Origin of the sequence: Bacteroides sp. L008 (assembly GCF_040812255.1) — a bacterium.
GTDB classification, from domain to species: Bacteria; Bacteroidota; Bacteroidia; order Bacteroidales; family Bacteroidaceae; genus Bacteroides; species Bacteroides vicugnae.
In genome coordinates this window covers 4668433-4726103 of record NZ_JBFNXO010000001.1, presented here as the reverse complement: position 1 = coordinate 4726103, position 57671 = coordinate 4668433, and the positions used below count along the sequence as shown (strand labels likewise).

The 57671-nt window shown below is 43.0% G+C and carries 32 protein-coding genes and 2 pseudogenes (2 of these 34 only partly in view); 27 read left to right on the top strand and 7 right to left on the bottom strand.

The genetic code is table 11. The features are described 5' to 3' along the window. The 16 genes from AB3G73_RS18315 to AB3G73_RS18240 all read left to right on the top strand — a co-directional run. Positions 1 to 285, top strand: the final stretch of a protein-coding gene (locus AB3G73_RS18315; protein WP_148365487.1) for a sugar MFS transporter. It extends 870 nt beyond the left edge of the window; the window shows 285 of its 1155 coding nt (coding positions 871-1155); the start codon falls outside the window, past its left edge; its stop codon occupies positions 283 to 285. Positions 286 to 297: 12 nt separating this feature from the next. Beyond that, positions 298 to 2397: a glycoside hydrolase family 36 protein gene (locus tag AB3G73_RS18310; protein WP_217723194.1), complete on the top strand. Its 2100-nt coding sequence runs from the start codon at positions 298 to 300 to the stop codon at positions 2395 to 2397. Beyond that, positions 2394 to 5903, top strand: coding sequence for an alpha-galactosidase (locus AB3G73_RS18305; protein WP_367745320.1), 3510 nt, complete (start codon positions 2394 to 2396; stop codon positions 5901 to 5903). Before AB3G73_RS18310 ends, AB3G73_RS18305 begins: the two co-directional genes overlap by 4 nt. A gap of 37 nt (positions 5904 to 5940) precedes the next feature. Beyond that, positions 5941 to 7689 carry a hypothetical protein gene (locus AB3G73_RS18300; protein ID WP_195649798.1) on the top strand — a complete coding sequence of 583 codons (1749 nt, stop codon included), beginning with the start codon at positions 5941 to 5943 and terminating at the stop codon, positions 7687 to 7689. 28 nt (positions 7690 to 7717) lie between these two features. Further along, positions 7718 to 10972 carry a SusC/RagA family TonB-linked outer membrane protein gene (locus AB3G73_RS18295; RefSeq protein ID WP_367745319.1) on the top strand — a complete coding sequence of 1085 codons (3255 nt, stop codon included), beginning with the start codon at positions 7718 to 7720 and terminating at the stop codon, positions 10970 to 10972. 19 nt (positions 10973 to 10991) lie between these two features. Next, complete coding sequence (locus AB3G73_RS18290; protein WP_148365482.1) at positions 10992 to 12830, top strand: RagB/SusD family nutrient uptake outer membrane protein; 1839 nt, start codon at positions 10992 to 10994, stop codon at positions 12828 to 12830. A gap of 12 nt (positions 12831 to 12842) precedes the next feature. Next, positions 12843 to 15875 carry a SusC/RagA family TonB-linked outer membrane protein gene (locus AB3G73_RS18285; RefSeq protein WP_367745318.1) on the top strand — a complete coding sequence of 1011 codons (3033 nt, stop codon included), beginning with the start codon at positions 12843 to 12845 and terminating at the stop codon, positions 15873 to 15875. Between the two features lie 11 nt (positions 15876 to 15886). Next, the gene (locus AB3G73_RS18280; RefSeq protein ID WP_217723189.1) at positions 15887 to 17659 is read left to right on the top strand and encodes a RagB/SusD family nutrient uptake outer membrane protein; all 1773 of its coding nucleotides are present in this window, start codon (positions 15887 to 15889) and stop codon (positions 17657 to 17659) included. Positions 17660 to 17681: 22 nt separating this feature from the next. Continuing rightward, positions 17682 to 18749, top strand: a complete 1068-nt coding sequence (locus AB3G73_RS18275; protein WP_367745317.1) for an endonuclease/exonuclease/phosphatase family protein — start codon at positions 17682 to 17684, stop codon at positions 18747 to 18749. Between the two features lie 167 nt (positions 18750 to 18916). Next, positions 18917 to 22975 (top strand): two-component regulator propeller domain-containing protein, encoded by a 4059-nt coding sequence (locus tag AB3G73_RS18270; protein ID WP_367745316.1) that lies wholly within the window; start codon positions 18917 to 18919, stop codon positions 22973 to 22975. Between the two features lie 293 nt (positions 22976 to 23268). Further along, a complete protein-coding gene (locus AB3G73_RS18265; protein ID WP_217723185.1) occupies positions 23269 to 24804 on the top strand; it encodes a sulfatase-like hydrolase/transferase in 1536 nt (511 codons plus the stop codon). A gap of 159 nt (positions 24805 to 24963) precedes the next feature. Next, positions 24964 to 28122, top strand: a complete 3159-nt coding sequence (locus AB3G73_RS18260) for a TonB-dependent receptor (protein WP_074558201.1) — start codon at positions 24964 to 24966, stop codon at positions 28120 to 28122. Between the two features lie 27 nt (positions 28123 to 28149). After that, complete coding sequence (locus AB3G73_RS18255; RefSeq protein WP_099147532.1) at positions 28150 to 29922, top strand: RagB/SusD family nutrient uptake outer membrane protein; 1773 nt, start codon at positions 28150 to 28152, stop codon at positions 29920 to 29922. Positions 29923 to 29953: 31 nt separating this feature from the next. After that, on the top strand, positions 29954 to 30997 hold the full coding sequence (locus AB3G73_RS18250; RefSeq protein WP_148365475.1) for a DUF5017 domain-containing protein: 1044 nt from the start codon (positions 29954 to 29956) through the stop codon (positions 30995 to 30997). Between the two features lie 144 nt (positions 30998 to 31141). Beyond that, positions 31142 to 32086: a tRNA-dihydrouridine synthase family protein gene (locus AB3G73_RS18245; RefSeq protein ID WP_148365474.1), complete on the top strand. Its 945-nt coding sequence runs from the start codon at positions 31142 to 31144 to the stop codon at positions 32084 to 32086. 54 nt (positions 32087 to 32140) lie between these two features. Further along, the gene (locus AB3G73_RS18240; protein ID WP_195649804.1) at positions 32141 to 33376 is read left to right on the top strand and encodes a DcaP family trimeric outer membrane transporter; all 1236 of its coding nucleotides are present in this window, start codon (positions 32141 to 32143) and stop codon (positions 33374 to 33376) included. Positions 33377 to 33707: 331 nt separating this feature from the next. Here AB3G73_RS18240 and AB3G73_RS18235 read toward each other — a convergent pair whose 3' ends face one another. The 3 genes from AB3G73_RS18235 to AB3G73_RS18225 form a co-directional block, all read right to left on the bottom strand. Continuing rightward, positions 33708 to 36779 (bottom strand): chondroitinase family polysaccharide lyase, encoded by a 3072-nt coding sequence (locus AB3G73_RS18235; RefSeq protein ID WP_367745315.1) that lies wholly within the window; start codon positions 36777 to 36779, stop codon positions 33708 to 33710. Positions 36780 to 36814: 35 nt separating this feature from the next. Beyond that, entirely contained in the window at positions 36815 to 37507 is a 693-nt protein-coding gene (locus tag AB3G73_RS18230; RefSeq protein ID WP_367745314.1) for a DUF6250 domain-containing protein, read from the bottom strand. 115 nt (positions 37508 to 37622) lie between these two features. Continuing rightward, positions 37623 to 39011 carry an LruC domain-containing protein gene (locus AB3G73_RS18225; RefSeq protein WP_148365470.1) on the bottom strand — a complete coding sequence of 463 codons (1389 nt, stop codon included), beginning with the start codon at positions 39009 to 39011 and terminating at the stop codon, positions 37623 to 37625. Positions 39012 to 39336: 325 nt separating this feature from the next. Here AB3G73_RS18225 and AB3G73_RS18220 point away from each other — a divergent pair, with 325 nt between their 5' ends. Genes AB3G73_RS18220 through AB3G73_RS18200 form a run of 5 tightly spaced genes read left to right on the top strand, consistent with a single transcriptional unit; the run spans position 39337 to position 47665 of the window. After that, positions 39337 to 40509 (top strand): HEAT repeat domain-containing protein, encoded by a 1173-nt coding sequence (locus AB3G73_RS18220; protein ID WP_148365469.1) that lies wholly within the window; start codon positions 39337 to 39339, stop codon positions 40507 to 40509. Positions 40510 to 40514: 5 nt separating this feature from the next. Then, complete coding sequence (locus AB3G73_RS18215) at positions 40515 to 41990, top strand: glycosyltransferase family 2 protein (RefSeq protein WP_148365468.1); 1476 nt, start codon at positions 40515 to 40517, stop codon at positions 41988 to 41990. Positions 41991 to 42016: 26 nt separating this feature from the next. Further along, positions 42017 to 44983 carry a hypothetical protein gene (locus tag AB3G73_RS18210; RefSeq protein WP_342989180.1) on the top strand — a complete coding sequence of 989 codons (2967 nt, stop codon included), beginning with the start codon at positions 42017 to 42019 and terminating at the stop codon, positions 44981 to 44983. Beyond that, a complete protein-coding gene (locus tag AB3G73_RS18205; RefSeq protein WP_342989179.1) occupies positions 44958 to 47111 on the top strand; it encodes a DUF4838 domain-containing protein in 2154 nt (717 codons plus the stop codon). Before AB3G73_RS18210 ends, AB3G73_RS18205 begins: the two co-directional genes overlap by 26 nt. A 38-nt stretch (positions 47112 to 47149) precedes the next feature. After that, the gene (locus AB3G73_RS18200; protein WP_195649809.1) at positions 47150 to 47665 is read left to right on the top strand and encodes a DUF1573 domain-containing protein; all 516 of its coding nucleotides are present in this window, start codon (positions 47150 to 47152) and stop codon (positions 47663 to 47665) included. An 86-nt stretch (positions 47666 to 47751) separates the two neighbouring features. On the opposite strand, the gene AB3G73_RS18195 is transcribed toward AB3G73_RS18200, so the two are convergent. Then, on the bottom strand, positions 47752 to 48312 hold the full coding sequence (locus AB3G73_RS18195; protein WP_167511794.1) for a DUF4348 domain-containing protein: 561 nt from the start codon (positions 48310 to 48312) through the stop codon (positions 47752 to 47754). Positions 48313 to 48387: 75 nt separating this feature from the next. Then, entirely contained in the window at positions 48388 to 49677 is a 1290-nt protein-coding gene (locus AB3G73_RS18190) for a DUF2851 family protein (RefSeq protein WP_367745313.1), read from the bottom strand. Between the two features lie 83 nt (positions 49678 to 49760). On the opposite strand from AB3G73_RS18190, the gene dapB reads away from it, so the two are divergent. From dapB to AB3G73_RS18160, 6 genes and pseudogenes are all read left to right on the top strand, one after another. Further along, complete coding sequence (gene dapB / locus AB3G73_RS18185; protein WP_148365463.1) at positions 49761 to 50531, top strand: 4-hydroxy-tetrahydrodipicolinate reductase; 771 nt, start codon at positions 49761 to 49763, stop codon at positions 50529 to 50531. 4 nt (positions 50532 to 50535) lie between these two features. Continuing rightward, positions 50536 to 50808, top strand: a pseudogene (locus AB3G73_RS18180) (DUF805 domain-containing protein); the annotation flags it as partial. Positions 50809 to 50856: 48 nt separating this feature from the next. Continuing rightward, positions 50857 to 52332 (top strand): signal peptidase I, encoded by a 1476-nt coding sequence (gene lepB, locus AB3G73_RS18175; protein WP_367745444.1) that lies wholly within the window; start codon positions 50857 to 50859, stop codon positions 52330 to 52332. 42 nt (positions 52333 to 52374) lie between these two features. Then, positions 52375 to 53316 carry a signal peptidase I gene (lepB, locus tag AB3G73_RS18170; protein WP_367745312.1) on the top strand — a complete coding sequence of 314 codons (942 nt, stop codon included), beginning with the start codon at positions 52375 to 52377 and terminating at the stop codon, positions 53314 to 53316. A 69-nt stretch (positions 53317 to 53385) separates the two neighbouring features. Then, entirely contained in the window at positions 53386 to 54024 is a 639-nt protein-coding gene (locus tag AB3G73_RS18165; protein WP_367745311.1) for a WbqC family protein, read from the top strand. A 247-nt stretch (positions 54025 to 54271) separates the two neighbouring features. After that, positions 54272 to 54427, top strand: coding sequence for a hypothetical protein (locus AB3G73_RS18160; protein WP_367745310.1), 156 nt, complete (start codon positions 54272 to 54274; stop codon positions 54425 to 54427). A 1202-nt stretch (positions 54428 to 55629) separates the two neighbouring features. Here the strand turns inward: AB3G73_RS18160 and AB3G73_RS18155 are convergent. Together AB3G73_RS18155 and AB3G73_RS18150 are read right to left on the bottom strand one after the other, a co-directional pair. Next, positions 55630 to 56220 (bottom strand): annotated as a pseudogene (locus AB3G73_RS18155) (Fic family protein); the annotation flags it as partial. A 125-nt stretch (positions 56221 to 56345) separates the two neighbouring features. Beyond that, on the bottom strand, positions 56346 to 57671 hold the 3' portion of the coding sequence (locus AB3G73_RS18150; protein WP_367745309.1) for a glycoside hydrolase family 3 C-terminal domain-containing protein. It continues 927 nt past the right edge of the window; only the last 1326 of its 2253 coding nucleotides appear in the window; its start codon lies beyond the right edge, outside the window — the gene reads right to left on this strand; it ends in the stop codon at positions 56346 to 56348.

Below are 57671 nucleotides of genomic sequence, written 5' to 3'. Positions count from 1 at the left end.
ACCATTAGCACTAATCTCTGGTTTATCCTCGGATGTGTAGCAGTTTTCGGGATAGGATATGCCAATCTGTTTTCCATCATCTTCTCTCTGTCTTTGAAACGTGTTCCCGAGAAAGCGAACGAAGTATCTGCACTTCTTATCGTCGGTGTATCCGGCGGTGCCGTCCTCCCGCCTATTTTAGGGGTAATCACTGATTCATTCCACAGTCAGTTATCTGCAATTATAGTACTTGCCATTGTATGGTGCTATCTGATCGGAATAATGAGAAAAGTAAAAACCACATAAACCTATATTCTAATGAAACATTTCAAGAAAATCGAATCGAAATTCCTGTTCTCATTACTGATTATGAGTGTGTGGAGCATCATAGCCGTGGGTCAGACGACGGCTAAAATCTCCAAACACATTCCTGAAATCGAAAAATGGATTCAGAAACAATTCGCTAAAGGAAAAACACCTCCGTTCTCGTTTATATGTGACGGGAAACCTTCCGCAGAATTTATCCGCCAATGGGACTATTCCCAGCAAAAGATAGAATCCGAAGAAGCGGATGTGATAAAGTATCTCTTTACCTACTACAATCCTACCAACGGACTGAAAGTAGAATGTACCGTAAAAGGCTATCCCAGTTATCAGGCTGCCGAATGGGTATTGAACTTCACCAACAAAGGTACGAGCAACTCTCCCACTCTGGAACAAGTGAAAGTAGTGGACCTTGCCATGCAATACGCTTCTAAAGGAGAATTCAAGTTACACTATGCAGACGGAAACCATATCTCCAAATATGATTTCCATCCACGTTCGGTTACTCTGGCAACGGGTGAAACCAAACAGATGTCTCCACAAGGAGGACGCTCTTCAGAAGGGGACTATCTTCCTTTCTTCAACATTGAATCACCTGCCGGACAGGGAGTCATATTAGGAGTAGGCTGGTCGGGCACCTGGTATGCAGATGTATGCGCACAAGATAATCGTACAATATCCATGGCTTCGGGAATGAAAACCATGAAATTATACTTACGTCCACAGGAAACAATTCGTACCCCAAGTATCAGTCTGATGTTTTGGGAAAATATCGACCGGATGGCAGGACACAATAAATTCCGCCGTTTTGTCCTGGCACACAAGTCACGGAAAATCAACGGAAAATTTGCCGAATATCCTCTTTCCAGCGGATTCAACTATCGGGACCCCGCACCTTGTACGGAATACTCATGCCTGACAGCCGATTATGCCATTGCCATGGTGAAACGTTACATACAGTTCGGATTGAAGCCCGAAGTATTCTGGCTGGATGCCGGATGGAACACCGATGCTGCAGACTTCGAACATGGCAAGACCTGGGCCAACACAGCCGGTAACTGGACTGTAGATACATTGCGCTTCCCCAAAGGACTTCGTCCTGTAGCCGACGAAATACACAAAGTAGGAGCTAAATTCATGGTCTGGTTCGAACCCGAGCGTGTCATCCGTGGTACCCAATGGGCGGTGGAACACCCCGACTGGATGCTCGACATTCCCGAACACAACAATGACACCTACCTACTGTTCGATCTGGGAAATCCGGAAGCCTGCCGCTGGATGAGTAAATATATAGGTGATATGCTCGAGGAAAACGGCATAGACTATTACCGTCAGGATTTCAATATGCAGCCGGATATCTACTGGGCAGCCAACGATGAGCCCGGACGTACAGGAATGAAAGAGATACGCCACATCGAAGGACTATACAACTTCTGGGATTATCTGTTGAACCGGTTCCCCAACCTGCTCATAGACAACTGTGCCAGTGGGGGACGACGTATTGACTGGGAAACAATCGGCCGAAGCGCACCACTATGGAGGAGTGATTATTATCATTACGACGATCCGGACGGCTACCAATGTCACACGTATGGCCTGAATTTCTTCCTGCCTTTACATGGAACAGGTAGTTTACAGACCGATCCGTATTCTTTCCGCTCAAGCATCAGCACTGCTTTGATTTATAACTGGAAAATAACCGATAAAAATGCCTCCGTTTACGAAATGCAACGTTGTCTGAAAGAATTCCACGAAATCAGACCTTACTATTACGAAGATTATTACCCACTGACGGGTACAGAAGACATGACGCGGGATGATATCTGGCTAGCCTATCAAATGCATCGTCCGTCGGACGACAGTGGTATTATCGTTGCTTTCCGCAGAACCGCCTCCAAAGATAAACAAATCACCGTCAGACTTTCAGGAGTGGATCCGGAAAAATACTATACAGTGACAGACATGGATAGCCGACAGAGCAAAATCTATCAAGGAAAAGAACTGACTAGTCAGTTGCCACTGATCCTCGAAAAACCACATAGTTCCTTATTACTAAAATATAAAGTTACCAACGAAAAACCGAATAAAGAATGAAAAAAAGAATACTATATTATCTATTCATTCTGCTTCTGTTCCCTCATAATGGAACAGGACAGACGGTAACCCGCATGAGCGACCTCCCGGTAAACACCAGCCAATGGATAACCACCCACTTTGCCCGCGGTGTGGTCCCTCCTTTCTCTTTCGAATATGGAGGTAAACCTTCACAGGAATTTATCAAAAGCTGGTCTTATACGGCTACGCGTCAGAAAAGTGACGATCCCAAGGTTCTGAAATACCTTTATACTTATCGTGAACCATCCGGAGGATTAAAAGTAGAATGTGAAGTGAAAGGCTTTACCGACTTCAATACGGTGGAATGGGTACTCCGTTTCACCAACCAGGGAAAGAAAAACACGCCGGAGATTGCCAATGTAAAAGTGTCTGATATCACATTCCGCTACCAGCATCCGGGAGCATTCAACCTTCATCATTCCGAAGGCAGCCATGCATCCAAATCAGATTTCAGCCAGCAACTTACAATCTTGTCTCCGGGTGATAATCTTTATATGAGACCGGAAGGTGGACGCTCTTCACAAATGCGTATGCCATTCTTCAATATTGAATCTCCGGCCAATCAAGGAGTTATCGTAGCCATCGGATGGACAGGAACCTGGTTTGCCGATGTGCGCTGTGCAGACCAGCAAAGCGTAGCGCTTACCTCCGGAATTGAACGTTTGAAAACCTATCTGTATCCGGAAGAGAGCATCCGCACTTCCAGTGTATGCCTGTCATTCTGGAACGGTTCCGACCGAATGAAAGGACACAACCAGTTCCGCCGTTTCGTGCAAGCCCACCACACTTGGAAAGTAGATGGTAAACCGACCGTATATCCAATATCGACCAGTTTCAACTACGGTGATCCTACTCCCTGTAATGAATATACCTGCCTGACTACAGATTATGCCATTGCTATGGTGAAACGGTATGAACAATTCAAATTAGTACCCGAAGTATTCTGGCTGGATGCCGGATGGTACAATCACTCTGCAGATGTAGCCAATCATAAGAATTGGGCGAACACCGTAGGAAACTGGACCGTCGACTCTATTCGTTTCCCCGAAGGGTTACGCCCCATCGCCGACGAAGTACATAGAGTTGGTTCCAAGTTCATGGTATGGTTTGAACCGGAGCGTGTTATGAAAGGATCAGCCTGGGCACTGCAACACCCTCAATGGATGCTGGATGCCAGAGGAAAAGCCAAACAGGAAGACTGGACAAAAGATGGTGAGCACGACTCTTATCTATTTAATCTCGGAAATCCGGAGGCATGTCGATGGATGAGTAAATATATCGGAGACTTCCTCGAGGAAAATGGCATAGACTACTACCGCCAGGATTTCAATATAGAGCCGGAGGGTTTCTGGGCTGCCAATGATGAACCTGGCAGACAAGGTATCTGCGAAATCCGATACATTGAAGGACTTTATTCTTTCTGGGAATATCTGCTGAACCGCTTTCCGGGCTTGCTGGTTGATAATTGTGCCAGTGGCGGACGCCGTATCGACCTCGAAAGTATCTCACGCAGTGCACCGATGTGGAGAACAGACTACAGTTATGGAGAACCAATCGGTTATCAATGCCATACCTACGGATTGAACTTATACCTTCCCCTGCATGGTACAGGAACTGTGAGTGCCGATAAATTCACTTTCCGTTCCAGCCTCGGAACCTCTATTATCTACAACTGGAAAATAACCGAAGCCGGACAATCCATCTATGATATGCGCGACCGCCAGGCAGAGTTCAAAGAACTCCGTCCCTATTTCTATGAAGATTACTATCCGTTGAGTGGAATAAACAACATTACCTCAGAAAATATCTGGCTAGTATACCAACTTTATCGCCCGTCGGATGACAGCGGATACATCGTAGCTTTCCGCCGCAAAGACAATCCGGACAAGAGCTATACTGTCAATTTATCAGGACTACACCCTGACCACACTTATATACTCACCAATAAAGATACAGGAGAGGCTATAAAGAAAACCGGTAAAGAACTGGCTAACGGCTTCACGCTGACACTGGATAACCCACAAAGTAGTCTGATAATCAAATACCAAAGTTCAACAACTGCCATACAGAAACTTTCTGTAGGAAAGAAAACCGGTGTAAACCTCCGTGCTATAGGTGCAGAACTAGATCCTCACTTCCTCTCACAAAATGTGACCCGCAATGATGGAGCCAAAGCTGAAGACTGGGATCGCATCGTTGTGAAGCGTGTCAAAGAAATGGGACTGCAAAGCTTACGGGTGATGGTGATGCCACAATGGTATGAACCAAAGAATGACAATCCGGACGCATCCAAAATCGAGTGGCATAATTTCACATTCGACTCTTTAGAAATGCAATCACTCTACAAAGTATTGGATATGGCACAAGAACAGAAAATGGAAGTCACCCTTGTACTTTGGGGAGCCCCTCCGGGACATTTCCTGGCCGAAGGGAATTATGGTAACTGGGTAGTAGCCCCGACTAACTATGAAGAATGGAGCGAGAACTTTTCCGCACTTGTACAACACCTGCTCAACAACAAAAAATACACGTGCGTCAAAGAGATTACTCCGATCAACGAACCAGATTGGTCATATATCATCAAAGGTAAAGCTGCTCCCACCGCCGACTATATTGAAATGTGTAAAGTACTCGACAGACGTTTCAAAGAGGATGGAATACGAAATAAAGTACATTTCAGTCTTTCTGACAATTCGGACGGAGGTACAGGAACACATAAATATCTGGCAGCCTGCACGAAAGGACTGGCGAACGTTGCTGACGTATTCAACTCCCACACCTATATCTTCGGCTACGAAACTCCGAACTCCACAATTCTGGATTGGGAAAAACAAAACTCTCAATTGGCCGCTTCAGTTGGAAAAGCCCATTTCATCGGTGAATTCGGAGGTAATCAATGCGTAGGTGCCACCAGACAAAAAGATATCGACTTGTATGAACGAGGAGTACTCATGACACGCATAGTCATCAATCTACTCAATGCAGGAGCAAGCGGTGTTAGTTATTGGAGCCTGATAGACCAATACTACGGTAAAGATGCAGACTACGGAGCAATGCAGCAACTGGGTTTATGGAAGTATGTAAAAAAGACATACGCTTCGGAACCATACTACAACGATATCAAAAGTGATTACGAGGTACGCCCGCAGTACTATGCCTATTCTCTGTTGACACGTTTCATACGCCCGGGAGCTGAAATCTATCCGATAGCAACACCGGAGGAATGGTATGCAGGAACTGCCGTCCGGAACACAAACGGCAAATGGGTGTATGTCTTTGCCAACGGAATGGATCAGGAGAAAACAATAAGCCTCATCAACAAACATGCGCAAACCAATGGGAATTACAAGGTTTACCGGTATACCAAAGACAGTCTGCCTGTTACAGACCAAATGCTGCCTCCGGATGCCGAACCTCTAAAGGTAAAAGATGAAATTCAATGCTCTATACCACCTCATTCAGTGGTTGTCTTAAAACAAGAATAACGATGTACTCTATTTATTCATTAAACAAATAGTATTTATGAAAACACATTTCTACATTTTATTAATGCTTGGAATGGTATTCCTTTTGGGATGTGAAGACGAAAAGTTAGGCACAGACCTGGGAGTAACCAATGTAGTGCTTCCGGACATTTCGGAAGAATCCCTGGGCACAGAGATTACCATTCAGGGAAATGGCTTTATTGACTGTGATGTACTGGCACTTTCTCCTTTATCAGGAGGGACAGAACAGCCCATCTACATGGAAACCAGAGAAGTATCCTCCGACCATATTACGGTACTATACCCCTCTACTGCAAACAAAGATTCTTATGGACTTGTATTAGTACGTGGTAGTAAAATGCGAACATTGGGAGTCATCAACAGTACTGTAGGAGTAATGCCCGATGAGAACTTGCGCAATGCCCTCTCTGCTCTCTTCCCCGATATATTCAAAGGAGAGAAGATTTCTTCCAGTGCGAAGTATGTCACATTCACTGATGGCACACTGGATATCAGCGATAAGAATATCACTTCTTTGGAAGGACTCGAGTATTTCAGCAACATCCGTAAACTGATCTGCAACAACAATGATATAAGCGAAATTCCTGCTGAAGTTCTGTCCAGGCTGTCCGAATTGACTGCACAAAACACAGGATTGACAAAACTGGAACTGGCTACTGCAGAACATCCGAATAGCACATTGGTTTCTCTCAACATAGACGGAAGCATCCAACTAGAATCTATCGATCTGTATTACTGTTATACCATTGAAAGATTCTCTGCTCTAAACTGCAAACTGGTCTATTTGGATGTACGTAACTACCACAGCATCTATGGCGGATGTCTGAACTATAACAGTACAGACTTCAAATTTACTTTCAGTGACGATGCAAGCAAAGAACGACTTCTGAAAATGGAATCCTGGTGGATGGACTCATACTATAGCAATAGCGGTTCTATCGTAGATGCCATCAATAATGGAGTGACAGTGGAAGGGTACGATTGGATGCACGACTATCCGGATGGAAACAACAACTACTATTACAGTTACGGAAAATATCAGAAAACATTGAAAAAGTACGGGGAAATTCCTGATATAAACCTACGGAATGCCCTCAAAGCCTTGGTTCCGGATGTCTTCGAAGGGGATAAAGTTCTGACAGTGGCAGCTCTGAATACAGAATATTTCAAGAACAACACAACTCTTGATCTTAGCAACAAGGGAATCACCAATCTGGAAGGGTTGCAATACTTCTGCGGATATAAGAGCCTCATCTTGGACGGTAATAATCTGGGAGAGATCGACCTAAGTAAATATGCAATCAGCACCAGCTATACAGCAGGTCCGGTAGATGAGAAAGGCATTCAATCTTTCAGTGCTAAGAACGCAGGATTGACCAAGTTTATTTCCGGAGACCAGTATATGATAACCTCTATTGATGTAAGCAATAATCCGGGGCTGACATATCTGGATATAAACCGTTGCAAGTCCATCACAACATTAAATGCATCCGGTTGTCCGCTCGTTTATGTCGATCTGCGTAATTTGGCAGGCACTTATTCTGTTTTAGGTTATTCCGGAGGAACAATAGATCCTTCGAAAGTTCAGTTCTCATTTACTAACAACTCTTCAACTCAAAGAAAACTATTAGTAGAAGAGTGGTGGATGGATAGCTCATGGAATGGCACAAGTCCTTGTATTACCGCAAAAGACCAAGGTGTCCGGATAGAACGCTATGAATACATAGGATACGACAAGGACAAAATGTTGAGTTCATTTAATTAGACAGAAAATAATCTTAAACGTTATAGTTATGAAAAGAAGTTATTGGCTATACAAAATGTGCCTGTTGCTCGGGTTGGGAATCTGTATTCCCGTTACAGGAAATGCATCAGATATTGGAGATGCTACCCTGATACAGCAACAGTCCAAGATAACAGCCTCCGGAGTCGTCGTGGACGAGTCCGGTGAAAGCCTGATCGGAGCTTCCGTCATGGAAAAAGGAGCAGCAACGAATGGTACTATTACAGACATAGACGGTCGTTTCTCTTTATCGGTTGCTCCCAACGCAATACTGGAGATCAGTTATGTAGGTTATCAAAAACAAGATGTACCTGCAAAAAAAGACATGCGCATCATTATGCATCCGGACGTAGCGAATCTGGAAGAAGTTGTAGTAGTGGCTTACGGTACCCAGAAAAAAGTTTCTGTCATTGGCTCCGTTGCTTCCATCGACCGAAAAGAATTGATGAAGTCTTCATCGCCCAACTTAAGCTCTGCTTTATCCGGAAAGCTCCCCGGACTGACCACTATCCAGACTTCCGGTGAACCGGGACGTGACGAAGTGACCATGTTCCTTCGTGGTGCAGCCACCACAAACGGTACAAATCCATTAATCATGGTAGATGGAGTAGCTGTAGACGATATGCGTTCCATCGATCCGAACGAAATCGCTAATATTTCCGTATTGAAGGATGCTTCCGCAACGGCAGTATTCGGCGTACGAGGTGCCAATGGAGTTATAATGATCACCACCCGGAGAGGTGAAAAAGGAACTGCCCGTATCAGTGCCAATGTAGAATTCAGTATGCAGGAAATGGCCTTCAAACCCGAACGCCTGAACTCATGGGATTGGGTAAGACTTCGCAATGAAGCACTCACTAACGATGGGAACTCTGCCGAGTTCTTCGGACCGGACATCGACAAGTTCGACTCATGGAAAACAGGTAACCCCGTAGATCCTGATTTCTATCCGAATAATAACTGGCAAGATATCTTATTCAGAGATTATGCACCTATGACCAGAGCTAACATGAACGTTTCCGGAGGTTCGGACAAACTTCAGTATTTTGTAAGTGCAGGCTACCTGCATCAGGGAGGTATGTTCAACGTAGAACCTAAATCCAAGTTAGGTTACAATGCCCAGTCTTCATTAGACCGATACAACTTCCGTTCAAATATTGACTATAAAGTCAATAAGTCAGTGAAGATCAACTTAAATGCCTCCTCTTATCTGGAACGGATCAACGGGACTTCTGCAAGCATGACAAGTGTATTCAATAGTGCTCTGACTTCACGGCCTACTTCCATGTATCTGACTCCGGAAGGTGCATACGCCACCGACGCTATACGCACCTTCCCTATCGGAGCCGGATTATCTGTAGAAGATCCTGCCAACAATTCGTTGAGTGCATATCCTTTAATCAACCGTTCGGGTTATCAACTGGAGACCAGATCGGGAATCAATGTCATCGGAGGAGTGGAAATTGATTTGGGATTTATCACCAAAGGGCTCTCTGTCAAAGGACAAGTATCTTTCGACTCCAAAGGATTCGGCAAAACAATAGGAAAACGTTCCTACACCTGGTATACCTATCAGACGTTAGCTTCAGGAGAACATCTGTTTATCAACCGGCATCCTAGCCTGGAAGATGAAGATGGTCCAATCGAGCTGACCAAGTCTTCCGAGTCCTATTGGACAATGAACCTGCAAGCGCAAATCAACTACAACCGTAGTTTTGCTGAGAAACACAATATTACTGCCATGTTCCTGGCACAGCGGGATGTTAAAGAATCTAAAGAGACATCAGGTGATCTGCTATTGCCTTATAATGTAATCGGTATTGCAGGACGTGCAACCTATGATTATGACAGGCGTTATTTTGTAGAAGTAAATATGGGTTACAACGGTTCGGAGCAATTCTCTCCAGACAAACGATTCGGATTCTTCCCCGCCGCCTCTCTTGGTTGGTTAGTAACTAACGAAAGCTTTCTTCAGGATAATCCAGTCCTGACGAATCTGAAATTAAGAGCTTCTTGGGGAAAAGTAGGAAATGATGCATTTACAACCAGTGACGGAAAGCCTGCCCGCTTCCTTTATCTGGATAATATCAGTCAATATTCCGTAGTAACAGACAGTAAAGGAGACCACTGGTTATCTCCTAGTTTGGGGTACGCTTCCAACGGTTCCGGCTGGGGACAAGGTTACAAAATCGCCGAAAACTACATAGGAAACAAAAGTATCACATGGGAAACAGCTGAAAAACAAAATTATGGTATAGACATATCTTTGTACCATGATCTTTCTTTCTCGTTCGACTACTTTGTTGAAAAAAGAAAGAACATCCTGATCATCCCTCAAACTACTCCTATGATTCAAGGTCTGCCCTCCTCTGCCCTTCCATTGATGAACGATGGTGAAGTCAAGAACCAGGGATTTGAGATGGTACTCGGATATCAGAAGCAATTCAAGAACGGACTATCCGTTTCTGCCAATGCAAACTTCAGTTATGCCAGAAACAAAGTTTTGGAATATGACGAACCGCTATTAGGTAAGGATTATGCATACCGCACCCGCACTACCGGATTTTCATTAGGACAAAACTGGGGATATATTATCGACCACAGCTATGATCCCGAAAAAGGCCGTGACGGAACCGGTTTCTTCTACAGTGACGAAAGTATCGCCAAAAGCGGACTGACTTACGAAGGTGTAGGAACACCGGAACCCGGAGACTTTATTTATAAAGATCTCAACGGAGACGGTGTGATCAATGACCGTGACAAAGCTCCTATCGGCTATTCATCTCTGTTACCCCGCATCAACTACGGTTTCTCTTTATCTGCCAATTGGAAAGGATTCGACGTTTCCATCATGTTGCAAGGAGTAGGCCAATACAGCAAGACTTATTCGGGAGCCGGTATCTACGAAAGCAGTGGCAACTTTTACAAAATGCACATGGGACGTTGGAGCGAAGAACGCTATAATAATCATGAAAAGATTACGTATCCCCGTTTATCCAGCAGTGGTGGACCAAGCTTACAGCCCAATGATTTCTTTATCATGGATGCCTCCTATATACGTCTGAAAAATGCAGAAGTAGGATATACATTACCGGAAAGCATCAGCAAGAAAATCGGTGCATCGAATGTACGTTTCTATTTAAGCGGTAACAATCTGTATACATGGACTCACCTCAAAACCGATAGCTTCGATCCGGAACAGAACGGTCCGGCAGCTTATCCGACAATGCGCACTTACAATGTAGGTTTAAATATTACATTTTAACGGCTAAAACAAACCCGATATGAAAAAAAGATTTATTTATATATGCATGTTTGCTTCTCTGCTCACATTCAGTTCTTGTAACGAAGCATTGGATGTAGCTCCTGACGGAAGATTATCGCTGGATGAAGTATTTCAGGATCCTGATCTGACCAAAGCTTATTTCAGCACTTGTTTTGACTACCTGCCCAAAAAGAGTTTGCGATATCACTTCTGGAGCAACTATCCTGTGGCACTTAGTGACGAAGCATGGGATTGCACAGATGGTTCCGGCGGTGGCTTTGCACATGCCGCATCAGGTAACTGTACTACTACAGACTTCTATCTTGATGTTCGTAGAGACATGGGTGATACCTACTCGGAAGGAGGATACTGGCAATTATACTGGGGACAAATCCGCACCATCAACACATTCCTCCAACGGGCAGCCACTGCTGCCATCCCGAGCGAAACAGATCGTGACCGCTGGGTAGCGGAAGCTCATGTACTCCGCGCTTATTTCTATATGGAACTGTTGAAATGGTATGGTCCTGTACCTATTGAAAAGGAGCCTTACGGGCTGGATTATGATTTTTCAACCTTATCACGCCCCAGCTTTGAGGACTGCGCCCGCTTCATTGTAGACGATTGCGAAACAGCCCTTAAATCAGCCAATCTTCCCTGGAGGCTGACAACGCTCAACGAAAAGATCAGAATGACCAAAGGCATCGCAATGGCTATCCGTTCCGAAGCATCTTTGTTTGCTGCCAGCACTTATAACAATGGTGGAAAGGATCTATGGGAATGGGCTTACACGATCAATAAAGACTGTTTGGAACAATTGAAAGCCAACGGCTACGAACTCTATACTAAATGTTCGGATACGGAAAAGTATTATAACAATGCTTATATGGAGTACTTCACGCTCAATAACTACATTGGAACAGATCCCAGTGACAAAGAAACAATCTGGCAAAGCACAGAAGGTTATTGGCCCGACCCGTATACAAATCCTTTGTATGATGTTATCGGAGCACCGGTATTAGGGAATGCCCAACTCACCATTGTGCCTTCTCAGGAGTTAGTAGACGCCTATGATATGTTAGCAACCGGAAAACCAATATTGGATTTGTCAAAACCTTATAATGATGAGAAGCATCTGTCTCCTAATTACAATCCCAATAGTGGTTATGATCCTGCAAATCCCTATAATGGACGCGATTTACGTTTACAGGCTACTGTTTTTTACAATAACAGTCCAGTTCTGTTAGGCAAAGAACCGGCAGTTGTAGAAACATATGTAGGAGGAAACAGCGAAATCCGTACCAGTGGAAATACCAACACACGTACCGGTTATTATTGGAGAAAGAGAATGGTGAACGGTAACTGTAAAGCAGCCGGAGTGGCTGGATATGACGGACGTTTCCGTTTCTACCGGTTAGGCAAAATCTATCTGAACGCAGCCGAAGCAGCCATTGAAAGCGGTCATCTCACCGAAGGTCTGGGATGGATCAATGAAATCCGCCACCGGGCAGGCTTTGATCCCTCGGTTGATTTGTCTACAAATGATAAGAACGAAGCACGCTTGTTAGTACGCCATGAACGTCAGGTAGAACTGGCTTGCGAAGAAGACAGATATTTCGACATCCGCCGCTGGACACCAGCAAATGAGAACATGGAAAACGAGAAGTTTACCACAGGTATGAAAATCACCAAGAATGGAAATTCATTCTCTTATGAAAGAATTATTTTAGGAACAGACGGCGGCAAGCCGAGTAAAATGAGTTACGAAAAGAAATGGCACGTATATCCTATCCCTGCCAGTGAAGCAGCCGTATTGGAAGGCACGACAGGACAGACGTGGCAAAATGCAGGATGGTAATCATAAAACAGAATGTATATGAAAAACAGAATAATCACACTTTTGTGCATCGTATGCCTGTTCACAGGCAATGAAGTATGCCGGGCACAAGTGCAAGAAGTTATATCCGGTGTGGTGCGGAATGAGAGCAACGAACCTTTAGACGGCGCAATCATTTCTGTTCCGGACAATCCCGAATACACCACAAGCAGTGACAAAGACGGAAAATTCATCATGGAGATTCCGTCGGGAGCCAGTATGGTCATTTGTAAGATTCCAGGATATCGGAACCAGACAATGAAATTCACTCTGAATAAACCGGTGGAGTTTCGTCTGATATCAGATATCACCGGCCAGGATACATCTCTCGAAGTAGCCATGCTGCAAAAAGAGAGAAAAGGAGGTTATACAGGAGCAATCTCTACCGTTCAGGGAGAAGAGTTAGTTAAAACACCTAATAGCGGATTTTCAGCCACACTGACCGGACGTTTGGCCGGGTTGACCTCTATCCAGTCAACCAGCACACCGGCCGACGATGCAACAACGATGTATATACGTGGCCTGAACTCTATAAATGGTAATTCACCTTTGGTCGTGCTCGACGGAATTCCGGCTCCACTGTTCGACATGAACACACTTGATGCCAATGCTGTTGAATCTGTCAGTATTCTGAAAGATGCCGCAGCTAAAGCATTATATGGTCCCCGGGCTTCCTCCGGAGTGATTCTTATTACTACCAAAAGAGGAGAAATAGGACGTACCAAAGTAAATGTAAACATGGACTTCTCTATACAGCAGGCTACCCAGCGCCCCAAAACAGTAGGTACAGGTGAATATGCACAGATGCGTAATCAGGCACTACTCAATGATGGTGGCACTCCGCTTTATTCTTTATATGAAATAGCAGGATTCACAGATGGGACTATACCCGGACATGACTGGTATGACACCTTTATGAATGATGCAGCCAGTATGCAACGTTACAACATCAATATCAGCGGAGGTAATAACCGGGTTAAGTATCTTGTTAATGCCGGCTATCTTCACCAAAACAGCCTGATTGACGCAGAGAAGAACGACAACTATAACCCCGCGCTCAAATTGCATCGTTTCAATATCCTAGCCAATGTAGACGTTACTCTGCACCGTTATCTGAATTGTTTCCTCAATACTAATGTCACTATCGACCGGATGAACCAAGGGTATAATGGAACAGGAGATATTATGAATTCAATCTATCAGATGGCTCCCACCGTACCGGGACCTGTCACCGAAGATGGAAAGGTAATTACCACAGAATATAACGAATACCCTACTTACGGACTTATCAACCGTTCCGGATATAGCCACCGGACAGGTATCAACCTGAATGTCGCCTATGGAATGAACTTGGATCTGGGATTCCTGACCAAAGGATTAAGCGTAAAAGGAATAGTAGGTTACGAAGCAAACTATGACGGTACAATCTACGGTTCTACCGACTATGCACGTTACGCAGCCAATGGCAACGGGCTTTTCGGCACACACACCACTCTTCCTCTAAGCCTAAGTAAGACTGCCAATATGCGTTATTTTATCAACTTCCAGGGGTTTGTCAACTACAACCGTACTTTTGGAGAAAAGCATGAAGTAGACGCATTTATCAGCTATTTCAATGAGAATATGATGAAAAACGGAGATCTTCCATACGACCGTTTGTCACTGATGGGACATCTCAAATATGGTTATGGTTCACGGTATTATATACAGGGAGATTTCACTTATGACGGTACGGAACAGTTCAAACCGGGCAACCGTTTTAAATTCTTTCCGACGGTATCCGCCGCCTGGGTGGTATCCAACGAAAGTTTCCTGAAAGACAGTGACTGGTTGTCTTTCCTCAAAGTACGTGCGTCTGCGGGCTGGCTGGGAAATGACCAAATATCCGCAACACGTTTCCTGTATGCTACCGATGTACGTTATCAGTTGCAAGGCTATTTGTTAAGTAACTACTATGCAGCTCAAACAGTAGAAGGTATGCAAGGTAATCCATATATCCACTATGAAAAGTCTTTCCAGCAAAACTACGGAATTGATATCACTCTGCTCAATTCATTAAGTTTCACATTTGACTACTGGAACGTAAAGCAGACCAATATGGCTATCCAAGACAATAGTATCTCTTCTGCACAAGGTATTGCCAGCAATTATCTGCCCTTCGAAAATCTAGGTAAGATGAATAACAAGGGATTCGATGTCGAATTATCTTACACCAAGAAGCTAAAATGCGGATTAAATATGACATTCAGAGGCAACATGGGATACAATAAAAACGAAGTGATTGATGTCAAAGAGTTAAATCGTACAACCAGCGGATATTACTATCCATATCGTAAGACCGGTTATTCTGCCGGACAACAGTTTGGCTATCTCATTGACTACTCCAACGGAAACGGATATTATAACAGTCAGGAAGAAATAGACAAGAGCGGACTCCGATTCTCCGGAGCTTCTCCCCGTCCGGGCGACTTTGTCTACAAGGACCTGAACAACGACGGAAATATCGACGAACGCGACCAAGCCCCAATGGATAAAGCACAAACGCTACCGACCATCGCCTATGGCGGATCTATCCAATTAGAATATAGGAACTTTGATTTATATGTTCAGTTGCAGGGCGTGTCGGGCACAGCCGCCTATTATAGTGGGTGCGGTATCTTCGACAATAGCTATCAAGGCGTGTACACCGACCTGCACCGTAATGCATGGACAGCAGAACGTTATGCTGCCAATGAAGAGATTTCCTACCCGGCTCTGACCACCGGAAACTCTTCCAGCCTCCAAAGCAATGAGTTCTTCTATTCTAAGAATAACTATTTGCGAGTAAAAAATGTAGTATTAGGATATACATTGCCAAAACGTTGGAGCAGTAAACTAAAACTGGAGAAGATGAGATTTTATATCAGCGGTGCTAACCTGCTGACTACTTCATCTCTTAAGTTTGACAATCTGGACCCTGAACAATATGCTTATACCGCATATCCTATTTACAGAACATTTAATATCGGACTTAACTTGAATTTCTAAAGACTAAAGTTATGAAAATAAAACAACTTATATTAGGAGTGCTCTCCCTATTTGTATTGCCAGCATTGAACGGATGCACCGATATTGAGGATCACCCGGACGGTCGTACAGATTACAGTGATTTGTTTACCACTAATCGCAAAACGTATGCCTATATGAACCAATGCTACGGATGGATTCTAAACTATGGAATGAACTATAATTATACCATGCTTGCAGGCTGTACGGACGAAGCAAAAGATGCTTGGGAACTACAGAACGGAGCTACCCGCAAATGGAATGAGGGACAATTATCCCCCTTCAGCAATCCATTGGAAAACATCGAAGGTAATCCGGAAAATTACAACCATTATTATCAAGGGATTCGCGCTTGCAACATCTTCCTTGCCAATATCCCTACTGCCAGTGTCTACTCGGAAGAGATACGTAACAGTTTCAAAGCACAGGTATTAACATTACGTGCTTTCTATTATCTTCAATTGGTAAAGCGTTATGGAGGCGTTCCTGTCATAACAACTCCTGACTACGATTATACCAAAGTCAAGAGAGGTACATTCGGCGAATGTGCCCGTCAAATATTGACCGATTGTCAGGATGCCATCGACATTCCCACTGTTGAAGAATGGGGGTGGCGTTCTTTGGACAAGGAAAACTACCGTCATGTAATGACGAAAGCCATCTGTGCAGCCATCCGTTCGCAAATAGCACTCTATGCGGCCAGCCCCCTGTACAATGACGGAACAATCACCTGGAAAGAAGCTGCAGAAATCACGAAGAAATCTTTGGACGACTGCCTGGCAAACGACTATGAACTTTATAAGAAACAGCCGAATGCCACTGCCGGTTACTCTCCTTATGATGTTTATTTCTACTCACGTACTGACCTTCCAGTAGTAAACGACAAAGAAACTATTATGGAAGTTGGACAGATGTATATGTGGAGTTATGCCGGTCTGCCAGCTACTGATGGTCAGACAGATGCTGGAGCCTGTCCGTCCCAAGAATTACTTGATGCTTATGAAGTTGTGAATGCGGATATGACAGAAGCCTATCCCCTTCTCAATCTTGAAAATCCCTATCAAGACGCCAATCACCTGCAGCCCAATCTGAATTCGGCTGTCCAGAATCTCTACAATCAAGCTAAGCCGTATGAAAACCGTGATCCACGTCTTAAAGCTTCTATCTATTATGATGGTTCCAAGCTGAATCTGGAGACGGGTACATTAGTCTCAACCAAGACAGGAGGAAACTGTGCTCTTGATCCGAGCAATGCACGTTACACCTGCACCGGTTATTATACACGTAAGTTCTCACATTACAAATCCGGACGTTCCGGTAATTTGGACGGATATTTTAAAGAGTTCCGTCTGGCCGAATTATATTTGAATTATGCGGAAGCTGCTAACGAAGCATCAACTACCGGAACCGTACCTAATGATGCAGTAGATGCAGTTAATACAGTGCGTTCCAGAGTAGGTATGCCGGGAATTCCTTACGGATTATCCTGCGACCAATTCCGTCTGCGAGTCAGAAATGAAAGACGTGTGGAACTTGCTTTTGAAGAACATCGCTTCTTCGACGTGCGCCGTTGGAAAATTTTGGATCAGACAGACAAGGTCGTCACCGGAATGAAAGCAAATGCGGATGGAAGCTATTCCCGCTTTGTTGTAGATAGTGACCGAAGAGCATACAGTGAGAAATTCTTATTATATCCCATACCGGGTGATGAAGCAATCCGGTTGCAAAATGCATCAGGAACTAACTGCCAAAATCCGGGATGGTAATCAACTATTAAAAATACAGATTATGCAAAAGTGGTTATTAACGATTATTATTGCCATACTTCCTGTTATCACGGCATGTTCCAAAAGCGATACTGATATATCTGCACCGGAAGAAGAAACAGGAAAGAAAACAGAGTTCAAGTTCCTCCAACTCAACTTATGGGTGGAATGTACCAAAGTGGAACATGCCCCGGAATACCTAATTGAACAAATTGCCACCATACAGCCAGATGTGGCAACGTTTTGCGAATTATATAAAGGTCCGCAAGACGACCCTGTGATGCCTAAACTGATGCAAGGACTTAAAGATAAAGGACTTACCTATTACGATGCACGCATAGACGGAAGGGCAGTCATATCGAAGTTCCCGATCAAAGAAACAGAGCGCATCAATAAATGGATGTTCAAAGCTATTCTGGATGTAAGCGGAAAACGGGTAGCTGTTTACCCGGCACACTCGGAATACCGCTACTACACATGCTATTATCCACGCGGATACAATGACGGTAGTGTTAATTGGGATAAACTTCCGGCTCCTATCACAGACGTGGACAAAATTCTGTCCGTATGTGAAGAATCAGACCGTATAGAATCTGCCCAGGCTTTTATCAACGATGCTGCCAAAGAACTGGAGCAAGGCGCATTTGTTTTCTTTGCCGGAGATCTGAACGAACCTTCTTATCTGGATTGGCAGAACGATACAAAAGATTTATTCGATCATCGGGGATGTATCGTTAATTGGGGAACTTCCAAATTGCTGATTCAAAGAGGATATAAAGATGCCTATCGGGTGATGCATCCCGACCCGGTTAAATATCCGGGGTTCACTTTTCCCGCCGACAACAAAGCAATCGCACCGGCAAACCTCTCATGGGCACCGGAAGCAGATGAACGTGAACGGATTGATTTCGTTTATTATTATCCGAATAAGGACTTGCAAGTGAAAAACGCGCAGATAGTAGGTCCGACAGGCTCTATCGTACGCGGGCAAAGAATAAAAGAACAAACCAAGGATCCGATTATTCCACCCGTAAACAATCAATGGCCAAGCGATCATAAAGGAGTATTGGTCACATTCTACATTAAATAGTCATGGGCACTATATAAAAGGTTAGTCAGGTTAGAAACCGGGAGAGTAATTCTGTTAAATAGGATTCTCTCCCGGTACTTTATAGTTACTTTCTTCTAATAAGGTTCACTGAAATCGAATAAAAATAATATATTTGCATAGATGTAAACACCTTAAAAAATAAATTAGTGAGAAAAGTAATTCTTTTATTTCTGCTATTTTTAAGCGTAGCTGGAGTCCGCACACAAGGTCAAAACATCACTTTTAGCCACTTGACCACGGACGACGGACTCTCCCAATTTTCTGTCAATAGCCTTTATATTGATGAACGGGGAATTATATGGATCGGCACTCGTGAAGGACTGAACCGGTATAACGGTAACGATATCAAAAGTTTCAAACTTAATAAAAACGACCCGAACAGCTTGTTCAGCAATACAGTGCTGCGCATCACCGGAAACAAAAACGGAAAGGTATACCTGCTCTGTACGGACGGAGTGGCAGAATTCGATCTGACCACACAAAGATTCAAAACGTTGCTGCAAGGCAATGTGGATGCTATTTATTTCAACGAGAAATTATATATCGGGAAAAGAGAAGAAGTATTTGTATATAATGAAAGTACGGGAAACTTCGATCTCTACTATCATCTTGCCGGAAAAGATATCACCCTCTCCTGCCTCCACCTGGACGAAAAGAAAAATCTGTGGATGGGAACTACCAGTAACGGACTTTACTGTTTATCGGGAGACAAGAAGATTTCCCAGCCTATCACAAGAGGTAATATCGCCAGTATTTACGAAAATTCGTCTAAAGAATTATGGATTTGTACTTGGGAAGAAGGACTCTACCGGATAAAAACAGACGGTACCATTGAGAACTTCCGTCATGATCCAAAAAATCCAAACAGTATTTGTGCCGACTTCGTAAGGAGTTGCTGTGAAGATAATGCAGGAAATCTGTGGATAGGAACCTTTCACGGGTTAAATCGCTATGAAAAGAGCACAGGCAAATTCCAACTTTACACTGCCAACGCGAACAAACCCGACGGTCTCACCCACTCCTCTATCTGGTGCATCGTCAAAGATGAACAAGGAACAATTTGGCTGGGCACTTATTTCGGAGGTGTCAACTATTTCAATCCGGAATATGAAATCTATACCCGCTACAAGACGGGAGATACAGAAAAAGAAGGGTTAAGTAGTCCGATTGTCGGCAGAATGACTGAGGACAAAGACGGAAACTTATGGATCTGTACAGAAGGCGGTGGCGTGAATGTGTACGACCGGAAAAATAATACCTATCGGTGGTATCGCCACGAAGAGGGCAAAAATAGTATTTCCCATAACAACGTCAAAGCAATCTATTACGACCGGACTAATGAAATTATGTGGATAGGTACACACTTGGGAGGATTGAACAAACTCGACCTGCGTACCAACCGTTTCACAGTCTACCGGATGAAAGTGGGAGACCCAACTTCGCTACCTTCGGATATCGTCCGAGACATTGTACCTTATAAGGACAAGCTGGTTGTCGCCACACAAAACGGTGTCTGTCTTTTCAATCCGGCAACAGGTGCTTGCCAACAACTCTTTAAAGAAACCAAAGAAGGAAGAGGCATTGGCATGGTAGCCAGTCTTTGCATCGACAAAGACGGTACATTGTGGATTGCGGCTACCGGGGAGGGTGTTTATTCTTACCGGTTCGACAGCGGTAAACTTACTAATTATCCGCACAATCCCGCTAATCCGAACAGTCTTAGCAACAATAATATCAACAGTATCATGCAGGACAGTAATGGTAATCTGTGGTTCTGCACCTCCGGAAGCGGTCTCGACCGTTACCGTAAGGCAAGTGATGACTTTGAAAACTTCGATGTACAAACAGATGGTTTATCCAGCGACTGCATCTACGAAGTATGCGAATCATCCATACAGAAAGGCGACTTATTGCTGATTACCAATCAAGGGTTCTCACAGTTTGACTATCCAAGCAAGAAATTCTATAATTACGGTACGGAAAACGGATTCCCGCTAACCGCCGTTAATGAAAACGCACTATTTGTGACACATGACGGAGAAGTGTTCCTTGGTGGTATTCAGGGAATGATTTCTTTCTGGGAAAAGAAGCTACACTTCACTCCCAAATCATATAATATCATTCTTTCCCGCCTGCTTGTCAACGGAAAAGAAGTAGTTCCGGGAGATGAAAGCGGCATCCTGGAACAGTCGATCTGTCACACTCCGGAAATCAGTCTGAAAGCGAATCAATCAATGTTTAGCATCGAATATGCCACTTCCAACTTCATCCCTGCCAACAGAGATGAGATTCTCTATCGTCTGGAGGGTTTCTCGGACGAATGGAACCATACTTACCGGAAGCAAACGCTGATTACTTATACAAACCTGAATCCGGGTAAATATACCCTTGTCATCAAATCACAAAAGGAAGGAATAAAAGAGGCCAGACTGCTGATTATCGTACTCCCTTCATGGTATGAGACATGGTGGGCTTACCTGATTTATACCATTGTCACTATCAGCCTGTTATGGTATCTTATTCAGAACTATAATTCGCGCATCAAACTCCGTGAGTCTTTGAAGTACGAGAAGAAGCATATTGAAGACCTTGAAGCATTGAACCAGTCGAAACTCCGTTTCTTCACTAACATCTCACACGAATTCCGCACACCGTTAACGCTGATCGTGGGACAAGTGGAAACTTTGTTGCAGGTGCAGACATTTACGCCTAATATATATAATAAGGTGTTGGGAATCTACAAGAACAGTCTCCAATTACGGGAACTGATTACGGAACTACTTGATTTCCGTAAACAGGAACAGGGTCACATGAAGATCAAAGTAAGCCAGCACAACCTGGTTAACTTCCTGTATGAGAATTATCTGCTCTTCCTCGAATACGCCAGCAGCAAACAAATCAACTTCAAGTTCAACAAACAGAAGGATGACATTGAAGTGTGGTATGACCAAAAACAGATGCAGAAAGTGATAAACAACCTGCTGTCTAATGCAGTAAAACATACCAAGGCCGAAGATACGATTTCGATTAATGTATCGCAGGAGAAAGACCATGTCATCATTGAAATAAAAGATACCGGTACAGGTATCGCTGCTGCCGAAATTGATAAGATATTCGACCGCTTTTATCAGACCGAACATCTCAACTCGCTGAATACCGGAGCCGGTACAGGCATCGGACTGGCACTGACGAAAGGTATTGTGGAACTTCATCACGGCACAATCCGGGTGGAAAGCGAACCGGGCAAAGGAAGCAGTTTCATCATTACCCTCAAACTAGGCAAGGAACACTTTACAGAAGAGCAAATAGCAAAGGATGATACGGAAACCCTCCAACAGACAGAAACTATTGTTCCTTCAGTAGAAGTAATCCCTGATTCGGAATGGAAAGAAGAAGATAACAAGCGTATCGAAGACGCCAAAATGTTGATAGTGGAAGACAATGAGTCTATCAAGCAGATGTTAGTCGGTATTTTCGAAACATTCTATCAGGTCAGTACGGCTTCCGATGGAGTAGAAGCATTAGAGATGATACAGAAGGATATGCCAAGCATCATTTTAAGTGATGTCGTGATGCCACGTATGTCGGGTACGGAACTTTGCAAACAGATCAAGACGGACTTTAATACCTGCCATATTCCGGTGGTATTATTAACTGCGCGTACTGCCATAGAGCACAATATCGAAGGTTTGAAGATTGGTGCGGATGATTATATCACGAAACCGTTTAATACCAATCTTCTGATTTCCCGCTGCAATAATTTGGTTAACTCCCGCCGACTACTGCAAGAGAAGTTCAGTAAACAACCACAGGCTTTTGCCCAAATGTTGGCTACCAACCCGATGGATAAGGAGATGCTCGACCGTGCGATGGCTATTATCGAACGTCATCTGGACAATACAGATTTCAACGTCAATATCTTCGCTCGCGAAATGGGTATGGCACGTACGAACCTATTCACCAAACTGAAAGCTGTGACAGGTCAGACTCCGAATGATTTCATCCTAAGCATACGTCTCAAAAAGGGTGCTGTCATGTTAAGGAATAACCCGGAGCTGAATATCACGGAGATTTCCGACCGGATTGGGTTCTCCTCCTCCCGCTATTTCAGTAAATGTTTCAAGGAGATTTATCACGTCAGTCCGCTGGCTTACCGTAAAGGAGAAGAGAGCGGAGAAGAAGGAGACGGGGAAGAAACAGATTAGCAGGCAACTGTACAAGCACTCTTGCAAAATAATCTTATATTATTAGGCACGAATCACACGGATTTCACGGATTAAAAAAACGATGAGTATGAAAACAACAGCGTTCATCCGTGTGATCCGTGCCTAAATTTATGATATAAACGGTTTCTTAGTCTGGACATCTTCGCCCGAATAAAAAAGGTAACTTCTTAAGTGTACTATTTTGTACTTCACTTGTACATTCCTACTCATTCTTTTTCTTCCAATCGCTTATCTTTGTGTTCATTACATTATTTCCTAAAACACTCAGCATTATGAAAAACGTTTCGCGTCTACTTCCCCTGTTGTCCGGCATCGTCACGCTGTCAGGATGCAATCAAGCACCCCAAAAGAGCAATGGGCAGAATAACCAAAAGCCTAACATTATTTATATATTTGCAGATGATCTCGGCATTGGTGATTTAAGCTGTTATGGAGCAACGAAAGTGAGTACCCCCAACATCGACCGGCTGGCAGGACAAGGAGTACAATTTACCAATGCTTATGCAACTTCCGCCACCAGCACTCCTTCCCGTTTCGGACTCCTGACCGGTATGTATCCATGGAGACAAGAAAACACAGGGATTGCTCCCGGCAACTCTGAACTCATTATCGATACTACCTGCGTCACCATGGCAGATATGCTGAAAGATGCAGGATACGCAACCGGTGCAGTAGGCAAATGGCATCTGGGACTCGGTCCGAAAGGTGGAACCGACTTTAACAACCGGATTACCCCTAACGCACAAAGCATCGGTTTTGACTACGAATTTATTATTCCGGCTACCGTAGACCGTGTACCTTGTGTATTTGTAGAAAACGGACATGTCGTAGGACTTGACCCCAATGATCCTATCACCGTAAATTATGACCACAAAGTCGGCGACTGGCCTACGGGAGAAGAGAACCCGGAGCTCGTCACTTTAAAACCCAGTCAGGGACACAATAATACAATTATCAACGGTATTCCCCGTATCGGCTGGATGACCGGAGGAAAATCCGCTCTTTGGAAAGATGAAGACATAGCTGATATCATCACCAACAAGGCTAAGAATTTCATTGCATCCCATCAGGAAGAACCCTTCTTCTTATATATGGGTACGCAAGACGTACATGTACCGCGCATCCCCCACCCACGTTTCGCAGGCAAAAGCGGACTCGGCACTCGTGGCGACGTCATCCTGCAACTGGACTGGACCATCGGTGAAATCATGCACACACTGGATAGCCTCCACATCGCAGACAACACCATCCTTATCTTTACCAGCGACAACGGCCCTGTTATTGACGACGGCTATCAAGACCAAGCTTACGAACTTCTCAACGGACATACTCCGATGGGGATCTACCGTGGCGGGAAATACAGTGCTTACGAAGCGGGTACACGCGTTCCGTTTATTGTCCGTTGGCCTGCCCGGGTGAAGCCGAACAAGCAACAAGCTCTCTTCTCTCAAATAGATGTGTATGCATCGCTCGCCTCACTTCTGGACCAACCTTTACGCAAGGGAGCTGCCCCCGACAGTCAGGAACATCTGAACGTTCTCCTCGGCAAGAATAATACAAACCGTGAGTATGTCGTTCAACAGAATCTCAATAACACACTTGCCATCATAAAAGGCCAATGGAAATACATCGAACCGAGCGATGGCCCCGCCATCGAACATTGGACGAAAATGGAGTTAGGCAACGACAAACAGCCTCAACTTTACGATTTATCCTCCGATCCATCGGAGAAAACGAATGTATCAAAACAACATCCCGACATAGTGAAAGAGTTATCCGAATTACTAGAATCCGTAAAAGAGAAATAGTTTATGAGAACAGAAAAATTGTATGATTTTGCACCAATCTTGAATAATTCTATCCATATTAGAATATTCAATCCGTCTATCTTTGCAAGCGTAGATTCAATAAAATCACTTAATTTTTAATATATGAAAAAACATTTATCCACTCAAACTAGAAAAAGGATGCTCTCCTCCATCGGACTGATCCTGTTTTCTGTTTCTTTTGTACTTGCACAGGTACTTGTTAAAGGTACAGTGAAGGACAACTTAGGAGAAGGAGTGCCGGGAGCCAGTGTTCAGGTACAAGGTACTTCACAAGGAACAATCACTGACCTTGATGGTAAATTTGCTTTTAACGTACCCAATAAGAATTCAATATTGGTTATTTCTTTCATTGGTTATGTCACTGTAGAAATAAAGGCGGACACTCAAAAGCCAATGGTTATCACATTGAAGGAAGATACAAAGACATTGGATGAAGTGGTAGTAGTCGGCTATCAGGAAATACGCAAGAGAGACCTGACGGGTTCTGTTGCCAAAGCCAGCATGGCAGAACTGCTTAGCACTCCGACCGCTTCTTTCGGCGAGACATTGGGCGGACGTATCGCCGGTGTCAACGTAAGTTCGGGCGAAGGTATGCCGGGCGGACAGATGAACATCGTTATCCGTGGAAACAACTCATTGACACAGGACAACTCTCCTCTTTATGTCATTGACGGTTTCCCGGTGGAAGACCCTTCCGTAGCCGCAGCCATCAATCAGAATGATATAGAATCTCTTGATTTTCTGAAAGACGCCTCTGCTACCGCTATCTACGGTGCCCGTGGCGCTAATGGCGTTGTGATGATTACCACCAAGAAAGGTACAATCGGACAACCTAAAATTAAATACGACGGAAGTTTCGGTATTCAGCATATCACTAAAACAATCCCGATGATGGATGCCTATGAGTTCGTCAAACTACAAGCAGAACGTAGTCCAAAAGATATGGAAACTACCTACTTCATGAATTATGACGGCAAGAAATGGGGACTGGAAGATTATAGGAATATCCCGCAATATAACTGGCAGGATGAAATCTTCCGCAGCGCATGGATGCAAAGCCACAATGTCAGCCTGACCGGTGGTTCGGAAGGAGTTCGTTACAACGCTTCTTTATCTTATTATGACCAGGACGGTATCTTGTTGGAATCGAACTACAAGCGTATACAAGGCCGTATGGGTACTACCATTCAAAAGAAGAAACTGAAAATCTATCTGACAACCAACTATTCAAGCACTACAACCACCGGTGGTTCTCCTTCGCAGAACTCATATAGTGGTATGAACAACCTGTTCTATAGCGTATGGGGATATCGCCCCGTGACGGAACCGGACAGACCTTTAAATTCATTGATGGATAACATCATGGACGATGCGATAAACAACACCAACGACTATCGTTTCAATCCTATCATGTCTTTGAAAAACGAATATCGCAAGACGTACGCGAACTATATCCAGTTCAACGGATTTGCAGAATATGAATTTATCAAAGGATTGAAGTTGAAAGTTTCCGGCGGTTACACGTTCGATACCCGCAAAGGGGAAACATTCAACAACTCGAAGACCCGTTATGGTAATCCGAAATCATCCGATAAGGTGAATGCAGAAATCTATCATTCTCAACGTGCAACATGGTTGAACGAAAATATTCTGACCTATCAGACCAATATCAAACGGAAGCATTTCTTCAATAGTATGGTAGGTGTAACCCTGCAAAATTCTGACTATGAATACTATTCATACAAGACAGTGCAAATTCCGAACGAAGCACTCGGGATGGCAGGAATGAGCGAAGGAATTCCCAGTACGACCAAATCACTAAAGAGTTCCTGGTCTATGCTTTCTTTCCTGGGACGTTTGAATTATAACTATAAATCATTGTATTACGCAACAGTTTCTTTCCGTTCCGACGGTTCTTCCAAGTTCCGTGGTGATAACCGTTTCGGTTACTTCCCTTCCGGTTCATTGGCTTGGGGATTCATGGAAGAGGATTTCATGAAACCATTGAAATCTGTTGTTTCTTCCGGTAAATTAAGAGCAAGCTGGGGATTAACCGGTAACAACCGCGTAGGTGAATATGACACATATGCTTTATATCAGATATTAAAAGATAAAGTTGGAGATTTTATTTCGATCGGTAGCCTACCAAGTGGTGTATATCCGTTCGAAAACAGTCTGACAAGTGTAGGTACAGTGCCTACTTCTTTAAGAAACAGAAAACTGAAATGGGAAACGACCGAGCAGTGGAATCTGGGTCTGGACTTGGGCTTCCTGGACGAACGTATCGGACTAACCGTAGACTGGTATCGTAAAACGACTCGTGATTTGTTGCTGAATACTGCACTTCCCACTTCTTCCGGCTATTTCAGTGCCATGAAGAATGTAGGAAAGGTACGCAACCAAGGTGTCGAATTTACCTTGAACACGACCAATATCAGGAACCGCCATTTCTCTTGGACTACCAACTTTAATATCGCATTCAACAAGAACAAAGTATTGGAATTGGCCGAAAACCAATCCTCTCTGTTGAGTGCAGCCAAATTTGACCAGAACTACAACTCACAATACAGCTACATTGCCAAAGTGGGTTATCCGATGGGAATGATGTACGGATTCATCTATGAAGGTACATACAAATATGAAGATTTTGATAAAGTGGGCGATACATATACACTGAAACGTAATGTTCCTTACTTCTCTTCCGAAAGCAATACACAACCGGGTATGCCGAAATACGCAGACTTGAATGGTGACGGCATTATCGACGATAACGACCGTACTATGATCGGTAACGGTATGCCGAAACATACAGGTGGATTTACCAACAATTTCGAATACAAAGGATTCGACTTGAGTATCTTCTTCCAATGGTCGTATGGAAACGATGTATTGAATGCCAACCGCCTGTTCTTCGAGAACAGCAATAAGACACGCGACTTGAACCAATACGCAAGTTACGCAAATCGTTGGACACCGGAAAACCCGGAAAGCAATATTCCGAGAGCTACCGACTCCGGCTCTAACAAAGTGTTCTCTACACGTATTATCGAAGACGGTTCTTTCCTTCGTCTGAAAACCGTATCTTTAGGATATACACTGCCGAAGCAACTGACCAAGAAATGGAAGATAGACAATGCGCGTGTATTCGTTGCAGGTCAGAATCTATGGACATGTACAGGATATTCCGGTTACGATCCGGAAGTATCTATCCGTGAAGGCGCACTGACTCCGGGACTGGACTTCTCCGCTTATCCGAGAGCCTACTCTATCAGTTTTGGTATAAACTTAGGTTTCTAATCAATCATCCTTCAAACAATTATGTATATGAAAACAATAAAAATAATCATCATATCACTTCTTGTCGGACTTAACCTGACTTCCTGCGATTTCCTGGAAAAAGACCCGACGTACACTACCCCTGAAAATTACTTCAAGAATGAAGCGGATGCTGCCTCTTGGCTAACAGGAACCTATGCTATTCTGGGGCAAAGTTCCTTCTACGGAAATGAATTCTTATACCTTGTAGGAGGTGACGATCTGGGACACTATGGAGGGGCTAACCGCGGACCTAACAAAAGTGGCTTGATCTGCAACAATGCCAATACGAGTGATCCGACTGTTGCAGCATTGTGGTATACCTTATACTCCGGTATCAACAGAGCCAATATTTTCCTGGAGAATATTGATGCAGTGCCCGATATAAACGATGATACCCGCAAGCAGTATAAAGCGGAAGCCCGCTTCTTACGCGCATTCTATTATTTCACTTTGGTAGAATGTTGGGGAGATGTACCTTTTAAGACTACTTCTACAGAAGATGCTTACAATCTCTCTATTCCACGTACGGACAAACAGACGATTTATGACTTTATCATCAAAGAGATGTATGGTTCTGCCGAGGATCTTAAATCTGCTCAAGAGTTGAACTATTTGCCGGGACGTGTTTCCAAATCGGCAGCTTGGGGAATGCTGGCACGTGTGTATATGTTCAGAGCCGGTGAGCCTAAACGTGACAAGGAAGTAGGTTTGGCCAACAGTACGACCAGCGCCGAGATTACAGAATATTTCAAGAAGGCAAGTTACTATGCGCAGTTAGTTAAAAACGAAGGTCATTCACTGACTGCCAAATATTGGGATTTCTTTATCGACATTTGTTCTGACAAGTATAACACAGCTCTCAATAAGGATGGTGCCAAAGCTAATGAGAGTATCTGGGAGGTAGAATTTGCTGGTAACCGTTCAACGGATGTACGCGCAGAAGGTAGAATTGGTAATATCATCGGTATTCAGGGAAAAGACCTTTCTTCCAAAGCCTCCATCACCGGTAAAGGTGACCCGGGTTATGCATACGCTTTTATCTGGAATACTCCTAAGCTACTGGAATTGTATGAAGCAAACGGTGACATTGACCGTTGCAACTGGAATATAGCTCCATTCACCTACACCCAATCAGCAGGAGAAGGCACTCCGGTAGACGGTCGTGAATTTGTGAAAGGAAAAAGAGATGAAGTGGAACAACAATATTGGGATCAATCCTTCAGCTATGGCAAAACAGATCCAGGTTCTACTTACGGTGATCGCGAATCGAAGAATGATGCTAATAAGAACCGTAACAGAGCTGCAGCCAAATATCGTAGAGAATACGAAGCAGACAAGAAGAGCAAGAACGATACTTCCATCAACTTTCCTCTTCTCCGCTACTCTGACATTCTGCTGATGATTGCAGAAGCTGAAAATGAAGTCAACCATGGTCCTAATGATCTTGCTTATGAGTGTATCAATGCTGTAAGAGAACGTGCAGGAATCAGCAAGCTTCAAGCAAATCTGGATGAAGAGAACTTCCGCAAAGCTATCAAAGACGAACGCGCTATGGAACTCTGCTTCGAATATACACGACGTTTCGACCTGATCCGTTGGGGAGACTATTACAAACTGATGCAGGAACAAGTGGACAAGGCACAGACTGACGAATCCTGGAAATTCGGAATCAATGTATACACTTACTTCAATATTCCGAAGTCTTACAACTATTTCCCGATTCCTGCCAATGAAATAGGATCGAACGGTGCTATTAAAACGAATAATCCGGGTTGGTAAATCTCTTATTAACTTTAAAAAGAAAAAGGATATGAAGACAATATATAAAAGTTTGATGACTATCGCTTTTGCCGGACTCTGTCTCGCTTCATGCGACAAGGAATTGAAAGAAGAGACAGCAATGGAAGTTGGCGTGGTGACAGACAGCAATGTCAGCTTCGACGGCAAAACTGTGACTGTAAAGAAAGGAAGCCCGGTAACGTTCAGCTTCGATGGTGATCCGGATTTTATAACATTCTTTAGTGGAGAAATTGACCATGAATATAGATTTCGGAACCGGACAGAAATGAAAATAGAGGATATCGAAAAATGTGAAATTAATTTCGATATGATTGCCCAATATGATGCGCCGCCTAAAAACACACCGCAGACTGCATTAGACATTTTCATTTCCGATAAATTTCCGGGAATGGCCAAGAATAATTTCGAAGCAGACAAGCAACTAGTGGAAGGATTTGACTGGACCTATTTAATACCGACAGATGAATTGCCGGTGAAAGTAGAAAATAACGACAAATCATATCCATACATTAAGAACTTGTCGTCTTATCTTGGAAAGCAAATCACCATTGCTTTCCATTACAAAGGCGGTCAGGATGGTGCTGTTAGACAACCTAAATTTTCCTTTAAAAATATACGCATAGAATTGGCTTTTAATAATAATAAATCAGAAACTGTCTATGCAAAAAATCTAGGTTTCACACCACTAAACATTGTAAATAATGAAAGTGACCAGCAATCGGACAAAGTTAAAGACAGAGAGTATGGAGCAGTTGATGGCGGTGTCCCCGGATTCTGGAAAACAAATTTACCGACGGAAATAATTGTATCTAGCTCTGCGGCTGGAGCTACACTAAAAAATAGTTGGCTAATCTCTGAACCACTTTTACTCAACGGTTCCTGCGATCCTGACGCTGGTGTAGCGATTAAGAATATCTCGCAATCGTTGGAGATATACTCACATACCTATGAAGAGACCGGTACATATACCGCTACCTTCGTAGCCAACAATGCAAACTACGTCCATCAAGGTGGTCAAGTAGTACGTGAACTGACTATAAACGTTGTAGAATAAAAATATATCCCCCAATTTTTCTAACCTTCAATCATAGAAAACGTTTATAAAAATCAGACTTTAATCAATTTAACATCAGAAAGAGAGGGACCGCGAGGCTCCTCTCTTTTACTTTTTCTGTATCTTTGCACAAAAATAAAAACAATGCCAAAGACTCTTCCTATTCATTTTGCCCCATTACAAGGTTACACCGAAGTGTTTTACCGTAATGCTCATGCTGCCTGCTTCGGAGGTATAGATACTTATTACACCCCATTTGTACGACTCGAAAAAGGAGGATTCCGCCATAGAGATGTCCGGGGAATCGAACCCGGGAACAATCAAGTACCCCACCTGATTCCCCAACTGATAGCCCCCTCTTTTGAGAAAGCAGAAAAAATCTTATCCCTATTCATTGAAAAGGGATATAAAGAAGTCGATATCAATATGGGATGTCCTTTTCCTATGCTGGCTAAACGTCACAATGGTTCCGGTATTCTTCCTTATCCTGAAGAAGTTCAGGCATTACTTAACCTGATTACAGAATATCCACAAATAAGTTTCTCTATCAAAATGAGGTTGGGTTGGGAAGATTCGGAAGAATGCCTGAAACTGGCTCCGATTATCAATGAGCTACCCTTGCGACAAGTGGCAATGCATCCCCGCTTGGGAAAACAGCAATATAAAGGAGAAGTTGACCTTAAAGCGTTTGAAGCTTTTCAGGGAGTCTGCAAACATCCGCTCATCTATAATGGGGATATCAATGGCGTAGAAGATATTCACCGCATTCAGGAACAGTTTCCCGGATTAGCCGGAATTATGATAGGACGGGGATTGCTTGCCAACCCGGCATTAGCATTGGAATATAGACAAAACCGTGCACTTGAGTCCGATGAAATGAGGGAGAAATTGCAATCTATGCATAAATGCGTATACAGTCAATACGCAGAACAGTTGGAAGGAGGAGACGAACAGCTTTTGAATAAAATGAAAACTTTCTGGGAATATTTAATGCCGCAAGCAGACAGAAAATCACTGAAAGCAATTCATAAAAGCACAAGCCTCAACAAATATAATCAGGCAATCCTTGCCTTTTTTAATCAACGATAAACTAATAACCAGTAATTTTTCGTAATTTTGCGCCCGTTTATAAACAAGCACATTATGAAAAAATACATTCTAATCTTTCTTTGTCTGATAACCGTATCAGGCAGCTTCGCACAAATGCAGGATTTCAAGTTTAAGTTCTACGGACAGATTCGTACTGACTTCTATTATAATAGTCGTGCTAACGAGGAAACCGTAGATGGATTGTTTTATATGTATCCGAAAGACAAAGTGCGCGATCCGGACGGGAACGATCTGAATTCAACACCCAACAGTAACTTCTATACTTTATACTCACGTCTCGGAGTAGACGTTGCCGGTCCCAAACTGGGAACAGCCAAGACGTCTGCCAAAGTAGAAGTTGACTTCCGCGGCACAGGTACTTCTTATTCAGTCATTCGTCTCCGTCATGCTTATTTGAATCTGGATTGGGGAAAATCAGCTTTATTGCTCGGGCAAAACTGGCATCCGTTATTCGGAGATGTGTCTCCGCAGATTCTTAATCTCTCTGTAGGAGCACCGTTCCAACCCTTCAGCCGTGCGCCACAAATTCGTTATCGCTATACAAACAAGAATTTCCAACTTACCGGAGCCGCAGTGTGGCAATCACAATATACTTCACAAGGACCGGAAGGGAAAACACATAAGTATCTGAAGCAAAGCTGTATTCCCGAATTTTATGTCGGAGCTGATTATAAGAATGATGGTTTGCTGGCCGGCGTAGGCATTGAGTTGTTATCATTGAAACCACGTACGGAGTCCACTGTAAATAAAGATACATATAAGGTAGACGAACGCATCACAACTCTTTCATACGAAGCTCATGTGAAATACACCAACAAAGACTGGTTCATCGCTGCGAAGAGTGTATTAGGATCCAATCTGACACAAGCTTCCGGCTTGGGCGGATTCGGGATCAAGTCTGTCAACGAACAAACGGGAGAACAAAAATATACTCCGATACGTTTCTCCAGCTCTTGGTTCAACGTTGTCTACGGAAAGAAATGGAAGCCGGGAATCTTCGTAGGCTATGCCAAGAATCTGGGAACAAGTGATGCACTATATGCTCCCAAAGGAAATGATGCAAAACTTTATGGAACAGGAACAGACCTTAACCAATTAGTTACGGCAGGAGCAGAACTGACCTACAATGTCCCCCACTGGAAATTCGGGTTGGAATATACATTAAGTTCTGCATGGTATGGTTCGCTCAATACGTCCAATGGGAAAATTCAAGATACCCATGCCGTATGTAACAACCGTATTGTTGCCGTTGCCATGTTTATGTTCTAACCTCTCTATACAATTATTTTAATTATATATCTGTCACCTGTCACCGATTGCTGCTTAACGATTTGATTATTAACAATTAACACTGTGACAGCAATAGGTGACAGCAGTGTGACAACAATAATGCTGTCACCTTTGTTTCTCGTGGGGAAACTTTTAGTTTCAACGCTTGGAACCAAAGGTTTTGTACCGGGAAACTAAAGTTTCAGCATTGGGAAACTGTAGTTTCAGCACCGAGAAACAACAGTTTCAACGGCATGGAAACTATAGTTTCTCCAAGAGAAACTACTGTTCCCCTATCAGGGAAAGCAAATGATCTCCTGTTGTCTGACTTTTATCTCCTTAACTCCACTTCAAAGCTAGCGCCATCTTTGCAACTGAACTGCAAAACTGTTTGCTTCTTATCAGAAGAAATCACCTTGCAAAACGGAGTTTCTTCTACATTCCATTGCCCTTTTATCGTTACAGTCACAGGTATTTCACCACTGGCATTTTCAATCCATGGTCGGGAATAGATACTACGTTCGATGCGTTTCCCATCTTTATCAAACGCTTCATCGCTTGGACCGCGATACAAAGCCAAATCCGGTTGTGCCACCGTCAGCTTAATCTTATCAGCAGATTCTTTATGAGTCATAACCAGACAGGAAGTATCCACACGTTGTAATAAACCACCCGGCAATGTCGTTTCAGGAGTTTCAAACAACACATAAGAAATGATCTGTTCGGAAACGGACTCTACAATATGTGCATTCCAGTCTTGCCGTAATACCTTATAAGTGGGCTTCTTTGCAAATTTCTTCATGAGAGCTTCATTCGTCTGAGGCAAAACAGCGTATTCATAACTTCCGTTTTTCGGTGCCTTTCCATGATCTACAACCAAAGAAACCCAATCACCCTTTGTTCCTTTTCCTGTATTTTGCATTCGCGAGTATTGAGGAAAGTTCTTCTCAAACCGGATGGGAGTCGGAACATAATACCCCGTTCCCAAATGATCTACCCATACGTTCTTATCCCTTTGATAATTTTTCCAATAATCATGCCCTGCTTTATCAGTAACCGCTAATTGGAAGATAGTCGTTTCTGTCGGGAACTCCGTATTTGTATTTTCAATATCCGAACCAAGACAGACAATCATTCCATCGATGAAATGGTAAGATTTACGTGCCCGATGTGATCCGTTGTACTTATCATGCTCATGCAACTTCATTCCGAAATTACCATTCATCTTCTGTTGAGACAAACCACCGGCAAAAGCCTCGTCGGAGTAAAGCATCTCTTCCATTCCGGAGTAACTATCTACATTGAGCACCTTAGCCTGCAGTTGCTCCAATGGCAAATGAATAGATGTCACTCCCGGAATACGGTTCCAGTCAAAACCTTCCTGCTGCCAGCCACTAGTGGTGGGAGTTACTGTCTGTCCCGGCGCAGCAGTCAATATCTGTAAACTGCCGTGTGCCAGATAACGACCGTATAGATTTGCCCCCAGATAATGCTCTGCCGCCCATAAATAACGGGAATGTCCGCGTGCCACAGCCGACCAGTTACTACGACGTTGAACAGAGATGCAACCATATCCCATTGCTATATTTCCCTGCGGGTCCGTCTCCGGACGGAAACCTTTCTCTATAAGAAGTTTTGCCACCTTACGCTCTTCAGCATTTGAAACCTTAGGCATATATTCGGGAGAGTCATTTTCAATACTTGGGTCTGAAATCAGACGGAGGTAAGAAGAAGCCATTTCACTATCATATTCCTCCTTTCCATCGGGAGAACCGGCTAAAGCCATCATAGCAAAATGCATAGGAACCAGTTTACCTTTTCCATCCGGATGACGACCGGACATGGAAAGAGGGAAGTTCAGCTTATTGCAGTAAAAACGCATGGTCAACAGTACATTTTTCACGGTTTCATGAGCTAACTCGGAAATAGCAAATTCCGTCCGGCTGAAAAGATAGATCATATTGGTTGCTCCATCGAGTCCGCCCACAGCATAAGCCGGATAGTTGTTTCGATGATGGAAAGCACCTCCGTCTACTTTAAACGAACCGGACAATCCCAATGCAGGACGGCAACCAAAATCAATCCAACGGGAGAAAGACCGGAGATATTGTAGTTTTTCCGGTGTATCTTCCATCATTAAAATGCTGGCAATGCGTCCGGTGGTCTGTGTATTGAAAGAGTCCATATCAATTCCGTTGACTTCCGGTTTAGGGTATACTTCGTTAGTAATCGCATACCAGCGCAATGTCCGTTCGGCTTCCTGAAGTTTACCAGCTTCCCTAAGCACATCTTTCATCAGAAAATATGCCAGGTACAGACCGCGGACACTATAGCCGTAATGATGGATGTTTCCCCAACAACTACCATAAGCTACTCCCTGATCGGTTATATGATCGTACATTGCCAAGAACTTCTTCCTCATTTCTTCCCGAATCACCGGATTTGCCGCATTATTATATGCAACGGCAATTCTTTTCATCAGGTCGAAATAAGCACGCATTTCCACTCCCAGTTTAGTCAGCATATCTTTGTCCCAGTTCGGTATGATCCGTTCATAAGCTTCTGAAGCACGTACCATATAAACAGGTACTCCCGATACTTGACCGTTCTTGTAGGTTATCTGATAGAAATCATATTTCTTGCGGATAGTTTCCACTTCTTTATCTGTAGTTTTCCCTTTCGTGTAGATCATATCACGAAAACGCTTTTCCAACAGTTGCATTTCTGCTCTTTGCTTATCGTTCACAGGAGTCAATTCAATATCCGGTTTCAAAAGCGAGTGTTGATAGACAACCAGCCAATGGTTGGTGGTTCCGGCATTGACAAAAGGGACTTGCAGATCGGCTGTCTGTTGACGTGCATCAACCTTAGTAGCCGTAATCAGATGATCGATGAAAAGGCTTCCTTTTGAATTTGGAGCAATCATCCGAAGTTCATTCATGCCTTCCTCCGGTGTGCCTTGCATATCACGTTCATAGCAGACCCATGCAGCACGCCAACCACTGAAATTAATGCCAAAAGGGAAAGATGTGCATTGTTTGCCATCTTTCAGAAACTGAAACTCAATGGTCGCATTCTGGGGAACTTCATTATAAACCCACACAATAAAAGCGGAAAGGTATAAATCCTTGCCGGTCGGATCTTTCTTCTCAAACTTCAAATCTTTCTTGAGTTCCAATATACCACCCGGTTCAAATGTCCATTCCAACGAATGTTTTCCATCTTTATAATGCAGATCAGATACCGACAGGCGGGATTGGGTAGCGGTGATACAATCCGGGATTTGCGGTTCTTCAAAAGAAAACATCCGCTCATCTGTTACGACTTGTGCATGAAGGAATGCTGAGCACAAAAGAGAAAACAGAGTTGTCACTCCAAATTTAGTAAAAGGTTGTTTCATCATGGAAATATTGTCTTATCAGGTTTTCAGTATATCAGTCAAAGTATGGTCGCTTTAAAATCTGTAAAGAGTATATGATTCTGCAAAAGACGTAAACCGAAGTGTCCGTCACCTTCACCACCCGTAAGGGTATAGCGGAACAACTCTTCATCATTCACAGAATAAGTTGTGATTCCCTTTTCCACTCGAATCCGAATCTCATACCACTGATTGGGAACAAGTAAGTGGGAGGTATCAGTATATTCTTTCAATAACGGTTTCACCTTATCATCTGCCACTCCATAGTACTCTCCTCTGTATCGACGAAAACGGGTCGTTGAGTTATCATTTCCTCCGTATCCAACGTAGAAAAGGTTTAATGTATTGTAGTTTTTAAAGATGCCGTCACGCCACTGACTACGGGCAAAAAGATCATTAGGGTATTTAGGATCATTGGCAGCCCAAAAGCAGTTCAGATCACTCAAGCGGTCATACTTTCCACCTTGCATCACCATACAGATACGATAACTAATTTCATAATCACCTGCCAATCGTTGCCGATACCACATAGTCAGTCCGTCCGGAACCATCAATTCTAATGTATCTGCACGTTCTATTATTTGCAAAACATGGGATGCATCTTCTATTTTCCACTGTTGCACAAAAGAAGCTTTGTGTTGTGCCAAAAGCATCACACTATCTAAGAGAAAAAAAGTAATCAAACTGTAGCCTATAAAAAATCGCTTCGTCATTACGGTATTAGTTTAAAGATTATTCTTCCGGATACAAAGAAACCCCTCTTTTTTCGAAAAGAGGGGTTCAAATTGTACAAAATATCTCAAATAATGTATTAACTGGTAATTTGTATTACCAATATTTTACGGTCTCTTCCGGTTCAAAATCCTCATACCAGTTTTTATATGAAGCACCATTATTTTTTGCCCAATCCTTAAACTTCGGGTATGCCGTTTCAAAAGCAACTTTCTCATACGCATGTCTTGTACCTACAGGAACTTTTATACCCCAAACGAAACCATTCATATTACAATATGGAATATTTTCATTTATTGCTTCATTTCCACTCATAGTTGCTGCATCTTTAGCATAGTCAGCATAAGCCGAAGTAGGCTTATAACCTCTCATGTGTATTTCTTTGCCACCATTGACAACTATAAAAAAGTTCTGTCTCTGCGTATCAAGAATAAGATCTCTGAATGCTTTTAGTTGATTTTCTCTATCCTGCCCTTTCAAACCATCCTTGCCTATCAGTCTAACTTCAGCACGTAACATAGGCAATCCTTCTCTAATTGCTCCCTTTGTTGTTTGGAAATAAGCTCTCGGTGTCCCATCAAGAAGATCACTATGCAAACCAGATAAACCATCCAATTTGATAACCGTTCCTTCTTCCGGAGTCGTATTCACAGACAAACCAGCATAACGTTTTTTATCAGCATCATCTTGATCCCATCTCCAGTCTCTTGCTTCAATCGATACCTCCGATTCCGTAGAAAGTTGTACTTGTTTCAGAAGTCTTTCAGTACCTTGTCCGCCTTTCAATGAAAGTTTTGCTGTAATCCGGTCGACATACTCACTCTTTAAGTTTTCCAAGACAACTCCTAACTGAGTAGGAATCTGACCACCCACCGCACGAACATCCAAAGTCAGTAACAACTCCTCTTTACTACCTTGAATCTCCATCAATTCTTCATTCTGACATTCGGAAACCTTTATGTCATATTCAAAAACTACATCATTAAAATCCTCGTCATACCACGTGGACTCCTTAGGCCAGCCATCTTCAAACATTGCCACACCGGTACTATGATAAAAAAGATAATCGGCTGTCGGCTCCGCTGTCGGTTTCACTGCATCTTCAGGAAGAGAAAGAGTAACCGATGCATTGTGAGTGGTTTCATAAGAAAAATCAGTCGGATAGCTCTCACTGCGAGTAACAGGAGATAAAGCAAAACTTGCCTTTTTCACCTCACCTGATACTGTGTTATACTCCATATATACCTTGTCCGCATGAATAGGGACATTTAAGGTTATAGTACGTGAAGAACCGTCTTTCACAAAAACGTCTTCTGCAAGCAAGTTTTCTCCTTTTTCATCAGCATACACTTTAACAAGAGGAGAAGCATTTACCGGATCAACAGTTCCCGGACCATCATTACCTTTTTCCAACTCATTATCAGAGCAGGAAGTAGTAACCAACATTGTCCCCATAAGGACATACACCAAACTTTTAATTTTCATCTTAATCTAATTTTTAAATTTATTGTTTGTTTCTGTTTCGCATGAGAGCCTGGCTTATCACACTTATTTTCAGGCTCCATTTGTTAACTTATCAAAAATATATTTAACGCTTAATAGCTTTCCACCCTCCTTTATTTGTAATTTCAATCCTTTCCATCGAAAATAATCACAAGAGCTAAAATATGCCTCAAAAGAGCTGTCCATAAACAATGGATAATATATACAAGTTATTTCGTATATTTGCATTAGACAGAACATTCAATACAACAAATATAGAACTTTTATTCTGAATATACAAGTTTTATATCTAAATATATCAAGGGAAATGGATCAAGTACTGTATGGTATAGATTACATAGAATATTATTTCTATTGGATATATTACAAGTTTATTGGCTATCCTTTAATCATAAGAATATGCTCAATTGCTGTAATGTTTTGTATTATTGCGTACTTATTTCTCCTATTCCATATTATATATGGTATATTTAAAAGGCGAAAAGAGAAGCGAAGATACAATAAAGCGTTTGATAAATATTACGAAGAAATGAAAACTATCTCACTAGATTCCAACACATTGAGTGAAGAAGAGATAGCTGACAGATTAGAATATGATACGAAAAAGCGCCCAAAACCCAACGAGTTACGCATTATCACCCAACTGTTAACAGAAATTAAGAGTGTGCATGAAGATGAGATCAATGAACTAAACTACCAAACGATTCAAACTGTATTCCAAATCACACGTTTCCTTGAACGCGAACTTCAATTCGGTTCCAAAAGATCAAAGATACAAGCTCTGAAACTTATTCAGTCCATCAATGGTTATGCCTCTGAAGCGGTATTGGTGCGTTTCCTCTATCATCGTGAACTAGAACTAAGAAACTCGGCACGCTATACTTATATGTGGTTAAGCCAGGGTGATCCGTTCCGCTTCTTCGACGAAGATATCGGCATGAAGTTAAGGCAATGGGACATGATGGAGTTACACGCCATCTTGGAACACCGTAAAAAAGTGGGATATAACACACCCACCTTTATCAAATGGGTGAATACTTCAGCTGAAGAAAACGTTAAGATATTCTTTATCAACGAAATCCGGCTATATCATGAAACCGAAAGTGCCCCAATTCTCGCGAAGCAACTCAATGCCCGTTCTGTGGAAATACGGGGTGAAGCAATCAAGACTTTAGGTAAGCTAAAATACAAAGAGGTTGAACCTAAGCTGATTGAAATGTATAATGTACAACCGGAAGAAGTCAAACGACAAATCATTTCGGCTATTGCAGATCTGAAGACCGACAAGGCTTTAGGATTTCTTTACAACGCTTATGATGAAGCAGATAACTGGGGAACCAAGAGAGTCATACTCAAAGCCCTCTATGAGTATAGTGCAATGGGAAGGAAAACATTCGATCAATTGGAGAGAAAAGCAGATTCCCACACAGCTATATTGTTTGCCCACACCAAGCATCCGTTAATCAACCAGTTAAATTAGAGAATATGAGAGATATAATATTTACATTCTTCAATTATTTCGTATTCTTTTATACGAGCATGCTGGCGATATTCTTCGTCACATTCGCCTTCCTCTCTTTCATTTCTCTGAAACGGAGAAAGGATTACTATGTGGAAAGCTATATGCGGAAAACAATCAAGGAATCCCCCTATACACCGGGTATTTCGGTAATTGCTCCTGCCTTCAATGAAGAAAAGACAATCATTGATAATGTGAACTCCATGCTTGCATTGGAATATCCGCTTTTCGAGGTGGTTATTGTAAATGATGGAAGTACGGACAGCACATTGGAAAAGATGACCGAATATTATGAACTGGTAGAAGTGCCCTATGCTTATATCGAGCGAATCAAAACCAGACCGTTCCGAAGACTCCTCAAATCCTCCAACCCGAAATACAGCCGACTTATTGTTGTAGACAAAGAAAATGGAGGGACCAAAGCGGATGCATCCAATGCAGGAATCAACGTTGCTTCTTATCCGTATTTCATCTGCACGGATGTGGACTGCATTCTGGAAAAATATGCTCTTTATCGCTGCATCTCGCCCATTATATCTTCAGAAAAACAAGTAATTGCAGTCAGCGGAACGATGTTGATGGCTAACGGATGCGTCGTGAAAGACGGACAAATCATAGACGTTAGAACTCCCCGTACACCGATTCCACTTTTCCAGAATCTGGAGTATATGCGTTCCTATCTGATTGGTAAGATGGGGTGGTCCGCAATCAATGGAATGCCGAATGTCTCCGGTGGATTCGGTCTTTTCGACCGTTCGGTAGCGATTGCAGCCGGAGGATACGATGCTCCCTCTTTTGCTGAAGACATGGACCTCATCACCCGTATGGTAGGATATATGTGCGATTTCTCCCGTCCTTATAAAATCATACAGATTCCTGATACTTGCTGCTGGACGGAAGGGCCTCCCAACCTGGCAATGCTCTACCGCCAACGTACCCGTTGGGCACGGGGATTGTTCCAGACACTTAATATCCATCGCAAGATGATTTTCAAAAAGACATATAAGCAAATGGGAATGTTAACTCTCCCTTATATGTTCGTTTTTGAGTTTCTGGCGCCAATCATCGAGTTCGTCGGTTTGATAGTATTTATCTATCTGGCCTTTACAGGAGCGGTCAACTGGAACACGGCATGGATGATTTACCTGACGATATATACGTTCTGCCAGTTCCTTTCCATCGTCGTTATTACCTACGACTACTATGTCGGGATGCTATATAAAAGAGGATATGAATACCTATGGATTATCATTGCGTCCATATTGGAACCTATCTTCTATCATCCCATCATCACTTTCTGCTCATTGAGAGGATACCTTAGTTATCTGACCAATAGAGACTTCAAGTGGAAGAACATGGAACGTAAGGGATTCAAGCAGAAAGAAGAAAGTGCAGACGATACTGATATAAAGACAATGAAGCCTGAACCGGCTACGATTTAAACAAGAAAGATTAAAGACAAGATAGAATGAACAGAGAGTTTCTCCATAAAATCACCATATTAGGTTGTCTGTTTTTACTGATAACCTCTTCCTCCGGGACCGACAACGGATTCCAGACACCGGAGCAATATGCCCAGATTGTACAAGAGCATTTTGCGAACGAGGAATGGGAAGCAGGGAAAGAGCTATTGGAGGAGGGCCTTCAGAAATATCCGAATGTTTCTGACCTTGAATGGCTCATGGGAAAATACTGGTTCCACGAAAAGAACTACGACCAATCGCGTTATCATCTTGTCAAAGCGATAGACGACAACTACAACAACGTCAATGCCAAACATCTGCTGGTAGATGTAGAAGACATCACCGAGAATTATTCCAGTGCCATTTGCTACGTTAATGAGTTGCTGGAAGTGAATCCGTATTGGAGAGGTTTATGGCGAAGAAAGATTGAACTGTACCGCAAGCAGAACAACGATGTGGAAGCAGACCGTCTGTTGAAACGTATCAATCAAATTTACCCGAACGATACAATTCTAAGGAAGGATTATATCTACAGCATGGAGGTAGGCTACCAGCAAATGAAAAAAGGTGGTAACCGGAAAGAGGCCATCGAAAAGCTGACGGAGCTCATCAAAGTATCTCCCCAAAACGAAGAATATTATCTGGACATCATTAACCTGCATTTGCAGGAAGGAAACCGGGAAGCCGCTCTAGGCTGGTCATCCAACGGTTTGGCTGCCATACCGGGAAGCGGTGCGCTTATCGTCAAAAGGGCAAGTATTCTCAGCGAATTGGCACGTTATCCGGAAGCACTGGTGTTTATACGCGAGCAAATGCGAAGGAACAACAGCCCTGCCATACGGCGCATGTATAACGACCTGTTAATGGAGGCTGCCCGTGCAGAAAAGCAACGGGATCCTTATGTATTATATGGCATGGCCTATGAAGGAGGCAATAAGAACAAGGAAGCATTGGACTACCTGCTGAACACTTCCGTCACCCGAGGATATACCGACGATGCTCTCTTCTATATCAGAGAAGCTAAAAAACAATATGGCAACAATGATAAAGGAATTCTTTATAAAGAATATATGCTTTATCGCCAGATGAATGAGGATGATCTTGCCTATTCAACGCTGAAAAAGATGTATGAGATGTATCCTGATGATTATGATATTACGCTTGCCATGAGTGCACAGCACATGAAAAAAGCAGAAAAGCTGATGGAACTCGGTCTGTACGCAGAAGCATTGCCGCACGTATTGTTCGTTTCTCAAAAACATATAGACAATGATATGAACGGTGCCGCATGGGAAAAAGCCTTGAGTTGCTATATCAATATGAAACGTTACAATGAAGCACTTGCAACATTGGACACCATCACTCTTCACTTCCCTGATTACGAAAACGGCACGTTGAAAAGGGCATTTATTCTCGATAAAATGGATAAAACCGAAGAGGCTTTGCAACTGTATCTATCTGCCATCGAACAGAGTGATGAGGATATGCGCATTTTTTATGTCATCGGATACGAGGAACTGGCAGTGCCCTACATCAAGAAATGTATGGAAGCCGGAGCTACGAAGAAAGCATACGAGGAATCTGTCAAGCTAATTAGCCTGAATCCATCGAGCGATCTCGGATTACGGTATGCCATCAATTCGGCCGGTTTACTCGGGAAATACGATGAATTCGAGAAATACACAGCACAAGGGATCAATTATTATCCTGAAGAACCGTTCTATCAGGCCAAAAGAGCTACTGTGCTTGAACGTGACAAGAGATACGAAGCTTCTTTGGAATTCCTGAAGCCGATACTCAACAAATACCCGAGCAACAAAGAGATTATAGGCGCATTCTCACAGAGCAGTGAATACCGTGCCCTGCAACTGACAAAGGCCAAAGAACCGGAAAAGGCTCTCGCAGTTCTTGATACAGCTTTGCTTTATGACAGTCAGAACAAATCATTAAAGTACGCCAAGGGAGTGGTATATGAAGCCAACCGTCAAGCGGATTCTGCCTATTATTACCAGAAGTTCTACGAGCCATCCATCATGGAATATCGCTCTTTCCAACGACATTTATCGGGTCTTAGAAGCATGATGCTCAAGAATGAGATTGCCTTGACCTATCTTCGTGCACGCTATGGAGAAGAAGATATCATTACCTCTGTTGCAACGGCCGAATATACCCGAAAAGGCCAGAAGAACAGCTATACGGGACGCCTCAACTATGCAGGGCGAAGTGGCTCGGCAAGCGACAGCATGGAAGCGGAAGAGCAGACACCGGGAGGAGTCGGCATTCAGGTACAAGGTGAGTGGACGCATCACTTCTCACCGAAGTGGAGCCTCACGGCCAATGCAGCCTTTGCGACCAAATACTTCCCGGACATAACGGCTGATGTCGCTTTACGGCATTATCTCAAGAATGATTGGGAAATAGGCGCGCATGTGGGTTATAGACGGGTAGCCGCCTACACAAAGCGTTATGAATGGAACGATGAATTCTTTGCAGGTGGCACCGGAGACAATGGTTATCTGTTTACCGGCTGGAATGAGTCAAAGACTAACCTACTCACTGTAGGCGGAGAATTAGCCAAGACCATTGAAGTAGTTCGTCTCAACACGAAGATAGATATGCACTTCTTCAACTCCAACTTCTATTACAATGCTCAGATTGGTGCCAAGTACTTCCCGGCCAGTGACGGAAAGACAAATATCAACGCCATGGCAAGCATCGGATCGGCACCGGAAACGGCCGTACTGGACTATGCGCTTCCCGGCTCTTTCTCTCACACCAATACCATGGTGGGATTAGGAGGCCAGTATATGGTCAGTCCTAACATTACCATAGGCTTGATGGGGACCTGGAACACCTATTATAACCAAACCAATACGGTGCGAGGGACAAGTCCGTCCAACCAGATAGAATCCATATCGACACGCTATAAAAACTTATATAACATCTATGCACAAGTCTATATTTCATTCTGACACGCTTTGCCCCATATTGGCAGGAATGATCTGTATTTGCTGCCTTTTATCCGGCTGCCGTATGCAGGCACGCACGGAGATGTTCCCATCGAAAGAAGGATATCTCGTCACTATTGGCGAAGCCCCGACCGACAGAGACACCCGGTGGGCGAAATACCTGTACGAGCATCTCAAAAAGCGTGCAAATGACGATGAAATAGTAGCTTTTGGTGTTTCTGAGATGGATGCATGGCGTATCATTATACAGATAGACCCCACCTTACAAAGAGGGTTCAAAGTAGCCTGCAAAGGTGCTGATATAAGGTTGACAGCAAGTGACGACAAACAAATGCTCTGGCTGCAATACCAGCTAATCAAGAAAATCAGCAAAGAAGACCCGCGTATAGACGGCTCCGATCTTCCTCCCGCCCTTATCAATCTCAATGATACTTGTGGAACCTTTGCATTTGACTACCAAAGCATTTATTCCCCACACGGTCTGAATCCCGATCATACAGGGGTGATCGGACTAAACAACTTCGACGACAGCTGGGGAATATGGGGACACAACCTGCGGAAAGTATTGGGAAAAGAAGCGGAAAAAGTATACGCCACCATTCATGGAAAGACAGATGACTCACAACTGTGTTTCTCTTCCGAGGACATGTACCGCCAGATAGAAAGTTATATTGTAAATAACTTCGGTGAAAAGGGGAATTCCCGTTTTGTAATAGCCCCGGATGATGCTCCGTATGCCTGCACATGTGCCACCTGCACCGCACTGGGAAACACGGAGAAGAATGCCACTCCGGCCGTTACGGAACTTATTATCCGCCTTTCACAACGTTTTCCCAAGCATTTTTTCTTTACGACTTCTTATCTGACCACACAACAGGTCACCGACAAACAACTCCCCGCCAACACCGGAGTAATCGTCAGCGCCATCGACTACCCACTTCGCCGGACAGACGGCAAGGATGAGCAAGACAAGAAATTTGCCGACCAACTCGACAACTGGAAGAAAGTAACGAACAACATCTATATATGGGACTATATCAACAACTTCGACGACTACCTCACTCCTTTTCCCATATTAAAGATAGCTCAACAAAGACTCCAATTCTTCAAACAACATGGAGCCAGCGGCATATTCTTCAACGGAAGTGGATATAGCTATTCTTCTTTCGATGAAATGAGGACTTTTGTACTATCCTCCCTCCTTATCAACCCGGAACTCCCGGTCGACGACTTAATCAGAAGTTACTTTAATCAGGAATATCCAGTATCAAAAAAATGGCTATACGATTACTACACTGAATTGGAGAACAATGCCCAATCCGGAAAACGACTCGGACTTTATGCCGGTATCAGAGAATCAGAAAAAGCATTCCTCTATCCGGATCAATTCATCAAATTCTATGATGAAATGGGAGATTTTGTTTCCGAAGCAAAAGGGAAAGAGCGTAAAAAGCTGCACGAACTTCAGACTGCTTTGTCTTTCACACGCCTGGAATTAGGACGTGACCACGGCTTTGATGCTTACGGATATGCCAAACGAAATGGAAAAGAGATCCAACCGGTTCCCCAAGCCCGGAAATGGATCACCCAGCTCAAAGAACACAAAGCATTTACCGGAATGGAATATTATAATGAGTCAGCCTATGAGATCGACTATTATATAAAGGAATGGGAACAATACCTACTTTCTTCCGACATCAAGAAAAGCTTGTTTTTAGGACTCAATCCTTCAGCAACTCCTAAACTGAATAAAATTGATTCCAAGAAACTGACTGATGGCACTCACGGTTTACCCGGAGACTATCATTGCGGTTGGATAATCATTCCGGGAGAAGAATGTACCATCAACCTGCCGGTGAAAGGTATCAATGCATCAGGGACATTCTATATCAGCTTTCTGAATCTTCCCCGGCATCACATCTATGCGCCACAACAAATTCAACTGTTGAAAGACGGAATAGCCTATAAAACAATAGACCTGAAACCGAAAGACGCTCCGGGAAAAGGGGAAATGATAAAAGCCACCGTTCCGGCAGACCTGAACGGTGCAGAACAACTAAGCATCAAAATCAGTTGTTTAAAGAAACCGGAAGCGCAAATAGGTATCGATGAAATTGCATTCATCCCTTAGATGCTGAAAAAGTGATATAATAAAAATAAATGGCAACTATGAATAAATCTATATTCTATATTTTCCTACTGACGGCACTTCCGCTCTGCTTTACAGGGTGCAGGAAGGAAGTACGTCCCACAAGCATGACGATAAAGGATTCGGTCAGGCACTATTACCCCATCAAGCAAGGTCAGCAGCTCGATATCATGTTTACTATCACCAATACAGGAGATGCTCCGTTAATCATTTCAGAAATGCAACCTTCCTGTGGCTGTATCATTCTGGATAAAAGTTCGCATATCATCATTCCCGAAGACGGAATCAGACAATTCAAGGCAACCTATAACAGTATTAAGAATGTAGGCGAGGTGGTTCACCGCATCCGGATTTTCGGCAATATGCTCCCCGACGGAAGAGCCGAACTCAAATTTGATGTTAACGTAGTCCCCGATGCAGACTATACACGTGATTATGAAGAACTCTATCAGGATTTCAACACCAAGAACGGTATTGTCAGAGAGATGGTGGATGGAAAAGAATCCGAACTGGGATATTATGTCGGAGAACCCTAATCAATATCATGTATTAAGTATCAAGTATTAACATCAAATGACTGGCTAATACTTAATACTTGATACTTAATACTTATTTCTCCTTTCTAAGGATGTATTTCTTTGAATGCGGCATTTTCTTCTTTCACATTCTGAATAGTCTGCTTTAACTCTCCAATCGGCAAGTCATATCCATACCAACCTGTATAGCAATCTACCACATACCATTTCCCATCCGACTGCAACTCGAACTCGACACGCAAATCAACCTCGGATTCTTCATAGCCTGCCTCAAAGATTTTATGCTTCGGTTCATTCAACGTAAACTTGGAAACATAAATACCTCCCTCTTCCTGGGTGATACGTTCTTCCTTCATTGTTTCGCTATCCAGCAACGGCCACTTTTCCCGAGTGAAAGGGAATGTTTTCTCGGTTTCTCCGTCATCTGCCAACAAAGTGATCGGAGTCTTTAATGGGAACTTGATACGAGTATACTGGAAGGCTGCACTGGAAGTAAATTTATCCAAAAAGGATTTGAAATCTTCACCGTCTTGAGTAGTCAGTTCATTATCGGCTTTTGCCTTAGAACTATTACCGCAGGAGATAAACGAAACGCCTGCGAGCAGCATCATAGCCAGCAAGCAGCATACAAACTTTTTAGCTCTCATAACACTATATAAATTAAGAGTTTAATTGACGACGCAAAGATAATGACAAGTTTGGCATCTTGGTTATTTTAAGAACTAAATCTTTGTATGCTTTAAATACTCATAACCGAAGCGGCAGTACAAACATTTCCGCTTGTCACAATACTCTTTTTGTAACTGTATCAGTGCCTGACTATCCGCCGCACTGACTACCGGAAGTCCGGCATCGCTCCACGAACGAATGATGTGATTACTCTCCGCCTTCAATTCTTCCAAAAAACGTGAGGCACGTTCACACATTCGTTCATCCGTCTTGTGCAAACCATAGGTATAAAGAAAAGGAACCACCGTATTAATGATAATCAAATCCTTGGAACGCTCTCCCATCGTCTTTTCCTTTTGTGGAGACAGTCGCCCGAATAAATAATGATTCTCCCAATAGGAAGACGTACGTGTATCCAGTAAAGCTCTCACGTCCGTCAGAGTATCCGCTTCCAGTAAACGTGAAAACAGTTTATCTCCTTTCTGATAGAGATAAGCCAACTGCGCCAGGCGAATGTGAGGAAAGTTTTCCGGACGAAGCCGTAGAAAACGCCATAAAGTAGCATCCATCCCCTGCCCGATTTCAAATTTTCGCTGCAAATAACGAAACTCTTTGCAAAGACGAATACTATACTCGTCCTCCTGTTCCTTTTTCAGAAATGTGTCTTCCAACAACCCTGCCAAACCATAGAAGAAAGCTTCTATCTGAAACAAATTATTCCGGTGCTTATCCATCGCACGAAATGGCAACAATTCCGCCCACGTTTCAAAAGCATCTCCGTTCAATCCAAAACCGAAATTACGGGCAAGGGTGATAAAGAAAGCATCTTCCCAATTACTGTTGCAAAGTTCGAGACGATGCATGATTAACTGTGCTTTCTGTTCCAAACGCTCTGTTTGCAAAGCGGTCAGCCAGGAATGGATGGTAAGTTTGGGAAGAGAGGCAAGGATGGGATAGCAAGCCGGATAATGATCGGCTACGCAAAGTTCATGATAATGGGATTGCACATTTTCCGGACAAGTCAGCAATAGTTGTGGTATCTGTTCACCGTTGGTACGGGTTATTTCCATATCCACCTCGCTCACCACATGGAGAATTACAGAATCGTAGGCTTTGTCGCAATTATGCCCGTGGCGAAACCAATCAGAAGAATGTGTATGTATTTCTATATTCCCTACCCATAAGGCACCATCAATCTTTAGTTTCGCGTTAAAAAAGTCGGGACCGGCATTCGTGTTTTGCAGCCCGGAATCAATCACTTCTACCGGTAAGCCGTTGGTGGTTTGCAGTACTTTCAGAGGAAATAATTTATGTTTCCACACGTAGTGGAGAAGATGTTCCATGTTAACAAGACGTTAATGTGCGCTGCAAATGTAATAAAAATCTTATCTTTGCGACTATTATTTTGAATATAAGTCAGAAAACAATGAAAATAGCACTGATCGGTTACGGAAAGATGGGCAAAGAGATAGAAAAGGTTGCCCGTAGTCGCGGACATGAAATCGTCTGCATCATTGACATCAATAATCAGGATGACTTCGAATCCGAAGCGTTCAAATCGGCCGATGTGGCCATTGAGTTTACCAATCCGATGGTAGCTTACAGCAATTATATAAAAACTTTCAAAGCCGGTGTGAAACTGGTATCCGGCAGCACCGGATGGATGGCCGAGCATGGCGAAGAAATCAAAAAGCTCTGTACTGAAGGAGGCAAAACACTGTTCTGGTCGTCCAACTTCAGTCTGGGAGTCAGCATTTTCTCTGCTGTCAACAAGTATCTGGCTAAAATTATGAACCAGTTCCCCACTTATGATGTCACCATGAGCGAGACACATCATATTCATAAACTGGATGCTCCTAGCGGAACAGCCATCACACTGGCAGAAGGTATTCTGGAAAAGATGGACCGTAAGGACAAATGGGTGGAAGGAACTTTCCTTGCACCGGACGGAACCATTAGCGGAACCAACGATTGCGCGCCTAATGAACTTCCTATCGCCTCTATCCGCGAAGGAGAAGTGTTCGGTCTGCATACCATTCGCTATGAATCTGATGTAGACAGCATAACTATCACGCATGATGCTAAAAGCCGTGGCGGATTTGTATTGGGAGCCGTACTGGCAGCCGAATATACAGCCACACACGAAGGTTTTTTGGGCATGAGTGATTTATTCCCATTCTTGAAATCAACAAAATAAAGATATGCTAAAAAGATTATTTTCTTTCAAAGGAAGAATCGGACGGTTAGAATATTTTCTAACAGCTCTTTTCACAGGGGTGATAACACTTCCCATAACATATGCAGAAGAAGAGGCCCCCCCCTTTCTTATTATGCTTATTTTAATTCCTATAATATGGATCAATGTCGCACAGGGTGCTAAAAGATGTCATGATTTGGGAATAAACGGGTTTTGGCAATTAATACCTTGCTTTCCTTTTGTCCTGATTTTCAGAAAAGGAGAAGATAAAGACAATCAATACGGATCAACTTTACAGTTAAATCTACCAAAAGAAACAACAAAAGTGGAGCATGTACAATGGATCAAATGTGCCATTGCTATTCTACTTTACCTCGCTTTCCTTCTCTGGGTACGGAGTTGGTGGGGATTGATTATTGTTCCTTTCATTTTCGATATTTATATCACAAAGAAAATACCTTGGTCTTTTTGGAAGAGGTCGAAGAATCCGGCTGTCCGCAGTGTGATGAGTTGGGTGGATGCCATCGTATTTGCGTTGGTTGCTGTCTACTTCGTCAATATCTACATCTTCCAGAATTACCAGATCCCTTCCTCTTCGCTGGAAAAATCATTGCTGGTAGGCGATTTCCTGTATGTAAGCAAGATGAGCTACGGTCCCCGCGTACCGAACACTCCGCTTTCTATGCCGTTGGCACAACATACGCTGCCTGTCTTCAATACTAAATCGTATATCGAGTGGCCACAATGGAAATACAAACGGGTACCGGGCTTCGGCAAAGTGAAGCTGAATGACATTGTTGTCTTCAACTTCCCGGCAGGAGACACGGTAGCAGTGAACTACCAACAGACAACGGACTTCTATACGCTGGCTTACGGTGAAGGACAACGCATCTACTCCAAACAGATTGAGATGGATAGCCTGACACGTTCACAGCAACGTGCAATCTATGACCTCTACTACGCCGCCGGACGTAAACAGATTCTAAACAATCCGCGTACTTACGGTGAAGTACTGTGGCGTCCGGTAGACCGTCGCGAGAATTATGTGAAACGTTGTGTCGGCTTGCCCGGTGATACATTGCAAATTGTAGACGGACAGGTGATGATTGACGGTAAGGCGATTGAGAACCCCGAAAACCTGCAATTCAACTACTTCGTGCAGACTACCGGTCCGTACATTCCGGAAGATATGCTGCGCGAATTAGGCATCAGCAAGGATGACACCATGCTGATAGAAGACTCTGGCTGGGAAGGCGGATTATTGGAAATGGGACTGGACAACCGGAATGCGCAAGGCAAACTGAATCCGGTATATCATCTTCCATTGACTAAAAAGATGTATGACACTCTCCTTGGCAATAAAAAGCTAATCAGCAAAATAGTAATGGAACCGGAAGAATACGCCGGACAGATGTATCCGCTGAACCTTTATACCAAATGGAACCGCAACAATTACGGCCCGATCTGGATTCCTGCCAAAGGAGCTACCATTACCCTCACAGAAGACAACCTGCCTATCTATGAACGTTGCATCGTAGCCTACGAAGGCAACAAACTGGAAGTGAAACCGGACGGCATCTACATCAACGGTGAAAAGACCAATGAATATACCTTCAAAATGGATTATTACTGGATGATGGGTGACAACCGTCACAACTCTGCCGACTCCCGTTATTGGGGTTTTGTACCCGAAGATCATGTAGTGGGCAAACCGATTGTCGTATGGCTGTCGCTTGACAAAGACCGTGGATGGTTTGACGGTAAAATCCGTTGGAACCGCCTCTTCAAGTGGGTAGACTGATAAGTGTACGGATAGAATAGAGTGATAAGGTGATAAATATTAATGAACATTCGTAAATTCAAATGGATACTAGCATTTGCCGGAGCAGTAGTCGTAGTGCTTCTACTCCGGGGATTTGCTTTTACGTCCTGCCTTATCCCTTCCACCGGTATGGAAAACTCCATTTTCCAGGGTGAACGTATCTTAGTGAATAAATGGAGTTACGGGTTGCGAATTCCTTTCATGTCGCTCTTTTCCTATCATCGTTGGTGCGAAAGTCCTGTACGGCGACAAGATATCGTAGTGTTCAATAATCCGGCCGGAATCCGGGAACCTATCATCGACCGCCGGGAAATCTATATCAGCCGTTGCCTCGGAATGCCGGGTGATACCTTATTTGTTGATTCCCTTTTCTCCGTTATTTCACCTGAGGCACAGTTCAACCCGGATAAGAAAAGACTTTATTCGTACCCCGCCTCAAAAGAAAATCTGATAACCTCACTGATGCATACTCTTTCCATCACCAACGACGGATTGATGGGAAGCAATGACAGTACCCACGTGCGCAGTTTCAGCCGTTATGAATACTATCTGCTGGAACAGGCGATGAATGGAAAAGAGTGCTTCGTTCAACCTCTGTCGAACAAGGAAAACACTGATCCGAATCCGCTGATTGTTCCCGGAAAGGGGCAATTTATACGTGTCTATCCCTGGAACATAACCCTGCTACGAAATACGCTCGTGATGCACGAAGGCAAACAGGCAGAGATAAAAAACGATACCCTCTACGTGGACGGAAAGCCCACGAAACACTGTTATTTCACAAAAGATTATTATTGGATGGGGTCTAACAATACCATCAACTTCTCCGACTCGCGTCTTTTCGGATTTGTCCCACAAGACCATGTCATCGGAAAAGCCTCCGTCATCTGGTTCTCCAAAGAAAAAAACACAGGGCTGTTTGACGGATACCGATGGAACCGTTTTTTCAGAACAGTGAAATAATCTCCGGATCATAAAAGAAACTACTCCTTAATAATATCCTCAATTATAGAGTTCCCTAAACGAATTAAAATGAAAGAAATGAACATAGCTTATTTATCTTCAGCTTATCTCGCTCCCGTTGAATATTATACCAAGTTACTGGCTTATGACAAGGTATTTGTAGAACAGCACGACCACTATATCAAACAAACGTATCGTAACCGGTGTACCATTGCCGGCCCATCCGGCGAATTAGCCCTTTCTATCCCAACTGTAAAACCCGACACATTAAAGTGTCCAATGAAGGATATCCGCATCTCCGACCACGGCAATTGGAGACATCTGCACTGGAACGCCATCGAATCGGCCTACAACAGTACTCCTTTCTTTGAATATTACAAGGACGACTTCCGTCCCTTCTACGAAAAGAAATACGAGTTTTTAATCGATTTCAACGAAGAACTATGCCGGATGGTCTGTGAATTGATAGATATTCACCCCACTATGGAGCGTACTAGCGAATATAAGATGGAGTTTGCTTCCGGAGAATTCGATTTTCGGGAAGTCATCCATCCCAAAAAGGATTTCCGGGAAGTAGATACAGAGTTTGTTCCACAATCTTACTATCAGGTTTTCGAGTCCAAACTGGGTTTTCTACCTAATTTGAGTATCATAGACTTGTTGTTCAATATGGGACCGGAAAGTCTGTTGACATTAGGTAAACGATAACCTCACTTTTCTATTAGAATGTAAAAAGACTATATAGCATCGCGCTCCAAAAGACGGAGAAAGATATTTACCGCTTCAATCTATCATTATCTATACATCAACTTTCTGATACAAGGAATGTATATGTTCTACGGAAATAGGTACATGCATTAAATGTCAAATTCTCTACAACTAATAAATAAATGCTCGAATGTAATTGATTATCAGTGAGAAATTGTTATTTTTTTGCAGAAAGCAAAGAAAGTATATGATGAAAGCAAGGAAAACAAGAGAAGAAGTCCTCACCAAATTTCAGACTGCAAAGGAGAAGAAAAAGGAATGTCTTGTCCAATTGGAAAAGTCGATGAAAGAGGAATACAAGAAACGTACAGGCAAGGAGGTTGAAAACTTTTTTGCACTATAATGCAATCTCTTTCGATCTGTTCGTTCCACTAGATAGCTTTCAGGATTCATAAAACAATTGAGGGTCAGATAAAAAGATATCATTTCATCATCGGATGAAAAGATAGCGTGCATGAGTTGCGTCGTGTCCCCCGGACGAGCCTGCTGGTTGCTTAAAACTTCTTCCATAAGAATTTTAATTAAATGGTGAATAAATTAAGTTCAACGGGGCGATACAGAAAGGTAGTTTTAAGGAATAAAAGAAGCGGTTCCGCCTGTCCCATTGCATTCCACTATCCACGACAGCAGTAGGTGCACTAACATCCTACATGGGGGTGCGAAACCGCCATATAGGATTAATGGGACGGGCATAAAAAAAGCCCGCCACACTGATACGGCAGGTTCTCCGCCGTGGTTTAAAATGGAATGCACTACAAAGATAGAATATAAAATCAGAAAAGAGAAAAGAAAATCAGTATAAATTGAAGTTTACAGCAATAAGCTTAAGGCAGAACTTCCTAAAGCCTACTTGTTACTATACGATTCATATGGAAGGTTCACCGGTTTCACCTTTAGCTGAATAGTTCTAAATCAAATGTTTATGGTGAAAGAGGTACATAAAAAAAATAAAGAACCATCCTTCACCTCCTTCACAAAGATAAAATGCAGAGAAATAAATAGCAATATAGCATCGTGGAAATGCTTATATCGTATAGATTAAGTGTCTATACATCCAATTTGTTGGGTATATATAGCCAATGTATTGGGCATATATAGCCAGCATGTTGGATATATATATCCTGCGTCTTGGGTATATATGTCCAACAACTCAAGTATTAATAGCCTAGATACAAAGTATTAATGGCCTATAACTCAAGTGTTAATACTTGATGGAGCGTTTGCTATGAGCTTATTAATTTTAGCTTATAGCATATTCGTTTTTGCTTATAGCATATTTACTTTAGCTTATAGCATATAAAAAGAACGGTGAAGAGTGTGAAGGATGAATATTTCTATATTTTGCGTTTCCTTTCACCATAAATATCTGGTCTATAACTATTCAGCTAACGGTGAAACTGGTGAAACTTTATTTAAAACTATTAGAGAATTACATAAGTTCGATATTAATAAATGCAACAGCCGTTACTGTAACGGCGATTTCTTTAATGAAAAACAACACAATATACAATGGGTGGAAGTCTTATCAAAAGAAGCCCTACAAGATTAAAACATAAAACTAAATCCTTTATTGTGAGAAGCTTTATATTTTTGAATTTCCAAAGACAGTGTTTTTTTCAACTGCACTGCCATGAAATCCAAAAAAGGCTGGTTGGTTTCATCATCTTGCGCCTGTTGTAAAGAAAGGATATAATCTGCCCTATCCTCCTTAAAAATCTTAGCGGGGAAAAGATGATAGCAGAATTGAATATAGTTCATCAATAAACGAGCTGCTCTCCCGTTACCATCCACCCAAGGATGAATAGTCACTAAATTGAGGTGAGCATTAAAACTTAATTCGTATTGTTCACGGAACGTTTCCACATTCTTTTGCCGTTCCTGCAACAAGAAACAAAGTTCTTCTACTTTAACAGATACTTTTTGATAACCCATATAAGAACGCCCACCTACACCAGCCGTAACGTCACACAAACGGAACTCACCTCTGGAAGAATCGAAAGAGCCGCCTATTGTATTATGCCTTCCCCCTGTTGTCCGCATCAAAGTAGCGTTTAACTTCTGCAAGAAAGCAGGAGTTATAACAGTATTGCGTTCCGCTTCCTTTTTAGCAAGCTCATATGCTTTCTTACTATTTTTTTGCAAGCGTAGGGAAAATGAGGCAATAAAAAAACGCTAAGTCGATTTGTTGCAATCACTTAGCGTTTTCCGAGTACCCAGACTCTCTGTCATCTCCTTAAAAAAATCTCTAACCAAACATCTACCTATTTCAACTCAAATGGTACAGTACCTTTAATATCCCTGGATGAACTACCGATCATTGCCTCAAACTTGCCCGATTCGGCCACCCATTCGTGTTTAGCATCATCGAAGAAGCTCAATGCTTTCTTATCAATCGTCAGCGTTACCGCTTTCTCTTCGCCCGGAGCCAGTTTCACTTTCCGGAAACCTTTCAACTCTTTGATCGGACGAGGAAGAGAGGATTTCTTATCACTGATATAAAGCTGAACAACTTCCTGACCTTCACGAGTGCCTGTATTCTTCACATTAACTGTGAAAGAGATGGTATCATCTGCTGTCATTGTTTTCTTGTCAGCCGAGGGTTTTCCATAAGCGAAAGTAGTGTAGCTCAATCCGTGTCCGAACGGGAACAACGGTTTGATCTTTTCTTTATCCGCCCAGCGATAACCTACAAAAATATCCTCCCGATAGATTTCATTAATCGTATCTCCTCTATGTTTAGACTGTGCCAGTTCTTCCTTATTACCCGGATATTCGCCCAATTTATGCGCCCCTACATCTTCCAGTTTTGCCGGGAAGGTGAAAGGAAGTTTTCCCGAAGGATTGGCGTCTCCTACCAACACGGAAGCAAGAGCTGTTCCGGCTTCCGAACCCAGGAACCAGCCCTGTACAATAGCCGGTACTTCATTTACCCAAGGCATGGCCACAGCATTGCCGGAGATATTGACCACAATCAGGTTCTTATTCACCTTTGCCAGTTCACTAATCACTCTATCCTGTGCATATGGCAAACCTAAAGAAGCACGATCCGAATCTTCACAGTCCTGATGATTACTCTTGTTCAAGCCACCGAAGAAGATAACATAATCAGCATCTTTAGCCACTTGCAAAGCTTCTGCAAGCAATTCATCTTCCGAACGGTTGTCTTTCAAGTCCTGACCGGTTTTCACACCGTTATACTCCCCTGTCGGATCGCCTACATACCCACGGGCATATACCACTTCTGCTTTTGAGCCCACACGACTTTTCAGTCCATCCAACGGAGAAATTTCATATTTCACTTTCAAAGAAGAACTACCACCGCCCACAGTCATCATCTTAATAGCATTTTCACCGATAACGGCTATTTTCTTAGCTTTATTCAAATCGATAGGCAATACGTTACCATTGTTTTGCAACAATACAACACCTTCTTCACCAATCTTACGTCCGGCTTGCCCGTGTTCGGGAGACCCTAAAGAGCCAAATGGTTTGTGCGGGTCCATTGAAGTACGGAAAATCAGACGAAGAACATTACTAACCTTTTCATCCAGTTCTTTTGTTCCTACTTTACCTTCCTTGATTAATTT

What these genes read in the sequence shown, in the direction of transcription:
- dapB (WP_148365463.1), top strand. Translation starts at nt 49,761, where the DNA reads ATGAAAATAGCACTGATCGGTTACGGAAAGATGGGCAAAGAGATAGAA.
- AB3G73_RS18280 (WP_217723189.1), top strand. Translation starts at nt 15,887, where the DNA reads ATGAAAATAAAACAACTTATATTAGGAGTGCTCTCCCTATTTGTATTG.
- AB3G73_RS18295 (WP_367745319.1), top strand. Translation starts at nt 7,718, where the DNA reads ATGAAAAGAAGTTATTGGCTATACAAAATGTGCCTGTTGCTCGGGTTG.
- AB3G73_RS18265 (WP_217723185.1), top strand. Translation starts at nt 23,269, where the DNA reads ATGAAAAACGTTTCGCGTCTACTTCCCCTGTTGTCCGGCATCGTCACG.
- AB3G73_RS18160 (WP_367745310.1), top strand. Translation starts at nt 54,272, where the DNA reads ATGATGAAAGCAAGGAAAACAAGAGAAGAAGTCCTCACCAAATTTCAG.
- AB3G73_RS18285 (WP_367745318.1), top strand. Translation starts at nt 12,843, where the DNA reads ATGTATATGAAAAACAGAATAATCACACTTTTGTGCATCGTATGCCTG.
- AB3G73_RS18205 (WP_342989179.1), top strand. Translation starts at nt 44,958, where the DNA reads ATGCACAAGTCTATATTTCATTCTGACACGCTTTGCCCCATATTGGCA.
- AB3G73_RS18245 (WP_148365474.1), top strand. Translation starts at nt 31,142, where the DNA reads ATGCCAAAGACTCTTCCTATTCATTTTGCCCCATTACAAGGTTACACC.
- AB3G73_RS18250 (WP_148365475.1), top strand. Translation starts at nt 29,954, where the DNA reads ATGAAGACAATATATAAAAGTTTGATGACTATCGCTTTTGCCGGACTC.
- AB3G73_RS18220 (WP_148365469.1), top strand. Translation starts at nt 39,337, where the DNA reads ATGGATCAAGTACTGTATGGTATAGATTACATAGAATATTATTTCTAT.
- AB3G73_RS18200 (WP_195649809.1), top strand. Translation starts at nt 47,150, where the DNA reads ATGAATAAATCTATATTCTATATTTTCCTACTGACGGCACTTCCGCTC.
- lepB (WP_367745312.1), top strand. Translation starts at nt 52,375, where the DNA reads ATGAACATTCGTAAATTCAAATGGATACTAGCATTTGCCGGAGCAGTA.
- AB3G73_RS18275 (WP_367745317.1), top strand. Translation starts at nt 17,682, where the DNA reads ATGCAAAAGTGGTTATTAACGATTATTATTGCCATACTTCCTGTTATC.
- AB3G73_RS18190 (WP_367745313.1), bottom strand. Translation starts at nt 49,677, where the DNA reads ATGGAACATCTTCTCCACTACGTGTGGAAACATAAATTATTTCCTCTG.
- AB3G73_RS18225 (WP_148365470.1), bottom strand. Translation starts at nt 39,011, where the DNA reads ATGAAAATTAAAAGTTTGGTGTATGTCCTTATGGGGACAATGTTGGTT.
- AB3G73_RS18310 (WP_217723194.1), top strand. Translation starts at nt 298, where the DNA reads ATGAAACATTTCAAGAAAATCGAATCGAAATTCCTGTTCTCATTACTG.
- AB3G73_RS18290 (WP_148365482.1), top strand. Translation starts at nt 10,992, where the DNA reads ATGAAAAAAAGATTTATTTATATATGCATGTTTGCTTCTCTGCTCACA.
- AB3G73_RS18300 (WP_195649798.1), top strand. Translation starts at nt 5,941, where the DNA reads ATGAAAACACATTTCTACATTTTATTAATGCTTGGAATGGTATTCCTT.
- AB3G73_RS18195 (WP_167511794.1), bottom strand. Translation starts at nt 48,312, where the DNA reads ATGAGAGCTAAAAAGTTTGTATGCTGCTTGCTGGCTATGATGCTGCTC.
- AB3G73_RS18230 (WP_367745314.1), bottom strand. Translation starts at nt 37,507, where the DNA reads ATGACGAAGCGATTTTTTATAGGCTACAGTTTGATTACTTTTTTTCTC.
- AB3G73_RS18255 (WP_099147532.1), top strand. Translation starts at nt 28,150, where the DNA reads ATGAAAACAATAAAAATAATCATCATATCACTTCTTGTCGGACTTAAC.
- AB3G73_RS18165 (WP_367745311.1), top strand. Translation starts at nt 53,386, where the DNA reads ATGAAAGAAATGAACATAGCTTATTTATCTTCAGCTTATCTCGCTCCC.
- AB3G73_RS18305 (WP_367745320.1), top strand. Translation starts at nt 2,394, where the DNA reads ATGAAAAAAAGAATACTATATTATCTATTCATTCTGCTTCTGTTCCCT.
- AB3G73_RS18240 (WP_195649804.1), top strand. Translation starts at nt 32,141, where the DNA reads ATGAAAAAATACATTCTAATCTTTCTTTGTCTGATAACCGTATCAGGC.
- AB3G73_RS18235 (WP_367745315.1), bottom strand. Translation starts at nt 36,779, where the DNA reads ATGATGAAACAACCTTTTACTAAATTTGGAGTGACAACTCTGTTTTCT.
- AB3G73_RS18260 (WP_074558201.1), top strand. Translation starts at nt 24,964, where the DNA reads ATGCTCTCCTCCATCGGACTGATCCTGTTTTCTGTTTCTTTTGTACTT.
- AB3G73_RS18215 (WP_148365468.1), top strand. Translation starts at nt 40,515, where the DNA reads ATGAGAGATATAATATTTACATTCTTCAATTATTTCGTATTCTTTTAT.
- AB3G73_RS18210 (WP_342989180.1), top strand. Translation starts at nt 42,017, where the DNA reads ATGAACAGAGAGTTTCTCCATAAAATCACCATATTAGGTTGTCTGTTT.